This window comes from Flammeovirga aprica JL-4 (assembly GCF_012844305.1).
Classification (GTDB): Bacteria; Bacteroidota; Bacteroidia; order Cytophagales; family Flammeovirgaceae; genus Flammeovirga; species Flammeovirga aprica.
The window spans coordinates 1-49226 of the sequence record NZ_JABANE010000069.1 but is presented as its reverse complement, the minus strand read 5'-3'; the positions used below and the strand labels follow the sequence as shown (position 1 = coordinate 49226).

Genomic DNA, 49226 nt, shown 5'->3' with positions numbered 1-49226 from the left:
CGTATGAATTGAGAGGTTCACGTACGGTTCTGTGAGAAGTTAGGGGTGAGATTCCCCTAGCTTACTCGACTAGCCAAAGTATGTTTATTTTATTACTTATGTTTATTTATTGTTTGTAACTGATCTATTATCTCTTTTTGTCTTATGATTGTATCTTCACCAATTTCTTTGTAAAGACATAATAATCTAAATGATTTATAATAAATGAAGTTTATTTCTTTATCATCTTTAAGATTTAGAATATTATTATTATCTAAATCATCATTTATTGACTCATAAAATATATCATTATTAGATTTTATATTTAATACTTTTTCATAAATTTCTGTCATTTTTTTCGTTGAAGTAGAATTTTCAAATGTAACATATAATGTATCTTTTAAAGGAGTAAAACTTAAACTATATGTAATTAATTCCTCATGATGCATTTTTTCAAAGTAGTTACTTGTAAAATTTTCAAAGAAAAATACGTTAGCTTTAATTTTTTCTTGTTTACAGCTAAGTAATAATAATAGCTGAAAAAAGAGTATCAATATTTTTTTTAATTCAATTGGAATGATAATTATTAATTTATTAAGCACTAATGAAATATTTTGGCTAACATTATATAAACACAATAGCGTTTATCCCTCAAAATTTACGGATATACGCCATATGGTATATATACATTAGTAAAAAGGACTCTCAACTGCCAATCAAAAAATAAGTTTACTATTAGATTGTTGAAAGAAGATTTGAATTTACATATTTATGTATTACAAAACAAGAATGGATTTTTAAGCAAATAGCAAATATGTTTTAGTTAAAAAGTACTGGAGAAGAGAATTTTAAATAGGATTGAAAATTATGTCACAAAAAAAACTTTCAAATCAATGAAAAGTTTGCCCTAAGTTCCATACTGAATTTATTGTTGAACTCATCACCGTTGTTCAAATAGGGATTAATTTTTGGGTCTGAAGACCAAACTAAGCCCTAATTATTACCATATCGTTGTTATTTGTTTGATGAAAGTTCAGAAATTAATCTACAATTATCACACTTAAATGAGTAAAAATCATTAAATGTTGAACCTTCTATAAACCAGTCTCCTCCACAATTTGGACATTTACGCTCCTTATCTTTTTTCTGCCCCCAAGCTCTATAATTAAATAGAAAATTATAAGTTGGTATTTTAGTAAGTTTTTCGATGGTTTGACAACAATTAGTACCTTCTATATTTAATTCGCTATTATGATTATGTAGTTGTTGCAAAGACCATCTATCATTACCATAACTATATAGCCAGATTCCTCTAATATGCTCATATTTATTTTCCCAACATGTAAGATCTTCATAATTTTCTGATTCTTCACTTGTGTAAGGGATTTTATAAAGAGGAATTTGTTCAAAACTTTTCCCATCTACTAAAGGAGAAATCCTTCCAAACTTCAAAATATAAAACTCAGAAACTTCTGGAATAATTAATTCTCCAAATTCTGGGTCTAAACCAACATATTTGTAATCAAAATTGCATTCAAACTCATTTTTTATTTTCTGCTTTTGCCTTATGGCATACTTCGTAGAATATTCTGAAGTATATGAATCTTTTTCAGGACAAAATAAATTAATTTGAACTCCATTGGAAATTGGTTCAAACTGCCATTCTTCATTAATAATTTGTTTGCTTCTAAAGAGTATGCTCAAATAATACGAAGTTTCATCTATAAATGACTCTCCTTTTACCTTTGCACCTGTAATTCTTAATTTAATAATATGCATTTTTATGAATGGTAACGTAATGACTAAACTACGACCAGCGGGCGTGTCGACCTGTGGATGGAGATTAGCTACTGTTATTATGGACTTTTTATATCTTAAACATTTCAATATTAGAGTCAAAGTAGGATTGATCAAATGTACCTCTTACTCGCTGACGTTGTTTGATAGCATCTTCATTTACGATCTCAATTCCTAACTCTGAAAACTCCCTTGCTTTACTGATATTCCCAAAAAAAAGATTTATTTCTTTTAAAAGCCATATAAAATGAATTTCATTAAATATGTGATATTTATTTAAAATTTTCACTCTTTTTTTCTTGCCAAAACCAAACCAATATCTTTGATTAAAATCATTAGGTTGAATCGATAGAAATGGTTCAGGGAAATTCTCAAAATCATTATAAAACTTTTGACCTTGATTTGAAAAGGTTTCCCAAATTTCATTAATTGATTTTATATTTTCTTCTTCATTTTCTTTAAGGTCCCAATGGTAATCACCAACTCCTTTAGGAGATAATCTTTCTCTTATTAAACAACTAGCATAAGTAGTTTTGTTGTATAGTTTACCGGAAAGATCTGGTATAAAGTCGAAATGAATTGCTGTTTCACAACAAATAGAACCTCCATACCAACTACCTTGAATTCCGAAGATTTTCACTACATGATTATCCTCTACTTTTCGATAATGAAAACCTGAACCTTTCCACCCTAATTCTCTAATTTTAGGTGAATAATGTTTTCTTATTAGTTTTTTGAATTCACTGGTATTCATTTGCTTTAATTGTCCATAACATTAGATAAACAACAATGGCGTTTATCCCTAAGTAAAAAATCCTTCCAACTCCGATCAAAAAATTAGTTTGCTATTAGATTGTTGAAAGATCACTACAAGATATATATTACTGTATTACAAAACAAGAGTGTAATTCTCAAAAAAACAGCAAAAGCTTCAAAAAATTAGATAAGTCAAGAGTTTGAATATTATCCAAAAGTAAAGGTAGTTCATACTCATCAGCACGAACTACCTTCCTTTTTCCTTCTTCCTAAAAGTAATTGCTTAATTTGAGACTTTACGTACTGGCATTTTTTCCTTTAGTTCGGCAGAGTTATCCAACATCTTTCTTCCTTCTTTGATCAACCATAAATAGTGGTCAGAGGGCATTCCTTCATTATCTATCATTTTTAACCCAACAGGGATATCATTTGTGATTTTAAAGAAACAAGTAGCCTCATCAATCTCATCAAACATGCCTATGTAAACCATATCAGCACCCGCTTTGGCCGCTCCATGTAATTGTTGCCAGAAGAATTGGCCTTGTTCCCTTGGTGTCTGATTGAATTTCGAATCACGATTCATATTATACCAGCTAAAGCCAGGGAATAAAACAGGCATAAAACCTAGTTTTTCGTTCTTGCACCATTCTACATCTTTCTCTACCAGAGGGTAAAACTGATCATACTTTCCATTCTTCACTCTACCAGTATACCAAGGTAAAACAATGTCACTTCTTTTTACCAATTCATGAAATAATGCTTCACTTGTGGCATCACCGCCTCCTTCTCTCCATCGGGTAGGCACACCCAATAACACAGCACATCCACCATAAATAGGATCGTTTTGAAGAAAATCAATGATCTTTTCGCAATGCTCTAAATAGTATTTTCTTCTTTTCTTTTGAGGATCAAAACCTACACCCCATACGGCTACTAATGGTTTTCCATTAGTGGATAAATAAACATCCTTATATTTTGTGGTCAGTTTTATATTATCTACCAATTCTTTCCAATCTTTTATAAAAGAGGCCACACCTTCATCTCCCTGCATACCTGATAGGTCATACATAATTGCCACTCCTCTTTTATGTTTCTTAGCCGCCTCAAGACTATTGACCAGTACTTTATTCAAGTTTTTATTGATTTGAGGAGAGGACGCAGAAACCACAAAACGCTGTACAAATGCGGCGTCAATATTGTATTCTTTCATCCATCGGAAATGAATGTCTTGTGTGACAGGATCAGCCGAAGAGAATAATTGAGCAGTGGAGCCGTCTTTGTGTTTGAAAGGGGTATTATATTTTGCTGATTTAGGGAACTCACTTAAGTCTGGCCAAGCATCCACTCTAATGTTCTCCTCAGATAGAGGTTCTTTTTTGCGGAAGTTTTTCTGATAGTGTTTCCAATGTAACCCTGAGCCATCACCCGGAGCATTGAACCAGCCTTGATATCCTGTATAAACCTTCATGTCAGCAGTAGACATAGTAAACGTTTTGCTGTGTTTTGTATTCATTTTTACAGCAGGCTTCTTCACTTTTGCACTAACATTGACAGCAACTTCTTTCTCTAAACCTTCTTTAGAATTAGCAAACTTGAGTGTTTTGATGATTGCTTGATCATTGGAATTGAAGTTGATTCTTAAATCATGGCCATTACAATTTTTCTGGAATCGAGCATTTTCCATCTCAAAGTAAGTTTTCTTCCATTCACCAGAGTTAGTAAGTTTAAAACCAATTGCTTTTTTCCAAGCACCTGGCTTAGCTTTAGGATTTACCTGTACATTTTCATCTTTACTATCATAAGTGACAACAACATTACCTGTACCCTTGTCTAAGTATTCTATAAAAGCATAAATTTTAGAAGCACCGGTTACAATTTCATTTGACTTCACATCAAAATAGATCATTTTCACCTTGTTATTAGCTTTTGACTTTACATTCCAAGCTTCTGTATTATTAATTGTAATAGGTTCTGCTTCCGTTTCTTTAGTTGTTTTTACTGCAATTAGTTGATGGAATATAGGCTTTTTTCCAAGTTGTGCAGAAAGTATAATAGGATGAGTAGAAGGGTCCACAAAATCTAGAGCGGCTTTGTCTTTTGCAAATTTTAATTGGCGGACAATGGCTTGATCATCAGAATTGAAATTGATTCTGATGTCATGAGCGTTACAGTTTTTTTGGAATCGAGCATCATCAATTTCAAAATAGACTTTTTTCCAGGTTCCAGTATTTGACAATTTAAAACCAATTGCCTTTTTCCAGGCACCTGGCTTGGCTTTAGGATTTACCTTTACACTTTCATCTTTACTGTCATAAGTAATCACAGCATTACCAATTCCTTTATCTAGGTATTCTAAATAAGCAAAGATTTTATCATTAGTATTAATGTATGCCTTCGATTTTACATCAAAGTAGATCATCTTTACTTTATTATTCGCTTTTGATGTTACGTTCCAAGCTTCTTTTCCATTGATTTCAATAGGCGCTGTCTCTGTCTCTTTATTCGTTTTTACTGCGTAAAGCTCATTAAAAACCGCCTTTTTGCCAAGAGTTGCCGTAATAGACTGATTTGTATTTAAAGATGTATTATCGTCCTTATTTAAAGCTTCTTTACTTTTAGCGAATTTAATGCTATGCAGGATTGCTTTATCACTAGAGTTGAAATTGATTCTGATATCATGTCCGTTACAATTTTTCTGGAACCGAGCATCATCAATTTCAAAATAGACTTTTTTCCATTGTCCGGAATTAGAGAGAGGAAAACCAATTGCTTTTTTAAATGCTCCAGGTTTAGCTTTAGGATTCACTCTCACATTCTGATCTTTACTGTCATATGTGATTACCACATTGCCATTTCCCTTATCCAAGTATTCTAAATAAGCATATATTTTAGTATCACCACTTTCCACAAAATCTTTAGATTTCACATCAAAGTAGATCATTTTTACACGGTTATTGGCTTTCGATTTAATATTCCAAGCCTCTTTTCCATCAATATTTATAGGTTCTGTGGCTGTTTCACCATTCCCTTTAATAGCTTCTATATGATCAAACTTTGGGTTTTGCCCTAAAGTAGCACTAACCGACTGAATTATTTTTGGACCTGAACTTGGGTCACGTGATATTTTCAAGGAGTGTATATAGATAGGATCATCAGACCCCACCATTATGGCAATATCGTGTTTATTACATTTTTTACTAAAGCGAGCATCATTAATGGTAAAAGTCTCAGTGATCCACTTATTGTGTTTTTCAAGATTGATTTGTTTACCTAACTTCCAAGCACCACTTTCAGCATTTTTTGTTTTTACATTTTGATCATAACTATCATATTTAAACTGAATGTATCCAGGTCCCTTTGAAAGGTACTCTAAGGTAATTGTTAGAGTTTGACCTTTAAGGTTATAATGTTTTTCATTAACATCAAAATAAAGGGATGACATAGCGTGTCCTTCTTTTTTATTGATTTTCCAAGCTCCCTTTCCTTTAGTAGAAGCGGTATCATGTGGCCCTTTAAAAGGAACTAAACCTGATGCTTGTTTAGCATCATGAAGAACAGCTTCAATCACTAAGTTTTTATCTTGCGCTTGTGTTATTAAAGAAGTGGTCAGCACAAGTAACGTTAGCACTCCTTTGATAAGAGGTTTTAATTCTTGTAGATAAAAATTCATTTCATTTCATAATTAATAAGTGATCAAATAATTCCTTATAAAGTTATATTTTTGTTCTAAGGAAGTCTTAACCATAGATTAATGTTATCTTGTTAAGCGAAAAAATGGAGTAGTTGCAGTTATTTATTTTTTAATTTAAAAATAACGATTTCGTTAATTAATACATGTTTTACCTATTCATCAACTGATTTTTTAATAATGCAACTCCCATTAAGAATGTATTAATTAATAACTATAATTCGATTAATACAACAATTTACCTTTGGAGTATTCAATTTATTCAGAATTGAGAATTTTTTTTATGGAATGAATTTTTATCTATGACCAACATTTTTATATGAAACGGATAATTACTACTATACTCTTTATTCTTTGTATTTATTCATCGTCCATAGCACAAACAGAACAGCACATGATAAGTGGTGTTGTGTTGGAGGAAGCGTCGGATTTTCCGATGCCCGGTGTGAATGTATTGATAAAGGGAACCACAAAAGGTGCAGTGACGAATGTGGAAGGAATGTTTAGCTTAGAAGTAAGCAATGAGGATATTTTGATATTCTCTTTTATCGGGATGGAACCTCAAGAAATTAAAGTTGGATTCCAAACATCTATCAGAGTACTTTTAAAGGAAGATGCAAAACAACTAAAAGAAGTTGTTGTAACAGCGCTCGGTATCAACAGAGAGAAAGAAAGTTTAAGTTATGCCACGCAGCAAGTGGATTCAGAAGAGCTATTACAAGGCAAGCAATCAGATATTGTAACCAACCTTGCAGGTAAGTTAGCTGGTGTTCAGATAACTTCATCTGATTCGCCTACGGGTTCTAGTAGAGTGGTGATAAGAGGTGTATCCTCTTTGGCTAAAGATAATCAGCCTTTATATGTAATAGACGGTGTGCCTATTGAGAGCGGTTCTGGAGATGCAGGCGTTTCAGTTGGTGGCGGTGAGAACAACATCGATTATGGCGGTGGTGCTAGTTTTATCAACCCAGAAGATATTGCAGATATTCAGGTATTAAAAGGAGCAAATGCGGCGGCATTATATGGTTCAAGAGCTACAAATGGTGTGATTATGATCACCACTAAAAAGAGCAGCAGAAAAAACAACGGATGGGGTGTCTCTTATGGATTAAACTATCAAATGAGAGAAGTGACACAATTTCCTGATTATCAAAATGTCTATGGTGCTGGTAATTCATTTCGTTTGGGTGCTTCAGAGCAATTTCTTGACCCGGAAACTGGACTTCCTGATCTGAATCAATATAACAGAAGCTGGGGTTCACCAATGTTGGGGCAAGCAGTAATGGGCTACAACGGTCAACCCACTACTTATGATGTAAATAAAAATAATATCAAAGATTTTTTCCAAAGAGGTACGAACCTAACACAATCGATCTCTTTACAGAAAAGCACTGCTGACGGTTCAATTTATATTTCATACACACATCTTAATGCAGATGACATTGTAGACACTCAAAATGAGCAAGTAAGAAACACTTTTAATATCAGGGCAACTCAAAAAATCACAAGCTTCTTAGATATTGACACTAAAGTGACTTATGTAGGGGAAAAGACAGATAATAGAATGCAGAAAAACGGCAGTGCTATGAACCCTTACTATGTTTTTACTTTTATGCATAGAAATGCCAACCTTGAAAGTCTGAAACCATGGAAGGATGAAAATGGAAATGAGTTTGGACGTAAAAATACTTTCTCAAATCCTTATTGGGCCATTTATGAGAATTCTAATAATGATCAAATGGACAGAATTCTACCCAATGTGACATTGGATGCTAAAATTGTTGATGGACTTTCCATTAAAACAAGAGTAGGGGGGGACATGCAGTTCAGAAAAGGTGAAGTATTTAATAACAAAGGATCTGTGAATGACCCCGATGGCTTTTTCAGAACTTTTAATAGAGACATCACTGTGTGGAACTATGAAGCATTTTTGAATTATACCAAGAGGTTCAATAAACTTGATATCCTTGTCAATGTAGGTGCAAGTAGATTTGATAGAAGAATGAATTATACTCGAACGGATTTTAATTCATTAGTAGCTCCTGATTTTGGAAGTAGTTCCAACACAGCGGCTTACCCTGAAGTTTTGCAAACAGAAGAGAAGAAAAGAATTAACTCTGTATTTGCTACATCCTCTATTGGGTATAACGATATGATTTACCTAGACCTTTCAGCACGTAACGACTGGAGTTCAACATTACCAGCAGGAAATAATTCTTATTTCTACCCAAGTATAGGTACTTCGTTTGTATTTACAAATGCATTTGATATCTCTAATAAAGTGCTGTCTTTTGGTAAGATAAGAGGATCTCTAGCACAAGTAGGTAATGATACAGATTTTAACCAGATCAATAATACTTACAATTTTGGAGGTAACTATAATGGTTACTCATGGGTGACGAATCAAACAGTGATGAGAAATGAAGACCTAAAACCCGAGAGTACAGTATCATGGGAATTGGGAGCAGAGTTCAAATTCTTTGGTAGTAGAGTGACTTTTGATGCCACTTATTATGAAAATGTAACTTCCAATCAGATCATTAGAATTGATATGCCAAAGGGATCTGGCTATGATTTTAAAATGATCAATGCAGGTGAAGTACAAAATACAGGTATAGAGTTGGTTTTGGGAGCTAGAGTGATTGATACAAAAGCTTTCCAATGGGATTTAAACGTGAACTGGTCTAAAAATAACTCTTTAGTGAAATCGCTTTACAAAGATGAGCAGTCGGGTGTAGATATTACCAACATAAGATATAGAGCTTTAAGAAATATTTCTGTCAATGCTGAAGTAGGACAGCCATTTGGTGTGATCAGAGGTTCTACATGGCTTACTGACGATGAAGGAAGAAAGCTTGTAGCGGCGGATGGTGCGCCAATCCAAAATCCAGAGCAGGTATTAGGTAATGCACAGCCGGATTGGCTGGGAGGTGTCAGCAGTAAGTTTAAGTATAAGAATTTTGATTTTGGATTCTTGATTGATGCAAAAATTGGAGGCCATGTATTTAGTGAAACTTACTCAAGAGCAGAAACTTGGGGTAATACTCATTCATCATTGGCAGGAAGAGATGATTACTGGTACAGTAATGTGATTTTGGGTGAAAATAACTCAGAGAGAGCAGGAATTGGTGAAGATGGAAGAGTGTATGGAGATATTGACAGAAGTAAAGGAATTATGCTTGATGCATGGATTGCAGAACGAAACCCTGAAACAGGAGAGTGGGAAGCAGTCAAGAAAAATGATGCTTATATCAGTCCACAGTTGTTCTGGCAGTTAGGTACTTCTAATGCCAATGAATACAATACTTATGATGCTTCTTATGTAAAACTGAGAGAAATCTCAATTGGATACACTATTCCAAATAAAGTGTTGAAGCGATTCAAAATTAAAAGAATGCGTGTAGCAGCGGTAGCTAGAAACCTTTGGATTATTTATCAGAATACACCAAAAGGTATTGATCCTGAAGCAGCTTCTTATTCTGGAAATGGGCAGGGATTAGAAATTGGTTCATTACCACCTACAAGTACTTTAGGTTTTGATTTTAGAGTGAACTTTTAATTCGATCAAGCAATGAAAAAATTTATACATAGTGTTATCGTTTTACTCCTGATGTTGACCGCTAACTCATGTACACATCAGTTTGAAGAGATCAATACAAACAGACATGAATACCAGAAAATAGAACCGGAGTTGGTATTTCCGGGGGTTGTCAAAAGAAGCTTGGATTATATCAAAGGAGATATGTCCAACCAAATGTATATTCAATATTCTCACAACCAATCAATAGGAGGTGGAACATTTGCATCTTACTTCTTTTCTCACCCAGTCATCACTACATGGTGGAAATACAGTTATGTAGATATCCTTCATAACATAGAAGATGTAATCCGTCAATTTGAAGGTGAAGAAGGCTACACGAATAGAGTGGGAATTTTTAAAATTTGGAAAGCCTATGTGATGTCAGTGGTGGTGGGCACTTGGGGGCCTGTACCTTACAGTGAGAGTCTTTCAGGAGCATTATCAATGGGTTATGACAGTGAAGAAGAAATAATAGTAGACCTTCTCACAGAGCTTAATGAAGTGTATGATACGTTAGATTCGAATGGAGACACAATGTATGAACCCATCTTCCAGGGAGATATTTTGAAATGGAAAAAGTTTTCCAACACATTGATGTTAAAATTAGCATTGCGTTATCAAAATGCATCAGCAGAAAGTAGAGCATTTGGTAAGATGGCCATGCAGAGAGAAGAGGATTTAATCAGCCTTGAGTCAGAAGCTGTAAAAGCATCATGGGGTACGGCAGAAGAAAACTGGAGCTGGTTTTACCGTAGATATGTATTTACAAACAGCATTGTATCCTTTAAGATGGGGCATTACTTCATGACTTTTATGAGAGACCTTGATGATCCAAGGATTTCAAAATACGCCCAAAAGCCGGAGAGAGATTTCTTTGTATTAGATACTTTATCACGTGCTAATGGTTCAAAAGTAATAGCACAATATGTAGCTCCCTATTTGGGTTCACCAAAAACAATGCAGTTCCATGATAATTGGTTGATGGACGATCAGGAAAATCCTTATGGAGGCCTTGGAGAAGAGAGTTTTTCTAACGTTGGAGAAGAGTATTTAGCTCCAGATCTTGAAGTAACTTTTATTGGTTATGCAGAAACTTGCTTTATGAAAGCAGAAGCAAGGCTGTTGAACTGGGGAGGATCCTCTTCAGCAAAAGCATATTATGAAGAGGGGATAGCAGCTTCATTTACTCAAAAAGGAATGGCAGATAAAGTCAGTGATTATCTTTCACATGATGGTGTAAGTTGGGGAACGTCTTCTGAAGGTGTTAGAGACTTTAGAGGTATTGTAACTTCTAAAATAGATAGAGGTCCTATTCAACAAGTAATTACTCAACGATGGATAGACGGTTACTTCCAGCCATTTGATGGTTGGTGTTTGATCAGAAGAACAGATTATTTTGATGTTCCTCCGCATTTTAATGCACTGAATAGAGGCGGGTTAGGTACAAACGTGCCAGAAAGAATGGTTTACCCTTCTTCAGAAATGAACCTGAATGGTATTGGATACCAGCAGGGGGTGAGCTTACTGGGAGGTGTAGATTACCTTGATATTCCTCTTATTTTTTCAAAAAGAAGACAATGGAAAGACTGGGGTGCAATGCAGCCAGATCTGAACAACGATTTATTGAAGCACTGGTATGGAAGCACTGTTGAGGATCTAGATGCTCAAGGGGTGGAATACACAATTATTGAAGAACTTTAAAGAAATAAGAAATGAAACATATTTATAGTATTCTTCTTCTGGCTTTGGTATTGGCGTCTTGTCAGAAGGACGAAATCACAGCAGAAGACCACATGCTCAATTATGATATTGAAGAAGTGCCTGTTACTGAAGATTATAATGTGGGAGCACTTTATGTCACGAACACATGGAATGCTAACATTGAAGAAGTACCATTAGCCGGTCAATATCCTAATGCTGATGAAACGGCAATGAAACAGCATATTTTATGGGCTGATAGCGCAGGCATAGATTATTTTCTTTTTAGATATTCTTTCCCCGAAGTGGCAGTAGATAAGGAAATGATTTCTTCTTTCCTCACGCAGAATTCTGATAGTTTATTGAATTTCGCTTTCAGGTACAATTCTGTTCCTCTTAAACTGACAAAGACGAATACATTGGAACAACAAGGTAAAAAGGATGATTTTATTCAGTCTTTCAAAGATATGATTCCTTATTTTGATCATCCTAATTATCAAAAAGTAGATGGTAAATATGTTGTCACTATGATCTCTGCCAACAAGTTTTATTGTGATAGCCTTGAGCTTGTATATCAAGAGCTGAGAGAGGAAATGAGTGCAATAGGCTATGATTTATACTTGATTGGTGAACAAACAGGATGGACACCTCCAGCAAGATTTGAACATTATTATTTCAATGCACTTGACGCTGTTACATTTACCAACATGTTTAATAATGCATGGTATGATCGACACGCTTTCTTACCACAATCCATGGATTTACATTGGCAATACAGCAAAGATTATTATATGTCAAAAGATGGTTTGGAAATGATACCTACGGTAGCACCGTCTATTAACCCTAAAATCAACAATCCAAATGCGACCACTTTTATCATTGACCGAGAATCAGATTTCTTCTGGTCAATTCTCAACGTAGCTAAGAAAAATATAGGACCTTCCAGAACAATCATTATCAACTCATTCAACGACTGGAATTTTAATACACAGTTGGAACCTGGTGAAAGTTATGGAAGCAGTTCTCTTGAACTATTAAAGAAACAAACAAAGAAAAATTAGATGAATAAGAATTTATTGGTAGTGTTACTTCTGGGGGCCTTAGGCTGCCAGAAGTTGACAGAAGAAAAAAAGGAGACTACTACAACTGAAGCCATGGATTATGTAGACCCATTTATTGGAACCGGATTTCATGGCCATACTTTTCCTGGGGCAACTACGCCCAACGGGATGGTACAATTAAGTCCTGATACCAGATTTGAAGGATGGGATGCTTGCGGTGGCTATTATTACGAAGATTCTTCCATTGTAGGTTTTTCACATACTCACTTATCCGGTACAGGTATAGGTGATTTAGGTGATATTTTGATGATGCCTTTCACAGGTGAAGCAAAATTATCTCAAGGAGAAGCAGAGAACCCAGATAGTGGGTACCGTTCACGTTTTTCTCACGATCAGGAGAGTGCCTCACCAGGATATTACACAGTAAAATTACAGGATTATGATATTGATGTAGAATTAACAGCCTCACCAAGGGTTGGTTTTCACCAATATACTTTCCCGCAAGCAGAAAATGCGGGTGTCATTATCGATCTTACTCCAACGATCCATATGCATAGAAACCCCGAGCATGAAATCAGAGTGATCAGTGATACTGAAATTGCAGGGATGAAGTATACAAAAGGTTGGGCTAAAGAACATTATGTTTACTTTTATGCCAAATTTGAAAAGCCTTTCAAAGCTTCAGTTTTTGGTAATGATGAGAAGATTGAGGGAAATGTATATAAGGGTAAAAATGCCAAAGCACTTTTAAGTTTCAGCACCGAAAAAGATGAAAAAGTAAAAGTGAAAGTAGGGATCAGTAACGTGGATATTGAAGGAGCTAAAAATAACCTCTTCTCTGGAATTAAAGATTGGGACTTTTATGCACAAAAAGAAAAAGCGGAGAAATTATGGGAAGATAAGCTTGCTTTGATCGATATTGAAGGCAAAAATGATGAGCAAAAAACAATTTTCTATACGTCAATGTATCATTCATTTATCGCTCCTATGAATTATTCTGATGCGGATCATAGATATAGAACAATTGATGGAAAAATTAAAAAAGATGAATCTTATGATTCGTATACAATTTTTTCGTTATGGGATACATACAGAGCTCTTCATCCATTATTGACAATAGTGCAGCCAACACAAAATCAGAAGTATATTCAGACTTTATTGAGAAAATATGATGAAGGAGGAATTTTACCAAAATGGGAATTGGCCGCAAATTATACAGGAACTATGACAGGGTATCATTCAGTGTCATTGATTGCTGATGCTTACAGAAAAGGAGATAGAGATTTTGATGTAGAAAAAGCTTTTAAAGCCATGCTTGAAGTAAGTACTTATTCAAGAGATCTTGATTTTGTAGCTCATAGTGAAGTAGTGAGAGAGAAGCTTATGCCAAATGCAAAATTGTATAATGATTCTTTGGGTTATATTCCTGCTGACCTAGAAAACGAGTCAGTGACAAAGGGGCTGGAATATGCTTATAATGATTACTGTATAGCTTTGATGGCGAAAGAATTAGGGAAAGATAAAATTTATGAAGAGTATCTTGAAAGATCAAAAAGGTATAAACAGTATTATGACCCAGAAACAGGGTTTATGAGAGGTAAATTGAGTACTGGAGGATGGAGAGAGCCTTTCAACCCAAGATTCAGTAGACACCGCAAAGATGATTATACAGAAGGAAACGCTTTTCAATGGAGTTGGTTTGTACCGCATGATATCGAAGGATTGTCTGAGTTAGTAGGAGGTAATAAAGTGATGGAAGAAAAACTTGACACATTATTCATGACTAGTTCTACTTTGGTAGGAGAACACGTGAGTAATGATATTTCAGGAATGGTAGGTCAGTATGCACATGGTAACGAACCTAGTCATCATATTGCTTATATGTATAACTACATTGGAGCCGCTTACAAAACACAATACATGACAGATTATCTTCTAAACAATCACTATGATGCTACACCTGAAGGCATCATTGGTAATGAGGATTGTGGTCAGATGTCTGCTTGGTATATTTTAAGCAGTATGGGATTCTATCCTATGAGTCCGGGAGAAACGACTTACACAATTGGCAGACCGTTATTTGACAATGTGAAAGTAAAACTTGAAAATGGAAAGACTTTTAACATCATTGTACATAACAACAGTGATACCAATAAATATATCGATAAACTGCTGTTAGATGGGGAGCCATTGCAGGATCCTTTTATTGATCACCAAGATATAATGAGTGGGAAAACACTGGAGTTTTATATGACAGATGTTCCCAATGAAGGAGCTCAACTAGTCAAAATTTAGACGGGTTATTTTTTAATAAGTAGTGTTGTCAGGGCGGTTATAATGTGACCGCCCTCATTAACAACAATTACAACTACTCTGATCTTACTACCCATTATTTGAGGATGGAAAAGCAATGAAAAAAATTTTATTTTTATTGATTTTTATCTTCATTAATTATTATTGTAACCTCTACATTTAAAGCCTATGGACATTTTTTATTTCTTTAAATTTTTATAATTTTACAGAGATTAGCAGTACAAAAGAAGACAGGGAAAATACCTCAGAACATGAGATCAAAAATGCCTGAATACATCTTCTATCTGTACAGGTATTTTTTTAAATAGCAGAAATTTCTCTGGCTATACTTTAGGAACTTTGATAGTTTACAATTAATGAAACAATATTTAGTAACCATTCTATATATCATTCTAACTCCATTCTGGTCATTTTCTCAACATTCCGCTGGAATAAAATTTAAAAACCATGAGGTAAACTTAGAAGAGCGTACGTCTTTGGTTTTATTGGAGACAGCAAAAGTCAATGCTGGTGATAGAATGGTTTTGTCTACTGACATTTTATTTAATAAGTCTCCAAAACATTATTTTGGTTACATATTAAGAATGATCGATAGCAACCATAGAAATATTGATATTGTATTCAATTTCAATAATGGAGTAAACTATAATTTCAGTTTAATATATGATCATGAAATTACCCCTATTCAGTTTAACCTGAAGGACCAGCAAAAGCAGCTCAATAAATGGATGAAGCTGGTACTGGAAGTGGATGTGAATAAAAATACAATTACCCTTTCTGTTGGAGACCAAAGTAAGACTGCCCAATTTCAAGAAATTAAAAAATTTACTAACCTGAAATATTATTTTGGAGCGAATAACAATCCTTATTTTAAAGTACATGATGTAGCTCCAGTGACCATAAGAAATATTCAGCTTCAGTTAGATGATACAAAATTAGAATGGCCTCTTAATGAGAAAGAAGGAACAAAAGTACACTGTCGTCAGGGAGAAAAGTACAATGGTGTAGTGAATAATGGTATTTGGCTTAGCGAACTTCAATCAAAATGGACCAAAGTTGAAGAAAGAGAAATAGATGGTATGTTTTTCTATTTTAATGAAACACATTCATATTATTATTTCCTAAAAGGAGATTCACTTTTTAAGAAGTATTTACATCAAAAATCCCCTAAATTTATCACTAAAGTTGAACATTCTTATCTGCATCATACGAAGACAAAACTGTTGGAGAAAAAAAATGGAGATCTAATTTTCTATAATCAAGCAACAGATGATCTGCACCTGCTGGACATAAAAACCAAGCAAATGACTAAAGGAGACATCTCCTTCCCCATGAAAAGAAGTAATACTAAGCATGCAAGTTGGATCAATAATGAAGAGTCAGCTATTGTGTTTTTTGGAGGATATGGAAACTTTGAATATACGAACCATCTTGCGGTAATAAGTTTAAATAACTTATCGTATGAGCCCTTGCAGTTTTTGGGTGATACCATTTCCCCAAGGTATTTTCCTGGTGTTGGCAAAGCCAAAAAAGGACATCAATACATATTTGGTGGCTACGGAAGTAAATCAGGAAAGCAAATTGCTCACCCTGAAAACTATTATGACTTGTATGACTTTGATGAAAGAACGAATACGTCTAAAAAAATAGCAACTTGGGAGAGAACTGATGAATCATTTATTGTTTCTAAAAACATTGTAGTCGATACAGTAAATAATCAATTTTTGGCACTGACATATGACAATCATGTGCATAAAAATCAACTGAAGTTAAAGTTGTTTGATATTAATACGCAAACATCAAAAGATATTGCTAATGCTATTCCTTTCAGCTTTCATGATTTAAAAAGTACAATCGAATTTAAATATGATGTTGACTACCAAAAACTTTATGCAATCATTTTAAATGAAGAAGGAGAAACCTCAAAACTTCAACTATTCACTTTAGATGTCACGGGAGGCACATTCAAAAACCTTGTCAATGAAGAAGTATTGACTGCTCATAACAATGAAAATAATCCTTTGTTTTACATAGTCATTGGAGTATTGTTCTTATTGGTGATTTTCATAATATGGAAATATTTTATAGGAAAGGGCAAAAAACTACAAAATCAAGTTCCACATGAAACGCCTGTAATAAAGCCAACAGAAGATAAAAAGCAAGTCAACCAAGCGCTTACAGCAAAAGATGAGGTGGTCACAAAGAAGGTGATTGCAAAGGAGCATAAAGTGAAAACTGAGGAGGAAACAATTACTTTAGTGGGAGCAGAGACGGGTGTAGTAAATTTCTTTGGAGGATTTAGAATCATAGATATCGAAGGCAACGATATATCAAATAAATTTACTCCGCTGATTAAACAAATATTTTTAATGATCAGTTTATCCCAGTTTCTAAATGGAAGAGGTGTGACAATAGAACAATTAACGGAAGTGTTCTGGAATGATATGCCACTCAAAAAAGCAAGGAACAACCGTAGTGTAAACATTGCAAAGCTAAAACAACTCTTCAAGCTTGTAGGAAATATAAATTTAGTAAAGACGGGTGATTTCTGGAAAATTGAGTACGATGATACAGTTTCTTTTCCATTATTTGAACTTAAAGAGCTATTAGACAGAGAGAGTACTTTTGATAACCTTCAAAAGATGACCAAAATTCTGAAAAATGGAAAGCTACTTTATGGTACAGATTATCCATGGATGGAAGAAATAATGGCACAAATTGTCAATTCATTAATAGAAAAACTGTACAGTTACCTTACTAATTCTGACCTTTCACTTTCTCCCAAAGAAAAGCTGAGAGTCAGTGATTTAATATTAAAATATGATGCGCTGAATGAAGAAGCAATTCATATCAAATGTCAGATTTATACTTCACAAGGCATGCACAGTATGGCCAAAGATACATTTGGTAAATTTGTGCAAGAGTATGAACTCTTGTACAATGAAAGATTTGACTATGAATATGCTGAGTTTATAAAATCTGATTATTAAGTCCATTGTAAACTAAGTAAGTACAAATTCAAAATTAACTATATTTTATTTTTGACTTTGTACTTCTTTGAATAGTTTTTGACATTTAGAAATCAGTCATTCTAATGACTTTTAGGACACGAAAGATGCTAACGCATAACATTCGCGTTAGTGGACTTTCCACTCAATCCGTTTGATAGTACTTCCCCCGGTCAAGCCTAGCTTTTTTTGCCTTATTTTTCATCAATGGCAAAATGAAGAAGAGGGATGCTTTGAAGTAAGTTATAAAAAGCTTGTTGAAATCCCGATAAAGAAGAAAGGCAATTTCAGTTTTTTGAGTATCCCGATGATCAAGAGAAGGGTTGCTTAAATAACGGTAAAGATGCTTACGAACCACTATAGAAAGCGGATTTCATTGATACTCCATATGGATTCTGACCCAAACGAGCTACGCAATACGTTATAGCAGATTAACCCAAATCTCTTTGAAGGTTAACACCTTATCAATGATACAGGTCTGTCAAAATATTTTGACACTATACCTTGTTTGTGATGCTAAAAATAGCGTATCAGCAACCAAGAATTATATATCTTAAATCAACTAAAAAAATGAAAAAGCAAAAAGTATTACTTATTTTCTTTATATCCTTTTTCTTGTCAAAGGGATTGGTAAAAGGACAAGAAAGAGCAGAGAATCCAATAATAACCCACATGTATACTGCAGATCCGTCAGCACGGGTTTGGGACGATGGGCGTTTGTATGTTTATCCATCCACCGATGTTGACCCACCACGTGGTTGCGACTTAATGGATGGCTATCATGTTTTTTCAACCAACGATATGGTAAACTGGACAGACCATGGCGAAATTTTGCACTCGAGAGATGTAAAATGGGGACGTGAAGAAGGTGGTTTTATGTGGGCTCCTGATTGTGTATACCGTAATGGAAAATATTATTATTATTTTCCACACCCAAGCGGAACCGATCGTAAAACTACATGGAAAACAGGGGTTGCAGTGAGTAAAAAGCCGGCATCCGGTTTTAAGGTAAAAGGCTACATTGAGGGACTTGATCCATTAATCGACCCCAATGTTTTTATAGATGACGATGGAACTATTCAAAAGGTAGTTCAAACGGGTAGTATAGCAAAAGGGAAGCATATTCCAGCTGTAAAAAATAAAAATCAGTAATTGATTCGTAAGAAAAGGGTGTAGTTATTTATGTTGTAGGCTTAATGGAACCCGAAAAGGCACACGAATATTCGTACCTGTATTAAATTAAGAAGTAAGTTCCTCTCCTGCATTCGTTAACTTTTTACGTATACGGGTATTGGAAAATACTATAGAAGTGGTTTGTATTTTAGTTTTCTTGATGAAGTCAACTATAATGCAAACCTTCTTTTTTATCTTGAAGTGAAAAATTCTATTAATTAGAAGCTCTGTAATTCAACTTTGTATGCGTTATTATCAATTTATTAGTAACCGATTAATAGCACATTATTAAATCGTTAAGGTGTTTTAAGTACGTTTATTAATGTTATTATTTTACTAACATTACATCGAATTGAAATGAATAAACTTATACCTACTCTAAAAACACTTTTGATTTTACTCTCTTTTCTGTTGCTAAATCGGTGGTGTGTTTATGCACAAACCCCAATGCAGCATCTCTCAACTATTAATGTTGGAAACACAGTGCAGCAAGATGGTTTGGGAAATGTCACTCAATGGACGGATCTCTCAGGAAACAACAACCATGCACTTCTAAGAAATGGAGATGTAACTTTCCCTTCTTCTAGCATTTCTGAAGGTGGTCACAGTGGACTGAACTTTGGAACAACTAGAAACTACCTCCGACTTTTTACAGGTGAGCAGACTGACCGTTGGTTAGATTTTTTAGGATTGGCCAGCAGTAATTCCGGCTTTGCTATCACAGTAGCCTTTCATGTAAATGCTATTAATGATGATAATAATGACCTTATTGGGAATAACTCAAGTGTAGTGAAAAATGGTTTTGGTATTCGCTACAAATCTACCGGAGAATTTGAAGTCTATCTGGGAGGAGTTTCTAAAATAATTCCTGGTCATAAGGCACAAGCAGGAGAGTCATTTGTAGTAGCCTGCAACTACAATAAATCCACTCAGGAATTAGTTTTCTGGGACTCAAAAAATAAACTCACTCATACCCTGATTGTACCTCCTGCAGATTTTACAATCGCTGAATTTAATATAGGAACTGCCAATAATAATGCTAGGCATTTTGATGGAGTGGTGGGTGAAGTGAAGGTCTATGACCAGGCACTTTCAACTTCACAATTTAAAGAAGAATATTCTAGATTAACAGATTATTGGAGTGGAGTTTATCTTCCAATAGAAGTGATTGGTGAAGAAGGCTTAGTTGAATCAAGATCTTTTAATTTATCTTTAAATCAAGTAGAAGCCACTAAAAAATTATGGTTGCAGATCAATAATTTGAGTTATGAGAATAAAGTTTCTATCAAGATAAACAATAATGCATGGTATGACCTAAACCATCAGTCTGTGACAATGCAAACACAAGAAAAAGCAAGAGGTGGCATGCAGCATGGAGGTTTTAATACCATTCGGTTAACGATACCTTCTGCTTTTCAAGAAGGAGAAAATACGATTTACTTTAGATTCAATACTTCAGATGCCATATCAAATGGTTTTAGAGTGGTAGACTTGAAGCTGATGGACGAGAATAGAAATTCCGTTTTGGGTGAAGATTTTTTCAAAGAAGACAATCCTGATTTATGGGTTGGTCCTTATACTGACGCACAATCTATTACCGAAGGAGAAGAATTATGGAGAAATGGAAATTTATGGTCAAACTATCTTCCTACTGGTAGAACAGGTTTTTGGTATGGCTATGAACTCAAAGGTGCTCAACCAATTCAAGCTAAATGTGCCGATTGTCATACTCAAGATGGTAGAGATCTAGAGTTATTTGCATATTCAAATGAATCGATTATTGAAAGAGCAAAGTTTCATAATCTATCAGAAGAAGAAGGCCGTAAAATTGCCTCTTACATCAGATCGCTTTCTGCAAAAAATGATAATGTAAACAGATATGGTAGACCGTGGAATCCACCTTATCAGCCCGGTCCTTCTCTTAAAGGAAAGAGTATTGATCATTGGGCAGCAGGAGCGGGATTAGAAGCTGTTTTGGATCATGATAGTGATATGTTGGAATATATGTTTCCAAACGGTGTGAATGAAAACAGTGTACAAGCGTATTTTGACGCTGACAGATTTGAAGATAGAACGGTACTGCCATTAGCGATTCAGTTTCCGGACTGGAAGCATTGGTTGCCGATGATTCACCCCAAAGATGCTTTCAATAAAAACGATTTCTATACGCAAACTTATAATGAAGTAAAGCGTTCTCCCTTTGTAAAAGAGGGTGCGGATAAAGTGGTGAGAAACCCTGATGCGGCTTATGAAATCTTCAGAGATTATCTATTGACGCTTCCTAAAAACGCTAATGGAACTACGATAAACCTTGCTGGAATGTCAAAAGAAGCTATCGCAAAGATGAAATACAACCATGAGACATTCCGTTGGCATTATCGATATTTTCAAGCACAAGGAGCAAGGGATTTAGATCCTAATGCAGATGTAGATCATTGGAGAACAACCACCGGAAAAGGGTTGAATGCTTTAGCTGATGGTGTGGGGCAAGAGCTTGCTGCCACTAGTTTAGCGAGGTTAATGGCGGTAAAGAACTTTGAATTTATGCAGGAGTTTAATTTGCAGGATCAAGCACCTGTGCATTTGCTGGCAGAAGACAATCCTAATTCCCGTCAGTGGTTTCATGGCGATTCGAAACATGTATTTGAAATTCCAGCACATATTACAGGCTGTTTGGATGGAGATTGCCTGACTTTTGATGGACAGCCCAAAGTCACAGGAGAATATGAATCAACAGTATGGTATCACTTACAATCTATTTTAGCAGGTGGAGAAGGGGAACAATGGTGGAATGGACCTGTTGATTATAACTATCAACCTGAGTTTATTTTATTGAGCTCAAAATCATCTGGTATTTATGAAGTATTGCGTTATTATCACAGTTTAGCTTCTCTCTATCAAACAAAAACATGGTCAGGGGATCTTAACCCTAATGATGGCTATGGTTTCAGAATCCGTGTACAAGGGCCGTGGTATTTCTTTGGAAAAGAGCCGGATGCTCAACGTTCCCAATTCAAAGGTTTTGAACCGGGGTTATGGCCCACCTTGCTTGATGATGTATACCCGGGATTGGGTAAATGGGTGTTAGAGGCATTATTAAATGAATTCATAAAAGCCGTTCGGAAACATGATTTATCTACATGGAAAAGATGGGATGGAGTGACTAATAATAATGCATCACAATACTTAGACCCAATAACCAAAACAGCGATTATCGATGTAACACTGAGTGATAACGATCCAAGTTTGGGAGGTTTGGATCCTTCAGTGCCTCTTTATGCGGACCATATGTATTGGTCTATTCAGCAGGCTATAAAATTGGGAGTAGATTGTAGCATTGTTCAGGAGTTGATTGATTGGAGCAAAGAGGCATGGCCAAATATTAATTGGAGCTTTAATGTGCCTCCAAAATTGACATTACGAAAGCCAAACAACGCTAAGTTTTTCAATGAAATAGAATTTATTGATGCCGTCACTTCCAGTGAAGGAATAAGCCCTAAATTCACTTGGAGTGTAAATGGAGTGGTTATCCCATATTACGGAAAACAGTTGCCAAAACGCTTTTTACAATCAGGAGATAGCATCATTTGTGAAATGAAGAGTACAGCCTCATGTCTTTCTAGTTTTATCGCATCTGATACTATTGTACTTCCCAATGACTTCACTCTCTTATCTAGCATTAACGAAGGAGAATGGCACCCTGTCAATAACACTTTGGCATGTATCGGTGATGAAATTAATTATAAATTAGAATTGGATATTGATCCCATTTTCTGGGTAGATGCCCAAGAGATTTCGGACAATGGTTTGCAAAATGGAGCAGCAGTAAGAACTTGGAAAAATAAGGCAGGTGGCTTGCCCGATGCATCAATTATCAACGAAAACACAATTCCAGTATATACTAGCAGTGCTTTTAACGGGAAACCAGCAGTTGTTTTTGGAAAGGATAACATAAGTAGCGGTTTAAAACTGATTGATGCGGCATCTACTGATTTCTTACAAGAAAACTGGACTATTTTTGTTGTCCATACCATTGATAATGTTACCCATTGGTCAAACACCATAGGCAATAAAAATGGTATTAATGAGGATGGTTTTTTCTATAGAATATCAAAAACAGGACAAGGAGCTCTATCTGCTGGTCAGACCACAATTAATTCATCACCCAATACATTTCCTATGAGTAGAGTATCCGTGTTATCGAAACAAGGTTTACAGTTGAAATCTTATAATAACGGTCAATTGGAACATCATTTCGAGATCCCTTCTAATACAGTACTGACCAATCAAAGTGCATTGATGTTAGGGCAGATCAGCACCGGTAAAAATCAGATCAGGTACCATAATGGTTTAATTGCTGAGGTGATAATCTTTGATAGAAAGTTAAATGATGCACAAAGAGAACTGATAGAAGCGTACCTTTCCTATAAGTGGGAGCTAGATGGGTTACTTAGCCTTCAAAATGAATACCACAGAATATCTCCATTTGAGGTGGAAATGACGATGCCTTCCAATAAGAAATTGAAATTTGATCAATTTAACTTAGAACATAAATACAGTATTATTGATAATAACAGCTTCGGAAGCTTTCATGTAAATTATAAATCATCTGATGTAGCAGGACCTACCTATAAGATCATTAACAGCGGTAATGAGTCCAATCAGTTGATTGCTTACACAATAAATGGAGGCCCAAAATTTATTGACAATAATGTAAATGCCATCGAGGGGGATGTATTAACGTTGTCAGCCGAAATGAATCTTTCTGGTGATTATTTCTGGAGGGCAGCAAATGGAGAAGAACTACCATTAAATACAGATGTCGCATGGGAAGCGATAAATGGAGATGTTTGGGAAGGACAATGGGAATTGGTAGTCACAAACGGATGTGATCCTCTACAAACCATTCAACCCTTCCAATTAAACGTCTATTCATCAGAACAGAACTTATTACAGTTTGGAAAAATTAATATTAAGCAGATGCAACCAGATGATTGGCTTAAGGTTTACCTAGATAATGAGATGGCTTCAATTCCGATGATCACATTAGGTCCATTATCTTACAAAGGAAGTGATCCCTCTACTTACCGTTTGAGAAATATTACTAAGAACAGTTTTGAAGTTCAGATAAGAGAATGGGATTATCTAAATAGAATTCACAACAATGCGGAGGAAGTTTTCTTTTTAGCTACAGTACCAGAATTAAAAAAACTTGGTAACTTACCTTTTAAACAAGGGCAATTGAACGCAAAGGACAGTTGGCAGACTTATAATTTTGAACAAGGTTTCAATACTGTTCCAGTGGTATTAACTACAATTGTTTCAGAAATGGAAAACAGGACCAAGGTTATACAGCTAAGAAACATTACTTCTACTTCATTTGAGTACAGATTGCAGGGACAAGAAAGTACTGTAGGGCCAATATCTACAGAGAGTATTCAGTTCATTGCTATGGAAAAAGGAGAAGCATCAGTTGTTGAAAACTATATTGAGGTTGGTAGGATTGATAACACTGTTCATTCATCATGGTCCACAATCAATTTTCCTACACTGATTAGTGACACGGGAATTTTTGGACATGCTCAAACTACTAATGAAGAGGATCCTTATTCTTTGAGGTATAGAAACCTAACAGATCAAGGCGTGGAGTTTTTTGTGCAAGAAGAAAAATCCTCAGATACGGAATTATTACACACCAATGAAGATATAGGATGGATGAGATTCAAAGGTAAAGTAACACTATATTCTTCAGTAAGAATTGTAGATGGAAAAGAGGTGGATGAGGTATTAGGATTGACAGATGAAAAAAGTGAGTTAAAAGTCTACCCCGTTCCGGTACAATCTGTAATGACAATCAGTAGCTTGAAAAATATTTCAGAAGCCACAATTTTTGATATTTCGGGTAAAATCCAGTTTTCAGAGATTAATGCTAATAATAGTACTATTTTTGAGCTTAATACAGTAGAGTTAAAATCTGGAGTGTATATCCTAAAAGTATTTTTTGAAGATGGATCACAACAAACAAGAAGATTAATAAAACACTAATTGAATTAACATAGGTGTTTTGTAGTTGATAATCAGTGTTTTAATATTTGGTTAATAAGTGATTAATTCACTATTAGAATACCATTATCAAATCTTTTTTATTTCACAATATCAAATATGAATTACTATTTTATTGATTATCTAGAAATGAAAAAGAATCTATTCTCAAGCGGTTAACTCAACCATAATAAAGACAAGAAATCAAGTACTTCAATTTTTTTAAGAAGTATTGAATGAAAAGCATGTTTGAAATTTTCTTTTAAAAAGAGAAGCGATTTCAAACATGCTATACAATGAAATGAATTTTTATTTACTTTTTTTTAGTAAACTATGAACAAAAAAATACTCTTTTATTTGTTTATACTCTTTACTCAAGTTTCCCTGGCAAAAGATATTTACGTATCAGCAGATGGAAGCAACAGTAATGGAGGAACTTCTCTTGCTGATGCTGTAGCAGATTTAAAAACAGCTTTTGAAAAATCAGCACATGATGATGTCATTTATGTAGATGGTACAGCTGGTACTATTTATAATCCTGTAGCATTTGGTATAGCCAAACGATTGACAATCATCGGGCAAAATAATGCGATCATCGATGCGAAACTTGAAGACGGTTCAAGAAACAAAATCTTTAACTACACGCATAAAACAGATGATGCCACTTTATCTATTGAAAACATCACATTTTTAAATGGTGATGGCAACTTTAATGGAGCGGCACAACAAGGTGGTGGTTTTCTAATCAATTCAACCGGTGTACTGACTTTCAAAAACTGTAATTTTAAAGGTCATACTGCACCAAAACATGGGGGTGTATTTGCCATTCAGCAAGGTACAGTCAACTTTGAAGGCTGTGTATTTGAGGAAAATACACTTGCTTCTTCAAATGGAGGTGTGATTTATTCAGAGTGTACATTACCTGTTGAAATCAATATATCTGAATGTCTTTTTTACAAAAATGCTGTAGACTCTCATGGTGGAGCAATTGCTCTCATCTTTAAAGTTCCAGATTCTAATTCAAAGAAACTATCCATTAAAAACTCTACTTTTTATCAAAACTCAGTAGGTCTTACAGGTGGAATGCTTTACGTAAGTGATGCAGGAGCTGGAGTTGTTGAACTTGAAAATGTGACTGTAGTAGAAAATACTACGCAAGGAAATGCAGATAATTGTGGTGGTTTGAAATTCAATAACCCTAATGTTAGCTACTTAATAGAAAACAGCCTTATCTACGAAAATAAGACTTTTGCTAACGGTGAAGCAATTTCTGATTTATCAATGCATGATGATGCTAGTATTACTATTAAAAGCTCAATTTTTGGAGCAATACTAAAAAATGACATTGTGATTATAGAAGACACTAGCAATCCTAAAACTTCTGTAGACGAAAAGTCGGTATATGGCTCTATCACTTCTGCTACCAATGAGAACGTACCTGATATAACGCTCACATATAATGCAGAAATAGGAGTTGTATCTTTTGCTTCTGACGCCCTTCCTGTCAACTTTGCAGATGCATCTTTACTATCAGGAAGTGAAGGGCATTCATTGTTAACTGATCAACTCGGTTTGGTAAGAAGAGTTGTGAATAATGCCGTCGATGCAGGTGCTTATCAATTGGACGCTGTAGCTTCGGTTACTGAGGTTTTGAATGATAATACACCTCCTACAGACCCTTCCAATATTGTTTTTTCATCTATTACAGAAACAAGTTTTGAAGCTTCTTGGGATGCCTCTACAGACGATGTTATGTTTGGACATTATGAAGTTCAGCTCAATGACAACCCCACTGTAGTTACAACAGATTTATCTTTAACATTTAATGATTTAACGGCCAATACAGACTATACTGTAAAAGTCAAAGCATTGGATTACAATGGCAACACTTCTCAAGTAGTTCAAGCTAATCAAACGACTGCAGGGAAAGTTGTGCCAGTTGTTCCTACTGATTTAAAAGCAGATAACATTACGTCTACAACGGCAGAACTCTCTTGGGCTTCAACTGTTGATGCTGGATTGATGTATGTGATTACTGTTGGAACAGAAGAATTCACAACTGCGGTGTTAGAATATAAATTAGAGAATTTAGAGCCTGCAACAGAATATACAGTAACTGTAAAATCAAAAAATGCAGATGGTGAAGAATCTCTTGAAAGTACACCAGTTAAATTCACAACATCTTCTTACATTCCTCAAACTTATTATGTAAGAGCAGATGGATTGGAAGAGAATGATGGATTGGGTCCTGATACGGCCCTACCCACTTTATTATTGGCTTACAATAAAGCAGTTGACGGTGATGTAATTATCATTGATGGAGTATTAGATTACTCAAAATCAATGGGTATTCAGAAGAACTTGACAATTAAAGGAATTAATAATGCCACTTTGGATGCTAAAGGAACTGTAAAGTTCTTTAATATCGCTAACCCAGAGGAAGGAAGTTACCTTACACTTGAAAATATCCATTTTAAAAATGGTAACGGAAGTTATAACGGAACATCAAATCAAATTGGTGGTGCTCTACTTATTAACTCTCCTGCGGTGGTCACAATTTCAGGATGTACTTTTGAAGGAAATTCGGCTTCTTTAAATGGAGGTGTGATTGCAATACAGAAGGGTGAGTTGAGAATCAAAAAATCAGTTTTTGACAATAATAGTACAATTTCTGATGGAGGATCAACACCAAGCGGGGGTGTAATTTTCCTTTCTGCAACTACAAATTCTACAAAGCTGAGTATTGATCAAAGTGCTTTTAAAAATAACAATTCTGCTAACCATGGTGGTGTGCTACATGTAGAGACAAATGCAAGTAATGGCCATACGTTTGACATATCCATTGAAAACTCTACTATATATGGTAATCAAACTGCAAATGCAGGTGGTGCAATGTTCTTTGGAAATAAAGGTGCAGGTACTTTGAATATGGTGAATGTAACCATTGCTAATAATAAAACGACTTCAAACGGCGTCAATAGTGGTGGTGTGCGTTGTATTAATGAGGATTTAGTAACAACTATCAATAATACCTTAATTTTTGACAATAAATCAAACTTCGGTTTAGGTACTGAAGTGATGTCAGATCTTTCAACTAATAAATCAGCTAATTTTACTTTGAATCATAGTATTGTTGGTGCCATAGTAGTTACTGATGTTGAGCTATTAAAAGGTGCTAATAATTTATATGGAGAAGTAAGCGGTTCCACGAATACAAATGTGCCGGCTATTACATTAGATCCAATTAATGAGCATAACGTTGTAGCGTTTGCAGCAGATGCTCTTCCTGTAGATTTTGGTATGGCATCTTTATTAAGTGCAAAACCAACTCATGGTGCATTTAAAGTAGATCAGTTGGATAATGTCAGAACGGTGGTTGATGGCAAGATTGATTGTGGCGCCTATCAGATAAATGGTGTAGCAAATATTGATGATGTGTTGAATGATACTGAAGCACCGTCTGCAGTTACCAATATTCTTTTTAGTGAAGTAACCTTCAATTCCTTTGAAGTAGCATGGAATGCCTCTACAGATAATGTGGGAATGAGTCATTATATGATCCAGCTAAATGAAGAAAGCCCTGTGAAAGTCATGGGTACTTCTTATAAGTTTGAAGAGTTAATGGCAGAAACTGATTATGTGGTAAAGGTATCCGCTGTAGATTTAGCAGGAAATACTTCTCAACAAGCGAGTGAAACGATTAAAACAGATGAAGCGCCATCATCATTTCCTACTCCGGTAGTCCCAGCAGATGTAAAAGTAGATTTGATCACTCAAACAGAAGCTACTGTTACTTGGGCAGATCCAGAAGTAGCAGGTTTGTCTTTTGAGGTAATGATTGGTGATGATATGTATGAAACTACTGATTTCACATATAAAATCGAGGGACTCACAGCGAATACGAAATATGAGGTTACGGTTCTTTCTAAAAATGAGAATAATGAAAAATCTGTAGCAAGTGATGCAGTTGAGTTTACGACATTGGAAGAAGAATCACAAGAGCCAAAGACGCTTTATGTAAGTGCAGGAGGAGATGACACTCAAGATGGTCTTACAGAAAGTACAGCGCTGGCATCACTAAACAAAGCCATTGAATTATCTAACGCTAAAGATAAGATTATCATTAATGGTACTATTGTACATACACAAACAGTGATAATCAATAAGCAACTTACCCTTGAAGGCTTGAATAATGCCACTATTGATGCGGGTAATACAAGTAAAATATTCACCTTCACGGATGGAACAGAAGGTACATCATTAGTAGTAGAAAACATTAAGTTTATTAATGCTAATGGTATGACAGATGGTGTAGCTGAGGTAGGAGGCGCCATTTCAATGAGCAGTGTTGGTGAACTGAAATTTATGAATTGTTCATTTGAAAATAATTCATCATCACGACCAGGTGGAGCATTGGGTATTCAAAATGGTACCGTAAATATTTATGGTTCCTCATTTATCAATAACAGTACCGTAAAAGTGGGGGATGACTCGCCTAACGGAGGAGCTATTCTTATTACTTCAGGATCGAATGATGTTTTCTTAAATGTCTATGAATCTTATTTTAAAGGAAATAGTTCTGTAAATCATGGTGGTGCTATCACGATGGAAGTTACTGCAAATACTAATAATGTATTTATGCAAAACACTACAATAGCAGACAATAGTGCTGCAAATGCAGGTGGTGCTATCTTTATCGGTAATCAAGGTAATGGATTATTAAAGTTGGAAAACGTTACAGTTTCAGGAAATAGTAATACAGCTAATTCAGGAAACAGTGGAGGTATAAGAATTGTCAACACATCAATTGATGTTCAGGTTAACAACTCTCTAATAGCTCATAACTTAAGTAATTACGGGACGAATAATGAAGTATATTCAGACTTTTCAATTGGACTCAATCCTAATGTAACTGTAAATTCTTCTATCATCACAGCTGTGGTAGTAAGTGATAAACACGGAACCATCAATACAGACGATAATGTACAATATGGTACCGTAGAAGGCACAGCATTGGAAAATACGCCTGAAATTGTGCTTGAGGCAATTAATGAAAATGGTGTGATAGGCTTCTCACCAGAGGCGTTAGCAGCAGGTTTTGCTAAGAGTGCGTTAATGACGGGCAGTGATGAGCATAATTTACTAGTAGATCAATTAGGTTTAGTAAGAGCGTTGAGAAACGGCCGTATTGACTGTGGAGCTTATCAGTTGGATGGCAAGTATGACCTAGCCACAGTTTTAACTGATAATGCCAACCCTACTGCTGTATCTGATCTGAAAATCAGTAAGCTTGAAGTGAAAAGCCTTGAAATAGAATGGATCGCAGCAACAGATGATATCGGTTTAAGTTTCTATACTTTAACGTTAAATGATGGTGAAGACATCTTTGTTAATCCTGAAGCAACTTCTTATACATTTGGAGGGTTAGAACCAGAAACAGCCTATACTGTAAAGGTTATAGCACATGACTTTGCAGGTAAGCAATCTGAAGTACAAGAGGTATCAGGAACTACAGAATCAGTACCGGATGAATATCCTACACCAATTGTGCCTACTAATGTAACGGTGAAAGATATCACAAAAACATCAGCAACAGTTACATGGGATGATTTGCAGGTAGACGGTTTGTCTTACATTGTGATATTGGGAGATAAAACTTATGCATCTGATAATAATTCCATTACAATAGAAGATTTAACTGAAGGAACTTCTTACACTGTATCAGTAGTTTCTGTCAATATAGTAGAGGAACAATCAGCTCCAAGTGAAGCTGTCAACTTTACTACTGATGAGGATACAGGAACTGATCCAAATGCTAAAGAAATTTTTGTTAGTGCTACAGGTGACAATAATAATGACGGATTATCACTTGATAATGCAGTGGTTGATCTGATAACAGCTTATAACCTTGCTAATGATGGGGATAAGATAATTATTGATGGAGCAGTAGAACACAAAGTATTCTTAGGCATCAGTAAACAGCTGGAAATCATTGGGCAAAACAATGCTTCATTAGACGCTGGAAATGCAACGAAGTTTTTCAACTTTACTGGTGAGACGAATGAAGCCAGTCTTGTGATAGAAAATATTCATTTCAAGAATGCAAATGGCGTAGTAGATGGCGTAGCACAATTAGGTGGTGCGATTCTCATCAACACTGAAGGAAAATTAGTGATCAGAAATTGTACTTTTGAAAATAACGCTACTACAAAGTCTGGCGGTGCTCTTGCCATTCAGTCAGGAACTGTGGATATTATTGCTTCTTCACTTATTGGCAATGAAGTCATCTCAGAAGGTGATGGTAAGCCAAGTGGAGGTGCAATTGTTGTAAACTCAAATTCGGCTGAAGTCAACTTAAATATTTATCAGTCATTGATCAAGGATAATGTATCTGCTACTCACGGTGGAGCAATTATTATAGAGTCTACAAACAATCCGAATAATGTATTTATTCAAAACTCAACCATTTACAACAACAGTACTGTCAATGCTGGTGGAGCAATTTTCGCTGGTAACCAAGGTGCAGGGAAATTAATTCTGGAAAATAATACCATCACCAAAAATTACACTTTAAATAACACAGGTAATTGTGGAGGTATTAGAGTCGTTAACCTCAATTTAGATATAGTGATCAATAACTCCATTGTATACGATAACAAAAGTAATTTTGGCGTCGCTAATGAAGTGGTTTCAGATTTATCAATAGGGTTGACGGATAAAGCAGTTGTAAATTCTTCGATCTTAGGAACGTTAGTAGAGTCTAATTCTAATGGTACATTTACAGGTGATGGCCGTACTAAATACGGAACAGTAGCAGGGACTACTACAGCTGATATTCCAGTTCTTTCATTGCTTGACATTGATGAAAGAGGAGTAGTTGGTTTTGCCACAAATGCATTGCCTGTAGCTTTTGCAAAGGTGGAATTGTATACAAGAAGTGAAAGCCATAATTTCTTAGCTGATCAGTTAGACTATCTTCGTATTAGTAAAGAAGGTTATATTGATTGTGGTGCTTATCAGTTAGATGGTACTGTGAAGGTGAGTGACATTGAAAATGACAAAGAAGCACCTACAGTGCCTACTAATATCACTTTCCCAATAGTTACTCCAAATGCTATCACAATAAAATGGGATGCCTCAACGGATGATGTTGCAGTATCGCATTATTTGATAAGCATTAATGGTCAAGAACCTGTAGTTGCTAATTCAACTTCTTACACATTTACAGATTTGCAAGAGCTGACACTTTATACCTTTACATTGAAAGCCGTAGATTATGTAAATAATATGTCTGAAGAGGCTACTGCACAGCAAGAAACGGATGGTGTTAGAATACCACTTACACCAAAAGACGTGACAGTGAACAACGTTACTGCTTCAACTGCACAAGTGAACTGGACAGTAGAAAACACAAAAGGATTGACTTATATTGTTAATCTTCAGGGTGAATGGTTCGAAACAAGTGAAACAACATTTAAATTGACAGGCTTGGATAACGACCGAGAGTATAGTGTGACAATCTTCTCTAAAAACATTGAAGGAGATCTTTCGGAAGAGTCTGAAGTAGTGTTCTTTACAACACTGCCTGATGATGTGACATCAGTAGACCCAGTTGCTGGACCTCAGGTGAAAGCCTATCCAAATCCATCAGCTCAAGAAATGACAGTGGAAGTAGAACTTTCGAAGTTTAATGTAGAAGTATATGATTTGTCAGGAAGGAAAGTATATGGTTTAGAAGATGTAAACCAAGCCTTCAAACTTAAATTAAATACAGGAGTTTATGTTCTAAGAATTCTATCAAATGAACATATTCTCACTAAACGAATCGTATTCAACTAAATAATATAGACTCACCCTGTTACCTGCAGGGTGAGTTTTTTAATAACATAACCATGAGAAAATTCAAAACAACTTTCTTATTTACCTTACTCCTCAGCATTCCTTTACTAACACAGGCCAACTCAGAAAAAAAGGTTTTTGCTTTCAATAATATTCTTTTTATTAATTCCCCCTCAAAAGGTGTTCTTCCAAGGTTAACTCACAATAATTATTTGTATTCATCAGAGAAACCTTGGTTAAATAATAACGAACTGTACTATCCTGTGATAGCAGATTTAGCCAATCAGATGTCATTAAAAGATGCTGTTGATTTTGAGATGCAAAGTGCCATGAAGATGGGGATAGATGGTTTTTCTTTTGTATATATGATTTCCGAAAACTATTCTTTCTATCAAAGGTTTAATGAAATTATAGAGGCTTATTTTGAAGTTGCAGAGGAGAAAAATTATCCTTTTAGTTTTAATATCACTCTGAAGTTTGAGCCTACAAGACAGTTTAGTGAGAGAATACCAGATGCACAAGAAGTCTTAAATTATTTCTCGACAAATAAATATAGTGCTTCAAAACATTGGCATAAGGAAAATGGAAAAAAGGTGATTGTCTTCTCCAAAGTAAAAAACCTTATAGAAAAAGAGGAGTTCAAGAAAATGGAAAAGCAAAATGATCAAATCATTAATTTCCAGCCCCTTTTTGAAAGAATTAATGCTGTGAATGCAAGTACCGGAAATCAATTCAATATCATTTATACCTGTATATGGCCTGGTAGGAAAAAGGAAATTGTTGATGTTGGAAAACATTATGATCACATTCGTATCGAGGCACTACATATGAGTAATACGGCACTCGTAGAACGTTTTTCTAAACTATTAGAAGAAAGTAATAAGGTGTTTGCACATTCTATTTATCATGAGCAGATTTCAAGTTATTTTGTAGAAAAAAGCACGAATAAAAAACGTCCTAATGGTTTTGTAAAAAAACATAATCTTCCCATCGATCAAGTCTATAAAGAATATGATAACCTTTCACTTTCTAAGGGTTTAAGGCTGGGGTTTGAGCAAGCACAAAAATACAAAGCTCCTATATTATTTTTGAATTCCTGGAATATGTTTATTGAGGGAAACCATATTAGACCGGATTACCATCATGGCTATGGGCTTTCTGAACTGATAAAAGTGCTTACACAACAATGGAAAGGTCAGGAAATGGATGAAGCAATGTTTTTTATTTACCGTAAGAAGTCTTTAGTAGATAAAAAAATGCTGGAGTATAAAGTCAGAAAACAGTATGGAGATCCTAATTATGGGCGTGATTCTATAGAAATAATTACTTCCACTAAGAAAGTATCCGCTTTGTATGTGAATAATAAACTTTTAAAGTCTGTCAATCCCGGTCTGCAAGTGACCACAATTCCTTATCAGGATGGAAAAATAAATGTGGCCTTGAAAAGAGAGAAGAATATAATCGCCTCTATTACTCCTTTGAATGAAATCAGGCTACTTAAAAATAGAAGTGAACCTACTGTGGTCTACCGTTCGAGTCATGATCAAAAATATTTGGAAGAGATGTATGATCTGTTAGCTCAAAATGAAGTCAGTTTTTATGATATGCGTTTCCTTCTTCCTCATGAGAAAAAAGAGGAATGGAAAGCTTATGAAAAAGAAAGAATGAGCTTATTTATAAAAGTCTTGTCGCTCTATGAATATGATAAATCACTTTTTGAAGTAACAAATTATAAAAATACTTTAAAGTATGAAAAGAAAATAGGGAAGCTACTTTCAGATGAATATTATAGAGTCTGGAAAGATTTACAGAGGGAAAAACTAAAGTATCAGAAAACAGCTATGAAAGATTTCAATATCTATGACTTGAACAATTCATACAATGTTTTGGAGATGGAATAGATGATGTATGAGAAGGGGCTGTAATTCTACATTTTCAGTAGATTACAGCCCCATTCTTCCCTCTTAATTCTTATTAAATATTTCTGACTAAAACACGGTTTTTCACGCCATCATAAAACTTTGAGTCATTCTTTTTCAACCATTCCAATAGAGCAGACCTTAATTCTTCAGCCTTCTCAGTGTATTGTGCCTGATCAGGATTTTTGCCCAAAAGGTTATTCATTTCATGAGGATCTTCATTCAAATTATAAAGTACATTAAGCACTTTAGACTCTACAGAATAAGGAACCATTAATTTCCATCCGTCTTTTACAATCATGTAATTAGGAGATACATCACCTCTGTAATTCCACTCTGTCACAACATAATCACCATATTCTTTTTCTTTGCCCTCTATCATATCTCTCAAACTTTTTCCATCAGAAGAAGGGCCATCAATATTCATATAATCTAAAACAGTGGAGAAAATATCAATATGTGATACATAGCCATCAACAGTAGAATTGGGTTTGATTTGGTTTGGCAACTTCATTAGAAGCGGAATATGTGCTGATTCTTCATAGAAAACATTTTTCTCTCTTAAGCCATGGGCACCCAACATCTCACCATGATCACTCGTAAAGACAATCAATGTGTTTTCAGTCAATCCCAATTCATCAATTTTATCTATAATCTGCCCAATCCAGTAATCCACCTCAGTAATCAAACCATAGTAATTTGAAATCATGTATTTGATTTTTTCTGGGTCAGAATATTCCGTAAGTTTTTTACGTCCATTAGCATTGGCGTAGGGAGAGTTTTTCATTTTGTCATTGATACTTTCAGGAGGTGTCATATCCTCAGGCTTATACATACTGTAGAAAGGCTCAGGGACAATCATAGGAGCATGTGGGTAATGGAAAGAACATGTAATACTGAAAGGTTTCTTTTTTAACCTCTCAATGGCATCAATGGTTTGTTGTGCTTGAAATGCGGTCATGGTATATTCCTTCGGAATATTTAAACGTCCATGAAAGTTAGGCTGTGATTTTTTGATGTCTTTTACATCCTTATATTCTTGCCCGAAGAAAGTATCGATTGGATCAGGAGTATATGGTCTTTTCGTAAAACGGTCAATATGCTCTCCATTTTCTAAAGCTCTTTTCTTCAAATTCGCATTGAGCCAATCTTGATAGAAAAAGCTTTGTCCACCATGATCAAAGGCATACTTTCCATTTTTAGCATATTGTTCCGGGTTGCTATATACCTTGGCTTTATTGGCCATAGCGTGCCACTTGCCATAATACTCACAAGTATACCCTTCTTCTTTAAGAAGCTCATCAAAAGTAGGGGACTGCATTACCTTCTCCTTTGTGTAATAATAGGTTTTATCATTGTTGTTTACTCCAGTGTTTTCTACTGTTCTCCCTGTAAGAATAGAAGAACGGGCAGGACCACATACGGCACATGCGGAGTAAGCATTGACAAAATAGGCACCATCTTCACCTAATCGGTCCAGGTTTGGAGTTTTTAGCACTTTATTACCAGCTAAACCCAACGCTTTATATTGTTGTTGGTCTGTGATGATAAAAACAAGATTGGTTTTCTTATTTTTCTTTGGTGGCTCATTTCCAAAACTAATACTTGTTACCACAAATAATAGTAATAAAGCTGTTACTGTGTTTTTCATTTCACTAAATTAAAAAAAGTGATAGTCTGTTTTAATTTCAATTCAAAAGTAGCAGTGATCATTAATAGACTATTAATAATGGGCTAATAGAAAAAATCTTATTGAACAGGCTTTATTTTACAAAAAAAAGGCATTAACCGCCAAACTATTAATGCTTGATTAATTTATTATTTGGGGGCAAAACTACTTTTGCATCATCAGATCTGATAAGTACTTACACTGTTGAACTAATTTTTTGAATAGAAATGAAATTACAAAAGATACTCACAATAGTATTAGTGGCATCGTTAGGCTTACTAACATTATTGGCCTTCAAAAAAAAGAAGCAAAAAATAAATTACCCTTCTTATAAAGGGTTAGTGATGTGTGGCTACCAAGGCTGGTTCAGAACCCCTGGTGATGGGGGTTCTAGAGGCTGGGTACATTATGGAACAAGAGGGTTTGATACTGATAATATTACAGTAGATATGTGGCCTGATATGTCTGAGTATAAAAAGACATACAAAACAGCATTTAAAAACGAAGATGGATCTTCAGCAAGGGTGTTTAGTTCATTGGACGCATCTACTATAGATACACATTTCAAATGGATGAAAGATTATGGTATAGATGGTGTTTTTATGCAACGATTTTATGGCATTACTAAAAAAGGAAAGGGTAGAGAAGAAGCAACATCTATTCTAAAGAATGCTTTTAAATCAGCCAATAAATACAATAGAGCTATAGCTGTAATGTATGATTTGTCGGGTTTGAAGAAAGAAGAAAGTTGTTATGAAACATTGGTGAACGATTGGAAGCAACTGATTGATGAGATCCATTTTAATAAAGGCATCAATAAAGAGAATTATTTACATCATAATGGGAAACCGTTAGTAGCAATTTGGGGAGTAGGTTTTCAAGAACGTCCATATACCGCTACAAGCAGTGAAGTAGAACGTTTCATGGATTTTGTGCAGAATGATCCTAAATATGGTAATTTCTCCGTCATGTTAGGCGTACCCACTCGTTTTAGAACGCTCAATAAAGATTGTGAACCCGACCCTTATTTACATGAAATTATCAAAAAGGCAGATATAGTACAGCCTTGGTTAGTAGGACGTTATAAAATGCCTGATTTGCAAAACGATAAAGTATACAGAAAACAAATTGCAGATGATGTAGCTTGGTGCAATGCCAATAACGTATATTATGTACCTGCTATTTATCCCGGTTTTAGCTGGTATAATTTAAAAAGAATGAAAGGGCAAGGCAATGAGAATAATGCAAATTTAAATGCTATTCCAAGGTTAAAAGGAGCATTTTTCAACAAGCAGATTGATATCACTATAGAAGAAGGAGTAGAAATGCTTTATGTGGCCATGTTTGATGAAATTGATGAAGGAACAGCCATTTTCAAAGTGACAAACACTCCGCCAGTCAATGGTACATTTTCTGATTATGAAGGCCTTCCCTCGGATCATTATTTGAAACTTACCGGGGAGGCAGGTAAAAAATTGAAAGCAACAAAGAAAGTGAAATAAGGTAAGTACTAGGACAAAAGTTATGGAACTTTTTTAATGAAGAATTATGGTTCGTAAAATGGTTTTTATGGTGGTTCAGTGGACGTTGCAATGCAATATGCCTGCAACGGTATCCATCATAAAGACTACTTTATCGACCAGAGCACGAAACATTTTTCTTCATTCTTCATCAAAAAAAACATCCGTTTACTCTATCCTATGTACTTATAATAAAGAAAAAATTGATGATTAATAAATATGCAATAATAGTGTGACTCATTCATAAATACTGTGGAGGACTAACTCTCATACCAAAAACCTTTATGGCATAAGGGTTATTATTAACAAGAATAAGAGTCGTGACTACTTACTTTTCAACAGATATTTCATACACAGTTCTTACCAAGTGAGGGCTGTGTTTTTTTTATTCTATTTTTCAGAAATCAATGATTAGAATTCTTTATAGGTGATTTATATGCGTTTTCTTAAATATGGAAAGGATATTGAGGAAGGATTATTATCACTTAACTTTTATAAAGTTATACTGCTATATTTTTTATAAGTACTAAGTCAAAAATATATCATAATTAATTTTGAATTTGTACTTAACTCTTCATCTTAACTCAAACTTTTATGGAATTTTTAAAATTAATAGGGAAAATGTTACTAGTAATCTTAGGGTGCGTACTAGCTTTTATAATAACATTTGTAGTTGGTGATGCCCTAGGAAATACTGCCTCAAAATCTTTTGGGACGTTTTTAATCAGCTTATTTACTACGCCTATGGGGGGAATTGCTGTGCTTGTATTTTTTTGGTTACGGAATAGAAAAAAGAGTAAGCAAATGAGGGAAGCATACATGAATAATACTGAGGGTGATGGAATAGATAAATGATATGATTTTTATAATCTTATAACTTCTTTGTTCGTTGGGTTATATGTTTACCTAGCTGTAAACCAATAGCTTGTTTAAGTTCATGACTTATCATAAAAAAACATCCTCACAAGTAAAAACTCTGATGGATTTCTTTTCTTTTACCAAACCAAAATTTTACTATATTTACCCAATAAACGAACAAAAGTTATGTGCACTTCACGTTATATCAATCCTTTTACGGATTTCGGTTTTAAAAAAATATTTGGTGAGGAAGCCAATAAAGATATTCTGATTGATTTCTTGAACTCGGTGCTGCCAGCCGAAGATCAGATCTATGATTTAACGTACAAATCTACGGAGCATTTACCTAAAAATGATACGGACCGTAAAGCCATCTATGATTTATATTGTGAAAATGATAAAGGAGAAAAGTTTATCGTGGAATTGCAACGTGCAGAACAAACTCATTTTAAAGATCGCACCATTTATTATTCAAGTTTTCCCATTCAAGAACAAGCTAAGAGAGGAAAAGGTTGGGATTACGAATTGAAAGCGGTTTATGTAGTTTCCATTATGGACTTTATTTTTGATGAAACAGAAGAAGATTTTCACCATATCGTACAATTAAAGAATCAAAAAAATAAGGTTTTCTATGATAAACTGAAGTTTGTCTACTTAGAATTACCAAAGTTCAGAAAGAAAGAAAAAGACTTGAATAGCAATTTTGATAAATGGCTTTACCTACTGAATAATATCACTACTTTTGAGCAAATGCCAGTGGTATTGAAGGAACATATTTTTAGAAAAGTTTTGAAGTTAGCAGAGTATACTGCACTACCAAAAGCAGATCAAGAACAGTATGACGAGGATTTGAAACGTTTTCGTGATTATGTAAATACTTTGGATACAAGAGAGGAGAAAGGGAGAAGGGAAGCAAAAGTTGAAACAGCTCTAAAGTTTTTATCAATGGGATTAGGTATAGCACAAGTTGCAGAAGGAACAGGTTTAACCATCAGTGACGTAGAAGCGTTGACTAAAAAGTAAAAGGTCTTTTATTTCCATTTAAAAACGCCAAAAACACCCCATTAACCCCCAATTAAGAAGATATTAATACAATTATTAGTCTTCGAATATAATATTGTGATACCTCCATAAGGTGATGGAATATAAAAACACAATTTTGTATGAAGACTTATATATTACTTATACTAGCACTCAGTTTGAGTTTAGTGACTACAGCTGACGAAAAGAAAAAACCAAAGAAATCGAAAAGACCTAATGTCCTTTTTATTTCTGTCGATGATTTAAACATGCACTTGCCTTCTTTTGGATATAACAATGTGAAGGCACCTAATATTGAATCTTTGAAAGATCAGGGCGTATTATTCCGTCAAGCGTATTGTCAATATCCCGTTTGTGGTCCATCAAGAGCGTCATTTCTGACAAGTATGTACCCGGCACAGACTAAGATTTTCACAAACGGTCCTCATGTTACAGATACACGCCCGGATGCGGTAAGTATTGGTAAATTATTTCAAGATAATGGTTATTGGGTGGCCAATGCTGGAAAGGTGTATCACCCACGGTCGGAAGATTTTACTTGGGATGCTCAGCGAACAAAAAAGATGAAGGAAAATGATTTAGTCCTTCACTTAAAAGATGAATTTGAGAAAGAATACGGAGCGATTGATACACCTGAAAAAAAGAAAGCTTGGGAGGTACTGAAGAAGCAGTATGAAGATGACGATAGACAAGGGAAGAAGGCGTTACCGTTGCCGATTAAAAATGGAGTGCCATTAGAAGATGACTTGAATGCGGAAGCTTTTAATCAGTGGATGGACGACCAAACCTATGGAGATCAACCTTTCTTCATTGCGTATGGTTTTCATAAACCCCATGTGCAGTATACAGCACCTCAACGATTTTTTGACTTATATCCGTTAGAGGAAATTCAGCCAGAGAAAGTACCGTTGGATGATTGGAATACAAAACCGTTGATTGCCAATTGGAAAAGATATGAAGCATTTGAAGACATCTATTTTGGGTTGAGTTCTATGGATGCAAGGAAGCGTTATATGCAAGGGTATTATGCTTGTATTTCCTATATTGATGATATTTTAGGACAGTTGGTCACTACATTAAAAGAAAAAGGACTTTGGGAAAATACCATTATCGTTTTCTTCAGTGATCATGGCTACCATATGGGCAACCACTTTTTATATGGCAAAGTATCCCTTTATGAAGAAAGTGCAAAATCTCCTTTGATCATCAGAGTACCGGGTAATATGAACAATGGAACTGAGGTAATGACTACAGTAGAATTAGTGGATGTTTACCCTACTATTACAGAGTTGATTGGTTTAGAAAACCCTAGCTCAGTAAAAGGGACAAGCTTGGTCCCATTGCTTCAAGATCCTAAAAATAAAGCTTTCCAAAAACCAGCATTAACGTATGCAAAAAGAGGGGACTTTTTAGGCAAATCAGTGAGAACGGACCGTTATAGATATACACAGTGGGGAGATGATCCTACTCAGTCGGAGTTATATGATTATGAGGTAGATCCGAAAGAATATAAGAATAAAGTCAATGATCCAGAATATGCTGAGGTGTTGAAAGAGATGAGAGCAATTTTTCATCAGAAAGTGTCGGAAACTTCTGTAATTGACGCAAAAATGAAATAAGATGAATTATAAAATAATCACTTGGAAATTGATAGTATTTCTTTCTTTTTTGGGAATGAGTACACAGGCTATCGCTCAAGATAGGCCGAATATTATTTTTATTCTTGCTGATGATATGGGCTATGGTGATTTACCAGCTTACGGACACCCATATACGAAGACTCCACACTTAGATAAATTGGCAGATCAGGGGAAAATTTTCACACAAGGTTATATGTCAGGTTCATGGTGTATGCCTGCAAGGGCCGCCTTGATGACGAGTCTTTTTCCATCAAGAGAATTCCTGAGCAGTTTTGTGATTGATGTTGAAAAACCCTCTGTAACAAGTGTGATGAGCGGGGCAGGATATAAAACTGCACACATCGGAAAATGGCATATTGGTGATAATAAAAGAGGTGAAAATGCTCCTCCTCCATCAGAATACGGCATTGATTTAAGCTTTACTACCCAGAGTACTGGCCCTGGTTTCACATCAAAAGACAAAAAGAAACCACATTATAGAGAGCATACTACAACACATTATGTGGATATGGCGATTGATTTTGCAAAGGAAAATAAAAAAGAACCTTTCTTTATCAATTTATGGCTCTACCCAACGCATTCTTACATCGATCCACTTCCAAAGTATTTGGCACGTTTCAAAGATTTGAAAGTAGACATCAATGATTTTGAAAGTGAGTACCAAAGAGATTTCCTGAATTTCGTAGCTGAAACAAATGATATTGATAAAGCAATGCAATCGTATTGTGCTGATGTTTCTAATCTTGATGACGAAATAGGTCGCTTGTTGAAAGCACTTGAAGAGATGGGATTGGAGGAAAACACAATTATTATCTTCTCAAGTGATAACGGCCCTGGGCCAATTTTGAACAATACAAAAAAGTTGAGAGAACGTTATGCTAAGAAGCCAAACCTAGCAAATTCAGTGGGTTCAGCTGGTCCTTTCAGACAGAGAAAAGGAAGTATGTATGAAGGAGGAATCCGTGCTCCATGGATTGTGAAGTGGCCAAAGAAAATCAAAGGAGGTACAAAAGACGAAGAAACTGTAATTACAGGTGTTGACTTTTTACCAACAGTAGCGTCATTGGCTGGAGTGGAAGTACCTACTACTATGCAAATGGATGGTGTAGATGTTAGCAAGGCAATCTTAGGAAAACCCCAAGAAAGAGAAAAATTACATTTCTGGAGTGACAAACCAAATTGGCAAGTTGTAAGAGATGGAAAATGGAAAGCCCACCTTCATTTGAATAAAGTACAACTGTATGATTTAGAAGCTGATCAGGGAGAAACTACCGATGTAGCAGAACAGTACCCTGAGTTAGTAGCCAAATACGGAAAGCTTTTGAGAGAGTGGAAAAAAGAAATTCATAAACCTGTGCATAAAAGCAAATAGGAGGTTTTGAATGAAGAATGAAGCGTTAAGAATGAAGAAAGATGGTTCGTGTTGTGGTCCGTAAAGTGTTTTTTATGGTGGTTTCTGATACAGTCTCCTCTCAATCTTTTGCAAGAATATCCTTTATGATGGATACCGTTGTAGGGACGTTGTGTTGCAACGTCCACCGAACCACAGCAAGAACCATTTTTTTCTTCATTCTTCCCTCTTAATTCTTCATTATATAGAGGTTCGTAAGGATGTTGTAATACAATATCTCCGTAAACGGTATCAATAAATTTTTCTTGTAATTAAAGTTGTGAGAAATAGGGGTATTGTGTTGCGACCTCCATGCGAACCCTATCAAAAACACCCACTATTGACCGTCTTGCAGAAGAAGGAACGTGGTTTATGCGAATGTATTTTACCGATGTTACTTGTAGTCCAAGCCGACATCCTGCGACATACAAAAGTTTATGCTATTCCATGGTTTTTCTGGAAGAATGACTATCACAGAGTTATTATTTTATAACGAGTATTATATAGGTTAGATTATTATAAAATACCCCAAAAATGTTCCGACAAGTCACGTAAATACTACTTCAGTACTTTCAGGGTTGGATTGGTTGCCAACGTTATATGCTCTAACAGATACGTCATTTGATGGAAGGTAATATGAAGGAGAAGACGTATCAGAAATATGGATGGGGAAGGAGAATAACCTAAATCGTTACCTATATTCGAGAACCGATGCTTCCAAAGGAACCGTTTCAATATTGAATCACAATTGGAATGCATATTAATATCAAGAAACGAAAAGATGTAGCAGAAGAGCATCTTGAAGAATTGAATGCTACAGTACCAAAATCCTATTTTAAAGGAAGAAAAAAAACCAAATAATCAACGAAACAAATGACAACTGAGGTAAAGCAAAGAAAACGGGTACCACCGAAACAACCTGTCAAGAAAGCCATCAAAAAGGAACCTCAAAAAGGCCTTAATTCCCTACAAGCATACAATTTGTATAGGGTAGTTTTGATCGCTCTTTTGGTGGTGGCAGTGGGCATTTCAGGTGGATGGAAACTACCTTTTCTGCAAGAAGAAGGACATCGTAAAAAGATCATTGTCACCCAAAGCCACTTGGAAGGTATCTATAAAAAAGCCAAGTATTTTACTGTAGATAAAGACAAAAAATATACGGTTTACAATCAATTTAAAGACATTATCGGTTACGCCATTTCCACGCATGATTACGCAAGTCATGTAAGAGGGTTTGCCGGGGAAGTACCCGTATTGATTGGTTTTGATAAAGACTCTACCATACAAGGGATGCAGATGTTGCAACACAATGAATCGGGAGAATATATAGAGTTTATATTGGATGATAAATTGTTGGAAAAATGGAATGGACTAACCTTCGACAGAGCACTTTATAATGAAGTGGATGGTATCACATCTGCCACAGAAACAAGTGAAGCGATTATCAAAACCATACAAGTGACCTTATCAGAGGTGACAGGAAAGGAATTGGAAACGAAACATTATCCTTGGACCTTAATTTTACAATGGGTACTTACTTCAGCCACGTTGTTGTTTGGACTCTTGGTTTGCTTTTACAGACCTATGAAAAATTACCGTACTAGCATGTTGATTATGGTGACAATAGTAATGGGTTTTGCCTATCAGAAAATGATCTCTATTTCATTTTTGCACGGGTGGATCGTCAATGGTATTTCACTAGATTCTAATCTGATCTCATTTGTATTATTGGGCCTTTCAGTAATTTTACCGATTACCACCAAAAAACAATTCTACTGTCATTATATGTGTCCTTTTGGGGCGGCGCAAGAGTTAGTCGGTAAAGTTTCCCCTTTCCAAAAACGAAACATGAATTTTCTAAAAGTGAGGTCGATCCCATTACAGACCATCGCCACAATAGTATTAATCTGTTGCATATTATTGGGTGAATATCCAGAACTTTCATTTGTAGAGCCTTTCCCAGCTTTTTCATTTAAAGTGGTGTCATGGTGGATGATTGGTTTTGGACTTTTATTTATCGGACTGTCCTTTTTCTATTCCAAGCCATGGTGTAAAATATGTCCTACAGGTTTTGTACTGGACAATTGTAAAAAACGATCAGCTAGAGACAACAAAAAATATAAGATCTTATGAAAACAAGTGAACTTCTAAATATAGTATTGGTAGTCGTCCTAATTCTCGTATTGGTCCGCTATAATGTAAAGGAGGCAAATGGGGAAGTGAATGAAGCTTCTATTGTCAATTCGGTGGCGGTGATGGATTCATTACATGTGAAAAAATCGGTAGGGAAAAGGCCTTTTCTATTCCCAATGCCCGTTGGGATTATTGGTTCATATGATAGCGTGGGAACACCTAATATTATGGCGGCATCATGGATTGGTATTGTCAACTCCAATCCAATGAGTATAGGTGTTTCATTACGTCCGGCTACTCATACCTATAAAAATGTGATGAGAACGAAAGCGTTTACGGTCAACATCGCCAATGAAAAATTAATAGAATATGTCGATTGGGTAGGGCATTATTCAGGAAAAGACATCAACAAATTCGATCTTTTACCGCTCACTCCCATTAAATCAAAATTAGTGAATGCTCCATATGTACATGAATTTCCAGTGGTTTTGGAATGCGAAGTGGTCAACATTACAAACCTTGGCAAACACACTCATTTTGTAGGTAAAATAATGGATGTAAAAGTAGATACAGCCATTTTGAAAGACAATGAAAAGTTTGTAGACATCAATAAATTACGTCCCGTGATGACCGGTCATGGATCAGGTTATTTTGGAATCGGTGAGAATTTAGGAAGGGGAGGAAAAGTATACCAAAGATTAGGAATTACTCCTGATGTGGAAGCGAAGTAATTGCATTGTAACCTAAGTTTTTGAATATTTATAGTTTAGAAATTAAGAGATTTTTGACTTCAAAAACCTAGATTTTTTGCTTTGTTTTTCATCAATGGAAAAGGAAGCTTGAAAGTAGAACATCAATAAATTAATACTTTACAATATATTGATAGATAAAAATCTGATTAATAGTTGTTTAAATTGCATATCTACGTCAGAAAATCAATAAATTACTATTTAATTAGAGGAGGATTAAGGGACAATTAATATATAATTAGTCAGGCACTACATTTTTGTAATGAACACGGCAACCAACAGCTGTTGTTATGAAATGATTTTTTAATTGAATGATTACTGATGAAAAGAATTATTATAGCACTCTTTACATATCTTATCAGTGTTAGTATGGTTGGGGCGACTTCTCATCCTACAGCAGATAAAGATAATGCAAAGAAAAAGAAACCTAATATTATCATTTTCTATACAGATGATTTAGGTTATGGAGATTTATCAGTGAACGGAGGATTGACTCCAACACCAAACATTGATAAAATATTTAATACAGGAACTACATTTACTAATTACAATACGCACTGCGTTTGTTCACCATCGAGGGCAGGGATGCTGACAGGAAAACATTATGTAAAAACCAATTCAGGACCTAAAACAGGGGGTGAACTTTCTACCGATGAAGTGACAATGCCTGAGACATTAAAAGAGAATGGATATGTGACGGGGGCGTTTGGAAAATGGCATAATGGAGCACCAACGTCATATGGTGGAAATGAGAAAAAAGGAAGCAAGAAGTTTCAATTAGGAGCCGGCGTAAATGCACATGGATTTGATCGATTCGTAGGTTATTACGGTGGTGGTGGTAACTATTTCACTCGTGTTTCAAATGTATACGCACAAGTGTCATGGTATCACGACAAAACCAACAGACCGGATGAAAAAGGATATACCACAGATCTTATTACAAAATATGCTTTAGAGTTTATAGAGAAAAATAAGGAGGAACAGTTCTTATGTTATATTCCTCATGAAGCCATGCACAACCCTTTAAATGCCAAATATGAGGACATTTTAAGAGTGCCTGAATCTGTAAAACAGGGCACAGCATTATTATCCGAAGAAGAATATAAAAAGTATTTTAAAGGGAGTAAGGCATGGATGAAAATGTCTGATGAGCAGAAACAGATTGTACGTTCGGCCATGTTATTAAGCTTGGATGATGCCGTGGGAGAGGTAATAGCTTATCTAGAAAAAGAGGATTTACTGGAAAATACTATTGTGATCTTCACTTCCGACAATGGAGCCACGCCAGAGGGAAATAACCTTCCCTTTAAAGGCCACAAGCATACAATTTATGAAGGTGGAATTCATGTTCCCATGGCAATGTTATGGGAAAAAGCAGGTCTTAACAAAGGAGAAAAATACACAGGGGACTTCAATTACCTTGATATCTACCCAACGTTAACCGCAATGGTGGGAGCAAAGCGTGATCAGTCAGTAGAGATTGACGGAAGAGATTTATCCAAAGAAATATTAAGTAATAAGGAGCATAGCAATACCGTACAGCAATGGGTTTGGACTGGTGAAGGTGCTGTGAAAGAAGGCAATTGGAAATTGATTTATAACCCTTTGGATATTCAGCTTTATGATTTAAGCAAAGACTTGAAAGAAGAAAATAACCTTGCTGAACAGCATCCTGAAAAAGTAGAAAAAATGCAGATAATGCACTTAAACTTTTTGAGAGCGAATAATATCAACCCTTCTTACTTACCTCCAAGCTACCTTCCGAGTGCATCTCAAAAAGCGAATCCACAAGGTGAAGTGTTAGAGTTTTATGTGGATCAATCTGCCCCTGTGAAAAATGGAAAAGATGTGATGCGTTTTGCTTTTGCCAAAGGGTATGACAAAATGAAATACACTATTGAGCCCGGCGATGTGGTAGAATACGATATCATGGTTGCGGAAGACGGATTGAACGAAGGCTTCTTCTATTCACCAACAAGCACATGGAAATTACTATTTGCAAAGTCTGGTTATGACCAATACGGAAGATACCAGAAAAAAGGACCTGGTGTGAAAGAAGGAAAAGGTGTTTGGGAACATAGAGTAGTGGGAATCGGTGAAGCAACACCTCAGAAACTATCACACAACATGATCTCATTCATTGGTAGAAAAACAGGTGTATATCATTTCTATATTGATAACTTAATCGCTCGTAAAGCAGATGGAACAGTGATAGAACTTTGGTCAAGTGGAAAGCACACCATCAAAAGATGGAATGAAGCGCCTTTTATGAAAAACCGTAAAGAGAATATCTTTAAAACAGTGGAAATTAAAGCTGTTAAGCTCGATCAGATCTAGAATACAAGAGGGAAGAGGTATGAGGGTACGTGTTATGGTCCAAGAACCATCTTAAAAAAACACTTTACGAACCATATCTCTTAACTCTTACCTAAAAAAGTATTGTATTTATATTGCTTAGAATAATGAAGTTAGGCTTCATTTTGAAGTAAACCTTGGTTTTTTTTCTTAAAGAGAATTTTCTGCGGGTGTAAAAAAAATTAAATAAGGGTGAGAAAATTTTTTCTTCATTCAACAAAATGACCCTTTTTCCTCTGTTTTAGTACTTATAATGCGAAATACACAATATAAATGCTGTAAAGTTTATCATTTGCTTTGGCTTAATTCTTGGGAGATTTCAGCTAAAGCAAATTAAACAAACTACTTATAGTCGATGAAACTATTCAAATTCGCTCTCATTCCGTTTTTTTTAAGTTTGATAATAAGTTGTGTTGATGAAGACACATTTGAACTAAGAAAAAGAGTTCCTGCAAAAATTCAATTATTTAATATTGGAAGTGGTCCAACGTATGTCAATTCAACCTTAGATTCGGTAACATTTAGTGTACTAGATTCTTTCTCCTATTTTTTTAATGGTTGTAATGTTATTATCAATGTTGAAAAGGGTGAAGCAAAGGTATCTTCTAATGTTATTACAACCGACCAAGATGGGTATGGTGCTTTTGATGTTACTTTTGGCCCAAATGTGGATACCATTACGGTTTCCTTGTCCATTCCACATGCTGATCATGAAAAGACTTTGAGTAAATCATTTACCGTGGTAACAGAGGCTAATCCAGATGAAGTAAAATTGAAAATGATATCTGGTAATTATCAACACGGTTACAGCGGTGGTACATTAAGAAATGAGCTTACGGTTATTGCTACTGATAATTATGGTAACCCGATTAAGGATTTGGAAGTGAGAGCTCATAGAAAAGGAGAGTATAGGTATTACAGTAACGATGAAACGGATGAAGATGGAATAAGTATTGAGACATTTTAAAGTATAACTAAAAATGAGCTTTTGAAAATTGAAGAAACAACTGTTTACCAA

The 49226-nt window shown here is 35.2% G+C and carries 23 protein-coding genes; 18 read left to right on the top strand and 5 right to left on the bottom strand.

Translation table 11 applies throughout. From position 1 onward, the window contains the following. Positions 1–92: 92 nt before the first annotated feature. From HHU12_RS21850 to HHU12_RS21835, 4 genes are all read right to left on the bottom strand, one after another. Positions 93–581 carry a hypothetical protein gene (locus HHU12_RS21850; protein ID WP_169658869.1) on the bottom strand — a complete coding sequence of 163 codons (489 nt, stop codon included), beginning with the start codon at positions 579–581 and terminating at the stop codon, positions 93–95. A 412-nt stretch (positions 582–993) separates the two neighbouring features. After that, positions 994–1758, bottom strand: coding sequence for a DUF2310 family Zn-ribbon-containing protein (locus tag HHU12_RS21845; protein WP_169658868.1), 765 nt, complete (start codon positions 1756–1758; stop codon positions 994–996). Positions 1759–1846: 88 nt separating this feature from the next. Further along, positions 1847–2530, bottom strand: coding sequence for a DUF4304 domain-containing protein (locus HHU12_RS21840; RefSeq protein WP_169658867.1), 684 nt, complete (start codon positions 2528–2530; stop codon positions 1847–1849). A gap of 285 nt (positions 2531–2815) precedes the next feature. Beyond that, positions 2816–6202, bottom strand: coding sequence for a glycoside hydrolase family 71/99-like protein (locus HHU12_RS21835; RefSeq protein WP_169658866.1), 3387 nt, complete (start codon positions 6200–6202; stop codon positions 2816–2818). 337 nt (positions 6203–6539) lie between these two features. Here HHU12_RS21835 and HHU12_RS21830 point away from each other — a divergent pair, with 337 nt between their 5' ends. The 9 genes from HHU12_RS21830 to HHU12_RS21790 all read left to right on the top strand — a co-directional run bounded on the left by HHU12_RS21830 (position 6540) and on the right by HHU12_RS21790 (position 34835). After that, on the top strand, positions 6540–9779 hold the full coding sequence (locus HHU12_RS21830; protein ID WP_169658865.1) for a SusC/RagA family TonB-linked outer membrane protein: 3240 nt from the start codon (positions 6540–6542) through the stop codon (positions 9777–9779). Between the two features lie 12 nt (positions 9780–9791). Continuing rightward, complete coding sequence (locus HHU12_RS21825; protein WP_169658864.1) at positions 9792–11501, top strand: SusD/RagB family nutrient-binding outer membrane lipoprotein; 1710 nt, start codon at positions 9792–9794, stop codon at positions 11499–11501. Positions 11502–11512: 11 nt separating this feature from the next. Then, positions 11513–12559 carry a glycoside hydrolase family 99-like domain-containing protein gene (locus HHU12_RS21820; RefSeq protein ID WP_169658863.1) on the top strand — a complete coding sequence of 349 codons (1047 nt, stop codon included), beginning with the start codon at positions 11513–11515 and terminating at the stop codon, positions 12557–12559. Beyond that, the gene (locus HHU12_RS21815; protein WP_169658862.1) at positions 12560–14854 is read left to right on the top strand and encodes a GH92 family glycosyl hydrolase; all 2295 of its coding nucleotides are present in this window, start codon (positions 12560–12562) and stop codon (positions 14852–14854) included. It abuts the gene before it with no gap. 374 nt (positions 14855–15228) lie between these two features. Continuing rightward, positions 15229–17862 (top strand): hypothetical protein, encoded by a 2634-nt coding sequence (locus HHU12_RS21810; RefSeq protein WP_169658861.1) that lies wholly within the window; start codon positions 15229–15231, stop codon positions 17860–17862. A 588-nt stretch (positions 17863–18450) separates the two neighbouring features. Beyond that, positions 18451–19032, top strand: a complete 582-nt coding sequence (locus HHU12_RS21805) for a family 43 glycosylhydrolase (protein WP_169658860.1) — start codon at positions 18451–18453, stop codon at positions 19030–19032. A gap of 468 nt (positions 19033–19500) precedes the next feature. Further along, positions 19501–25098 carry a LamG-like jellyroll fold domain-containing protein gene (locus tag HHU12_RS21800; RefSeq protein WP_169658859.1) on the top strand — a complete coding sequence of 1866 codons (5598 nt, stop codon included), beginning with the start codon at positions 19501–19503 and terminating at the stop codon, positions 25096–25098. A 330-nt stretch (positions 25099–25428) separates the two neighbouring features. Further along, positions 25429–32934: a fibronectin type III domain-containing protein gene (locus HHU12_RS21795; protein WP_169658858.1), complete on the top strand. Its 7506-nt coding sequence runs from the start codon at positions 25429–25431 to the stop codon at positions 32932–32934. A 53-nt stretch (positions 32935–32987) separates the two neighbouring features. Next, positions 32988–34835 (top strand): hypothetical protein, encoded by a 1848-nt coding sequence (locus HHU12_RS21790; RefSeq protein WP_169658857.1) that lies wholly within the window; start codon positions 32988–32990, stop codon positions 34833–34835. Positions 34836–34908: 73 nt separating this feature from the next. Here the strand turns inward: HHU12_RS21790 and HHU12_RS21785 are convergent, their stop codons facing one another. Further along, positions 34909–36504, bottom strand: coding sequence for a sulfatase-like hydrolase/transferase (locus tag HHU12_RS21785; RefSeq protein WP_169658856.1), 1596 nt, complete (start codon positions 36502–36504; stop codon positions 34909–34911). 245 nt (positions 36505–36749) lie between these two features. Here HHU12_RS21785 and HHU12_RS21780 point away from each other — a divergent pair, with 245 nt between their 5' ends. The 9 genes from HHU12_RS21780 to HHU12_RS21740 all read left to right on the top strand — a co-directional run bounded on the left by HHU12_RS21780 (position 36750) and on the right by HHU12_RS21740 (position 49175). Then, positions 36750–38024, top strand: coding sequence for a glycoside hydrolase family 71/99-like protein (locus HHU12_RS21780; RefSeq protein WP_169658855.1), 1275 nt, complete (start codon positions 36750–36752; stop codon positions 38022–38024). A 612-nt stretch (positions 38025–38636) separates the two neighbouring features. Then, on the top strand, positions 38637–38897 hold the full coding sequence (locus tag HHU12_RS21775) for a hypothetical protein (RefSeq protein ID WP_169658854.1): 261 nt from the start codon (positions 38637–38639) through the stop codon (positions 38895–38897). Between the two features lie 189 nt (positions 38898–39086). After that, entirely contained in the window at positions 39087–39923 is an 837-nt protein-coding gene (locus HHU12_RS21770) for an Rpn family recombination-promoting nuclease/putative transposase (RefSeq protein ID WP_169658853.1), read from the top strand. A gap of 140 nt (positions 39924–40063) precedes the next feature. Next, a complete protein-coding gene (locus HHU12_RS21765) occupies positions 40064–41560 on the top strand; it encodes a sulfatase (RefSeq protein ID WP_169658852.1) in 1497 nt (498 codons plus the stop codon). Position 41561: 1 nt separating this feature from the next. Beyond that, positions 41562–42953 (top strand): sulfatase family protein, encoded by a 1392-nt coding sequence (locus HHU12_RS21760; protein WP_169658851.1) that lies wholly within the window; start codon positions 41562–41564, stop codon positions 42951–42953. Positions 42954–43844: 891 nt separating this feature from the next. Continuing rightward, positions 43845–45104: a 4Fe-4S binding protein gene (locus HHU12_RS21755; RefSeq protein ID WP_169658850.1), complete on the top strand. Its 1260-nt coding sequence runs from the start codon at positions 43845–43847 to the stop codon at positions 45102–45104. Continuing rightward, the gene (locus HHU12_RS21750) at positions 45101–45835 is read left to right on the top strand and encodes a flavin reductase family protein (protein ID WP_205959956.1); all 735 of its coding nucleotides are present in this window, start codon (positions 45101–45103) and stop codon (positions 45833–45835) included. Before HHU12_RS21755 ends, HHU12_RS21750 begins: the two co-directional genes overlap by 4 nt. Before the next feature lie 339 nt (positions 45836–46174). Further along, positions 46175–48190, top strand: a complete 2016-nt coding sequence (locus HHU12_RS21745) for a sulfatase family protein (RefSeq protein WP_169658849.1) — start codon at positions 46175–46177, stop codon at positions 48188–48190. 373 nt (positions 48191–48563) lie between these two features. Beyond that, positions 48564–49175: a hypothetical protein gene (locus HHU12_RS21740; protein WP_169658848.1), complete on the top strand. Its 612-nt coding sequence runs from the start codon at positions 48564–48566 to the stop codon at positions 49173–49175. Positions 49176–49226: the final 51 nt, after the last annotated feature.

Coding starts and splice junctions, on each gene's coding strand:
- HHU12_RS21845 (WP_169658868.1), bottom strand. CDS start 1,758: ATGCATATTATTAAATTAAGAATTACAGGTGCAAAGGTAAAAGGAGAG.
- HHU12_RS21785 (WP_169658856.1), bottom strand. CDS start 36,504: ATGAAAAACACAGTAACAGCTTTATTACTATTATTTGTGGTAACAAGT.
- HHU12_RS21840 (WP_169658867.1), bottom strand. CDS start 2,530: ATGAATACCAGTGAATTCAAAAAACTAATAAGAAAACATTATTCACCT.
- HHU12_RS21820 (WP_169658863.1), top strand. CDS start 11,513: ATGAAACATATTTATAGTATTCTTCTTCTGGCTTTGGTATTGGCGTCT.
- HHU12_RS21740 (WP_169658848.1), top strand. CDS start 48,564: ATGAAACTATTCAAATTCGCTCTCATTCCGTTTTTTTTAAGTTTGATA.
- HHU12_RS21805 (WP_169658860.1), top strand. CDS start 18,451: ATGAAAAAGCAAAAAGTATTACTTATTTTCTTTATATCCTTTTTCTTG.
- HHU12_RS21765 (WP_169658852.1), top strand. CDS start 40,064: ATGAAGACTTATATATTACTTATACTAGCACTCAGTTTGAGTTTAGTG.
- HHU12_RS21790 (WP_169658857.1), top strand. CDS start 32,988: ATGAGAAAATTCAAAACAACTTTCTTATTTACCTTACTCCTCAGCATT.
- HHU12_RS21835 (WP_169658866.1), bottom strand. CDS start 6,202: ATGAATTTTTATCTACAAGAATTAAAACCTCTTATCAAAGGAGTGCTA.
- HHU12_RS21815 (WP_169658862.1), top strand. CDS start 12,560: ATGAATAAGAATTTATTGGTAGTGTTACTTCTGGGGGCCTTAGGCTGC.
- HHU12_RS21760 (WP_169658851.1), top strand. CDS start 41,562: ATGAATTATAAAATAATCACTTGGAAATTGATAGTATTTCTTTCTTTT.
- HHU12_RS21775 (WP_169658854.1), top strand. CDS start 38,637: ATGGAATTTTTAAAATTAATAGGGAAAATGTTACTAGTAATCTTAGGG.
- HHU12_RS21770 (WP_169658853.1), top strand. CDS start 39,087: ATGTGCACTTCACGTTATATCAATCCTTTTACGGATTTCGGTTTTAAA.
- HHU12_RS21830 (WP_169658865.1), top strand. CDS start 6,540: ATGAAACGGATAATTACTACTATACTCTTTATTCTTTGTATTTATTCA.
- HHU12_RS21795 (WP_169658858.1), top strand. CDS start 25,429: ATGAACAAAAAAATACTCTTTTATTTGTTTATACTCTTTACTCAAGTT.
- HHU12_RS21755 (WP_169658850.1), top strand. CDS start 43,845: ATGACAACTGAGGTAAAGCAAAGAAAACGGGTACCACCGAAACAACCT.
- HHU12_RS21800 (WP_169658859.1), top strand. CDS start 19,501: ATGCAGCATCTCTCAACTATTAATGTTGGAAACACAGTGCAGCAAGAT.
- HHU12_RS21750 (WP_205959956.1), top strand. CDS start 45,101: ATGAAAACAAGTGAACTTCTAAATATAGTATTGGTAGTCGTCCTAATT.
- HHU12_RS21780 (WP_169658855.1), top strand. CDS start 36,750: ATGAAATTACAAAAGATACTCACAATAGTATTAGTGGCATCGTTAGGC.
- HHU12_RS21745 (WP_169658849.1), top strand. CDS start 46,175: ATGAAAAGAATTATTATAGCACTCTTTACATATCTTATCAGTGTTAGT.
- HHU12_RS21825 (WP_169658864.1), top strand. CDS start 9,792: ATGAAAAAATTTATACATAGTGTTATCGTTTTACTCCTGATGTTGACC.
- HHU12_RS21810 (WP_169658861.1), top strand. CDS start 15,229: ATGAAACAATATTTAGTAACCATTCTATATATCATTCTAACTCCATTC.